Raw genomic sequence first — 57671 nt, 5'->3', positions numbered from 1 at the left:
GACATGGAATCTTTCATCCATGTCCTTTAAAATATCCCCAAAAATTTCTTGCGTCGTATCTCTTGAGGCGGTTGTCGGTAGATTGTACTGTTTTCAACGACGAGCTCAGCATTTTCCTTAAACATATAAACCAGCTCACGTCCAAATTCTTTCTCGATTTCATCATAGGCTTCTCGTAATCGGAAGGTCCGTCCTGAAAGATTATGTGCATCAGATGCGATAAAATGTGCTTGATTTGCTTCAATTAATTGAAGGGAAAACTTCTTTATTTTCTTTCCAAAATGGCCTGTGACACTAGATGCAGTCACTTGAGTCGCGGCACCTTGTTCAACTAATTTATATAAAATTGAAGGATTCTCAATGATCTCTGAGTTCCTTTCAGGGTGAACAATGATCGGAGAAAGTCCTGCCAGCTGAATATCGAATAATAGTTTTTTTGTATATCTAGGAACGTGATTTGACGGCAATTCAATAAAAAGATACTTTGAATGATTAAGCGTCAGGATTTCACCTTTCTCATAATCTTCCAAAAGATCTCCATAAATTCGCGGTTCCTGTCCTGGTAATAGTTCTATCGGAAGCTGTTGCTGCTTAATCATTTGATTCAACTCTATGACCTTATCTTTAATAGACGAAGCAATATTATCATATTTCCCATTTTTATGATGTGGTGTAGCAATAATTTTCGTAATCCCCTCGTTCGCTGCATGCTTGATCATCTTCATCGAAGCATCAACATCCTGGGCACCATCATCGATCCCGTCTAGAATATGGCAATGGATATCTATCATGTCGTTCCACCTTTCTACCTAACAGAAAAATATCAATACTCCTATTATCATATAACCTCTTCTGAAAGTCTATATTCAAAATAAACCAGGGATATGGAAAGCCAGAGCTCATAGACGATTCACTAAAAAAGCAATATCAAACCACAAAGCAAAAGCCACCTAATAGGTAGCTTTTACTCTTTATTTTTTATCAAATTAATCTCTACTAAACAAATCTCTTGTATATACCTTATCTTCTACCTCACGTAAGTCATCTGTTAGGCGATTGGCTACAATGACGTCAGAAATTTCCTTAAACTCTTCAAAATCTTTAATAACTCTTGAACCATAGAATTCATCGTCTTGAAGTGCCGGCTCATATACGACAACCTCAACACCTTTAGCTTTAATACGTTTCATAACACCTTGGATCGCAGATTGTCTAAAATTATCTGAGTCCATCTTCATCGTAAGTCGATAAACTCCAACTATTTTAGGATCTCTTTTAAGGATCATATCTGCAATGTGTTCTTTTCTTGTTCTGTTGGCTTCAACGATGGCAGTCATAATATTGTTTGGAACATCCTTATAGTTAGCAAGCAGCTGCTTTGTATCTTTTGGAAGACAGTAGCCTCCATAACCAAAGGATGGATTGTTGTAATGAGTACCAATACGCGGATCTAATCCAATACCATCAATAATTTGTTTAGAGTCTAATCCTCTTACTTCCGCATAAGAATCTAATTCATTAAAGAAAGCAACTCTCATCGCTAAGTATGTATTAGCGAATAATTTGATTGCTTCTGCTTCTGTTGAATTTGTAAATAAGACATCTATGTCCTCTTTTTCAGCACCTTCTACTAAAAGATCAGCAAAAACTCGTGCTCTTTCAGATTGTTCCCCAACAATTATTCGTGAAGGATAGAGGTTATCATATAAAGCCCTACCCTCTCTTAGGAACTCTGGTGAAAAAATAATATTATTTGTATCATATTTTTGTCGGACACTCTCTGTATAACCAACTGGAACTGTAGACTTAATCACCATTACTGCATTCGGATTTATTGATAAAACATTTTCTATTACAGCTTCAACACTACTTGTATTAAAATAATTTTTCTCTGGATCATAATTTGTAGGCGTAGAAATGATAACATACTCCGCATCTTTAAATGCTGTATGATTATCAGTTGTTGCTGTTAAATTTAATTCTTTTGTTGCAAGAAACTCCTCAATCTCCTTATCCATAATTGGAGACTTTTTATTATTTATCATATCTACTTTTTCTTGAATAATATCAAGGGCAATTACTTCATTATGCTGAGCTAATAAAACAGCATTCGATAACCCAACATAGCCCGTACCAGCAATTGTTATTTTCATGATTTTATACTCCCTTACAAAATAGCTATCTGCAATAAATTATTTATGAAAGTCATTACCAAAGTCAACTCTGAACTGAACACTTGATATTTAGAAAACAAGCATTTTTGTTTTTCCTTCAATACTATGGTATTTCAATATCCTTAATTCCTTCATTTCAATGTCCATTACATTTTATAATAAGTCTGCCCAATGAGAGATAATTTTAGATTGCTCTAAAACAAATTAGATTATAACACAATTATATAAAAATGAACCATTACATAGATATTACGAAAATTCCTGTTATTAAATAGAAGCTTTTCGAAGTCTATTAGAAAAGGCATCTTCAAAAAATAATATTATGACAAGTACCCCTATCTTTAAAAGCAACTTAAAAATAACCTAAACAAAAGCATTACCAACCACTTGTATGAAATAGGTGGAAATACCTATATTTATTTAGATCAATTAAAAACAATAGTTATTTAGAACTTTTTCATTTTACTATATAATAGATTATGGTATTAAAAGTATAATAGAAAAGTGAGGAAAAATATGAAAAAACTAAGTCAGATTGCAATTATTTGTTTCATTTTACTTTTTGCAATTTCTTCAGTTTCCGCTACTTCAACTCCAGAACGGCTGTCTGGAAAGGATCGATTTGAGGTTGCCGTAAATATCTCGAAGAAGGGATGGACAACATCAAAGACTGTCATTATTGCTAATCAAAATGCCTTTGCAGATGCTTTATCAGCAAGTCCTTTAGCCTTTCAAAAAAATGCTCCAATATTATTAACACATAGCGAGGGTTTAACCCAGATAACAAAGACTGAAATTCAACGTCTTAAGCCCTCAAACGTTATTATTGTAGGTGGTCCAAAAAGTGTATCAGAAAATGTAGTAAAAGGTATAAAAAATTTAAACATTTCCAATGTAACACGGGTTGGCGGAAAAGACCGCTTCGAAGTATCTTATAACATTGCAAAATTACTCGACAATACAAACACAGCCATTATAGCTTATGGGTATAACTTCGCAGATGCATTAGCAATATCGCCTTATGCTTCTAAAAATGGATTTCCAATTTTACTAACTGACACAAAAAATCTTCCTCCTATAACTAAAAATGCTCTATCTGAAAAAGGCATTCAAAGAACCCTCGTTGTCGGTGGAGAGAAAAGTGTTAGTGCAACAGTTTATAACCAACTACCTGGTAAACAAAGAATTGGCGGAAAAGACCGCTATGAAGTAGCAGCAAATATTATCAATACTCTTAACATGTCAACACAAAAGGCATATTTAGCTACAGGGTTAACATTTGCTGATGCTTTAACAGGATCTGTACTAGCGGCAAAGAATAACGCTCCTTTACTCTTAACAAATCCAAAAAACGCACCAGAATCTATTAAATCCATCATCAAAAGTAAGAAAATTACGAATATAACAATCCTAGGCGGGCCTGTTTCAGTGCCTCACAATAATTATTTAGAATTAACAGGGGTATTACCTTTAGTAGGTAAAAAAATTATACTCGATGCAGGACACGGCGGCTCAGATCCAGGTGCTGTAAGAGGCAATGTATATGAAAAGAAATTGAACATGGACTTTACTAAAAAACTAGCAAATAAATTAACAGAAAAAGGTGCTACGATTCTTTACACTAGAGATCCTAACAATGATAAATTTATTTCTCTTGAAGATCGTGCAAAAATTGCTAATAATCATAATGTTAATTTATTTATAAGCATCCATCATGATGCAAATGTCAGCTCCTCCGAAAACGGATTAAGCGTTCATTATAGTACGTATCGCCCTGCTATAGAAACAAAAGATGTTTATGTTGTATATAACGGTAAAAACTATTCATTCGTAAGAGAAAACACTGCTCAAAGAACCTTTACAATTAAATACGGAAGCGGAACAAAGGATGTAAGCTACGCTGGTAATGTCATCTCGTACGACCCTACACCTAGTACAGCAGCCCTTCAAAGTAAGAACTTAGCACCTAAAGTTGCAGCAGCTCTAACCTCTCATGGGATAAATAACGATGGGACAAGAGATCATAACTTATATGTAACACGCTGGACGAAAATGCCTTCACTGTTAATCGAACTTGGCTTTATGTCTAACAGTAAAGAGCTGTCTACACTCATGGATTCAAATATACAAGACCAAAGAGCACAGGCAATGGCAAATTCAATAGAAGAATTTTTTAAATAAGGTGGTACAGAGGGACAGGTCCCTCTGTACCACCTACATAAGCCCGCTATGATAAAGTCTCCTCCCATATCAAGAGATTGAACTTGAACTTCAACTTGAACTTGTACACTCTAATACCCATTACTTTTCTGACATACAGTCATCTCCTGCTTTTATTTCCTGGCACGCTGTATCACACTCTTCGAAATCCCAGTTACTCTTTCTACCTGCCTTAAGCTCACCCCATTTAAACCTTTAAGCTCTGCTAGGATCGAATCTCTATCATTTCTATTCATGTGCTGCAAAACACTTTTGGCGGGCACACCTAATTGGGATAAGTACTGTATTACTTCATCATCAGATAACCTAGTTTTTACGGTATCTTCCAAGCATTGATCATTATTAGGTTTTCCCATAAATTCTTTAAACAAAATAAGGGATTGCGTTCGGTCTGGGGAGAAAAATTGAAGTGGATAATCTACATCAACAATGATTGCCTTATCAATGAACTCATGTATGCTTGTCCATTGGCATTCAAAGACATTAGTAGATAAACCGGCTTTTAAAGGATTTTGATGGATATAACGAAGAACCGTTAAAAAATATCTAATACTATCTACATTTTCACTTTTAAAACGTTCCTGAAACAAATGACCGCAGCGCTCATATTTCATATTGTACCAAAACACATAGCTTGAGCTTATTCGCTTTATAGCATCTGAAATATTGCCTTCATGATCCTTCACTAAAAGATGAACATGATTATCCATTAAACAATAACTGTAAAGATGAAAATGGCAAATTACTTTATACTTTTTTAATACTTCTAAAAACCTAAAACGGTCTTGGTTATCTTCAAAAATTGTTTGTCGATTGATTCCTCTAAGCATAATATGATACATGCCGTTCGGGCTCTTTTTCCTTGCTACTCTCGGGATTGGGATCACCACACTTTAGATTTCCGGGTCCAAATAAGATTGTTCAGGGGTTGGGATAAACGAGAAAATAGAGGTGAAAATGAGGTTAACTCTAGCATCTTAATTTATTCTACTTATTAAATTGAATTCCTTCAAAATTATTGTTTAAGTTTACAAATGAAATTTGGGACAGTTTACCTGTCCCTATGTTCCACCATCTCAATAAAAGCCTCAACAAAAGCAGGATCAAACTGCTGACCTGAGCATCTGCGCAGCTCTGTAATCGCTTCTGTGAATGTCTTCGTTTTTTGATAAGGCCGCTCGGTTGTCATGGCGTCAAAGGAGTCGATAATGCAGAGAATACGTGCGAGCTTCGGAATGTTTTCACCTTTGAGTCCATATGGATATCCTTTTCCGTCGTAGCGTTCATGGTGAAGCTCGACAAGCGGAAGAAGATCGTCATATTTTTTGGTAGAGCCTATAATTTCCTTTCCGTAGGTGACATGCTTTTTCATCATTTCCCACTCGTGCACTTGCAGTTTCCCTTTTTTATTGATCACGTCACGTGGAATTTCCAGCTTTCCAATATCGTGGACGAGAGCACCTAAGATCAATCTTCGTTTTTCATCCTCATTTAGCTGCAGCTGATCACTAAGATCAACAGCATACTTGAAAACTCGTTTGCTGTGCTGGTATGTGTAAATGTCTTTTGATAAGAAGATCTGCAGCTGTTGCTCGAGTCCGTCAATTTCCTCTTTAATTTGAAGTCCTTGGAGGTTGAAATGGCCTTCCTTATAGATTTGGCTGTTGTTTTTCCCTTCCGCTTTTGCATAATAAAGGGCTTTATCAGCCTTTGACAATAACTCTGAAGCGCCGTAAGTCCCTTTTTCATACTCTGCAATTCCAGCCGAGAAGGACAGACAGCCAAGCGGAAGAATGTCGACACCCTTGAAATGGGTATCATTGTATTCCTTCCGTATTTTGTTCATAAAAGTTTGCGCTTTTTCTTGGCTTGTTTCAGGCATGATGATACCGAATTCTTCCCCGCCGTATCTAGCGGCAATATAGGGAAGATCCTTCACTTTTTCGGATAAGAAACTTCCAAAGAATGCTAACAGCTCGTCTCCTTGAACATGTCCATTAAAATCGTTGTATTTCTTAAAATCATCTAAGTCAATTAATACAATTGAAAAGGGCTGTCCCGTTTCACTTTTTTTAATGAATTCATCAAGCGTTTGTTTAAAGTATCCATGATTATAAAGACCTGTTAAAAAGTCTTTTTGTGCTCTTGTTTCTTCATGCTTATATAATGAAAATACTTTTTGAAAGGCTAACGACAGCGTGATCGATAAAGAGATAAATAAGAAAACTCCGAATATTGGCTGTTCACGGATGACAATGGTTAAGACAAGGGAAAGCACCAATGTGCATAAATAACTAATAAACGCTTCTTTTATATCTTCTTTCTTCATAAAACCTTGAAAAACCGCACCAAAAGGCTGCTTACTAGCAAAGAAATAGAAAAGCCACATAATAACGACATTCAAGAAAAAATAAACCGTTAACGAAAGGGTATAAGGCCAGAGGTTTGTAATGTCTATGCTTCCAACGATTCCACCAGTTGCGATAAAAGCGTAGTATGTAGAAACAATCATAATGGAGTAGTTCGCAAAATTAAACAAATGCTTCCACCATTCAAGCTTAAAGCGAATCAGGAAAAAAGATAAACTGCTAATCAATAAAACAAGCAGAGGTACATTGAATCCGAACAAAAAGATACAAGCTAAATAAATGGCAGAGTCCATTGATAGAGAATTTCCAGATGGAAGAATAATATTGAAATGATTTAAGAGAAGAATCGCTCCAATAAGCGTATAAATTAAGACCCAATTTGATAATTCCTCAACTTGAAGAGGAATATGCATAAAGAGAAGGAACAAGCTCAATACACATATGAAAGCAATATAGAGATTTTGACGACTAAGCACCATTTTTATCACACTCACAACATACAATAGTAGAAAAGAGGGAACCACAGATTCCCTCTTTTTATGCTTACCAGAATTTCCACCCTGAAGTTAATGCTACGATAGCAGAACCAATAATAATTATGTTTAGAATAGCATTTTTTGTTTTATTTTTCATTATATTTTCACCTCCTTTGATGTGCCATTTATTGGTGCCGTTGTTTCCTTCTTACGCAGCATAACCGCTTGAATAGCAAGAAAGCCGCCTATATTCATCACAACGTCACCAATGCTAATGATCTGCTCTCTTGGATACGGTGCTTTTAATGGAATAATGTCACCTAAAAAAGAGAAAATCGTTGATTCCGTGACAAGTGTGTGTTTTGCATATAAGCTGTTTTTTAATGTTTCCAAATAATAAGGGTCTAAGTGCAGAGCAGCCTCACCTGAAACAGGCATTCTCCCTCCATTTACAGCCATTACAATGAAGTTCAAGAGAACACCGGCAAAAATGAACTTAAAGTGTGCGTGAAATCGATTCATCCATAAAAAAATAAGTCCAATCACATAAACAGCCATAAAGGAGAACTGACTGATTGCCCCTACCCATTCAATCTTATTTTGAAAATAGAAGATACAGAGCTGAAAAAGAAGAAGCGCAGGGAAAACCCCTCCCATTTTAAACCGAATCTCTGCAAATCCTTTTAAGCTGCCGCCTCGAATAAACCCTACTAAAATGGCAATAAGCAACCCATCATATACCATCATTTTTCACCGACTTTCAAGATGTCCGAATATTTGACAGAATCTTCTAATAATCTACATTTATTATAATCTATTATATTTTGGGTAAACTAGTAGATATTTACTTTTAAGTCTTTAGACCTATTTGATAAAAAGTGATTTTTAGATCTATTTTCTTGTTAATTTGTTAAAATTGCAAAATAGGGATAGGCGCTTTACGCCTATCCCTACTTCCTTATTTCTTATTCCAATAAACTATCTCTTAAGCTAGTTATCTCATCATCTGATAACCCAATCCCATTTTTCGCATAATCTTCTACTGATAAATAGGTACTATCCATTTCATTAAGAAAAGCACTGATGTATTCAACTCGAGCTTCAAGTAATGCGTTTAGTACTTCCTGGTTCACTTGTTGAAGTTGAGGTTTCTCACCATGTACAAGGTTTGCTTTCAGCTGATCCAGTGAGAGATTGGTTAATAAATAATCTTCAATAATGATCTCCCGAGGAACTCCAAGTATACTTAAAATAAGAGCTGCTACTGCACCTGTACGGTCTTTTCCAGCCATGCAGTGGAATAACAAAGGGTCCTGTGGGTTATCTAGTAATATTTCAAATATTTTTCTAAACACTTGTGTATAAGTTACCATCTCACGGTTCATAGACACCAGAAGATCAGTTGATACCCCATTTTCATGAAGAGTCATAAGGTCCCCTACATACTTTATGGACAAATCATCTTGAATAACAGGGATATGATGCCATATTGCCTCATTTAAAATAGGGTCAGGATCACTATTGATTTCCCCAATCGCTCTCAGATCACAGATTTTTTTAATTCCTAATTGATTTACAACCTTTAGGTCATTTTCAGTCATTTTGCTTAAATTACCTGATCGATATAAGACTCCCCATTTTACTTTTCCGCCATCTTTTGTTGGGTATCCGCCAATATCTCGAAAATTAAAGCTACCTTCTAATTTTACAATTCGTTCTTTTACTACTAGTTTATTTGTCATCAATGGTTCCTCCACGATCATTTTGTTTTCAAACGCATTTTTAATCGATTTGTTACCAGCTCCACACTAAAGACCATGGCAAAAATCACTAAAGCAACAAAGAATGCCTGGTCAAACTTGTACAATCGCATGGCATGCATTAACTCCCAGCCTATTCCTCCTGCCCCAACAGCTCCAAGGATCGTTGATTCTGCGATGTCTCCTTCTAGACGAAGAATACACCACGCTAAGAATGCCGTCAGAACTGTAGGAATCACTCCATGGATGACAATCGAAGTCCAGCTTGCTCCTGTTGCTTTCATAGCTTCAATAACCCCTTCATCAATTTCTTCAATTGATTGAGAGAATACTTTAATTAACATGCCTGTTGCTCCTACTGTAATCGCAAGGATCCCAGTAAATGGACCCATTCCAACTGCTACAATAAAAATGAGTGCCCAAATTAAGGTTGGGATCGCACGCAGGAATGAGGCAAATCCTTTGATTCCCCAAGCTATCGATGGGTGTGGTGTTAAATTTTCAGCGGCAGGAAAAGACAGTAGCAGCCCTAATATGATGGCAATGACTGTTCCAACAATTGCCACCTGTAAAGATTCTAGTGCAGCCAGCAAAACCTCTCGCCAATAGGTCATATCTGGAGGTAACATAACGGTGAGTGTTGACAGAAATTTCGCCGAACCCTCGATTAATTTACTATAGTCAATTGGCAACTGACTAAGCGAAAAGAAAAAGAAGATTCCTCCTAGAATGAGTACGATCAATAATGCGTTATTTTTTCTTGGCTTATTGGCTTCTGCTATGTTGATACTAGACAATTTATCAATAGACATTGTTTTTCCCTTCATATAATTCGCTCCCTAATTTGGTTCGTAAGCCACTCTGTTAAAAGAACAATTACTAAGACTAAAATAATCGCCATACTAACTTGTCCATATTGAAATAATTTAATATTTGACTGAATGACAAAGCCTAGTCCTCCCCCACCAACCATACCGATAATCGTAGAGGCACGAACATTGATCTCAAGCATGTACAACGACCACCCGAAAAAACCAGGTGAAAACTGTGGCAACACACCTTGTGCAAGTACTTTGAAATAGTTAGCACCTGTTGCCCGGATCGCTTCAACCTGTCCTTCATCTATTTCTTCAAGAACCTCAGCAAATGCACGGGTTAACACACCAACTGATACCATAATCAAGGATAGGGTCCCTACTAATGCACCAAGTCCAAAGGAAGCGGTCAAAAGAATCGTCCAAATCAAAACCGGAATATTACGAAATAATGAGCTATACGCACGCATAAATACTTGCAAAGCAGGATGCGGTGACGTTGTTGCGGCTGTAAATACAGATAGAAATGCAGCAATCACTGCACCAATCACCATCGCAACGAAACTCATATAAATGGTATCAAGTGCCGGCTTAATCAACCCTGTTATGACAGTAAAATCTGGCGGCAATAAATCTGTGAAAACAAAGGTTGCCGCTTCCCTCGAACCAAAAATGAGAGATTCAAAGGAAAAATCCGTTTCAATACCTGACCATATCGTTATCACGACTATCCCAAGTACAATTAGCCATGTTTGGAGCTTTTTGATCTTACGGGCCTTTTGAACATCTACAGCATTCATGAAACAAGCACCTTCTTCGATGATTGATAGATTTCAGCTATAATATCTTCCGTCAATTCAGCTGGCGAACCATCAAAGACCTTTTGCCCTCCATTGATTCCGATAATTCGTGTTGCATATTTTTTCGCGACATCAACCTGATGTAAATTACAAAGACAAGCAATTTCCTCTTCCTTACAAATTGTATAGAGATGGTTCATAATTAACTCGGAAGAAAGTGGATCCAAGCTCGCAATCGGTTCATCCGCTAAAATCAGTTCTGGCTCCTGCATGATCGCACGAGCTATGCCAACTCGTTGCTTTTGACCACCACTTAGTTCATCAGCTCTCTTATACATTTGGCTTTCTAACCCGACCCTTTGTAAAAGCTGTCTTGCCGCTTCTTTATCTTTTCCGGAAAAAACACTTAATAGTGTGCTAAATGTGTTCATATATCCAAGGCGACCATGTAACACATTATTTAAGACGGATGTCCGTTCTATTAGGTTATACCCTTGAAAAATCATCGCCATATTCCGGCGTTGTTTTCTTAATTGAGAGGATTTCACTGTTACCATGTTGTGATTGTTAAACAGAATTTCTCCATTTGTAGGATCAACAAGGCGATTGATCGATCGAAGCAGTGTGCTCTTCCCTGCTCCACTCGGCCCGATTACAGCGACAAACTCTCCTTTTTCAATAGAAAGATTGATTCCTTTTAACGCCGATGTCCCATCTGGATAGGTTTTGGATAAATTGTTTATTTGTAATAGTGTCATGGCCTTTCCTCCTTTATTTCAGCATTTCCTCTGGCGACATATTAAGCTTTTCCGCCGTATCTCTTACAACATCGTAATCACTATCTTCAACAGGGAAATATCCCTTCATTCCCATATCTTCAAAATACTGAGGATTTTTTTCATGATAGCTAAGCGCAAACTCTCTAATTTTTTCAACTAAATCCTCTGGTAAGTCCTCGCGATATGTTAAAGGTCCCCCAGGGATTGGATCTGTTTCCTGAAGTATACGAATATCATCAACATTAATAAGTCCAGACTCTGCAAATGTGTCGATACAGAAAGTACAAACCGCAGCACCATCTGCATCCCCATTTGCGATGGCTAATAATGATTTATCATGACCTCCTGAATAAGCAACACTATTGAAATATCCTTCTAACTCATCATTTTCAATACCAAGCTCTCCTAACATCGTTGCTCTTGGGAATAAATGACCTGAAGTTGATGCCGGATCAACAAAGAGAAAATTCTTTCCTTTTAAATCCTCTAGGGACTTAGCCTCTGAATCCTTTGGTACGACAATCACACTGCTATACATAGCAGATTCTTCACTTTGTCCCATAATCGCTAGAGGCTTCGCTCCACTTCTTTCAACCGCAATGATATAGCCGAAAGGACCATAGTTCGTAATATCGATTTTCTTTGCTCTCATCGCTTCAATCATCATGTTGTAATCCTGACCTTCAAAGATTTCCACTTCAATGCCTAACTCCTTGCCTAAATCCTCAGCAAAGGCCTTTGACGAACGAGCTAAAGCATTATCCTCTTCTGTAGCCATCATCCCAATCCTTAATACTTCAGGCCAACCATTTTCCGTCGTTGTTTCTCCACTTACCGAACCACTTGAACAACCAGTAACCACAAAAAGAACTAGAATTAAAAGACTTAAAAACCCTTTTTTCATAAATTATCGATCCTTTCGATTATGTGTTATAGTTGTATCCAAAGTTGTATACAACCTAATAAAAGCTTAACGAAACATTATTAATCTATTATTAAGAAAACTTAAATCATTTATGAATATTCGTAAAAAATGTAAAGCTTTATCGTATAATGGAATAGATTGCAAGAAAAGGTCGGAAAAGATATGATCTTAGAAAAGCGCAAGCGCCTTGATCAGCCCCGACAAGCATAAGACGATTTGGAATAGAAGGTGTTCTTTACCTTCAATTCCAAATTGGCTTATGACCTCGAGGCAGTCTAAAATCGCGACGTCCTGTCGCAACGACTGCACTTGCACTTCCTGTGCTTCGGGGCTAGGCGCTGGAGCTAGACACTAAAACTAAGTACAAAACTTATAAATTCTGATAGTATAAGAAAAGCGCAAGCGCCCAGCCACACTTCAAGAATTTAGAAAAGAGGAAGGAAAGTAGATCTAACATGAAGCCCCTTCAAGAGAAAGCTTATGAATCTTTAAGAGAACTATTGATAAAGGGAGACTATCTTCCAGGTACATTATTATCAGAAAATGAATTAGCCCAGCTGCTTGAAATGAGCCGCACGCCAGTCCGCAGCGCGATTTCTCGACTAGAAGCGGAAGGCTATCTTGAAACAGTCAAAAACAGAGGAATTCTAGTGAAGGAAATCACGATTAAAGAGTTTCTTGATATAATGGAAGTCATCATATCCTTTCAGCACTATCAATTTCACCATATGGATGAAAAGCTCTTGCAAATTGATGTTGAGTTATTAAAGCATCATCTTGACCAGCAACTAGAATGTACGGCTCAACATGACTATATTGGGTATTCAACACACTCAATTTCCTTTTTACGAACCATGATATCTGGGACGAGTAACCAAGCAATGCTCCAAATTATCGATGGCTTCTTTGATAAGATCCTTCGTTTTTCAATTGTTAACTTCAAGAGAACACCACATAAACCTCATTATTCCGCAAATTCAATGAATAAGGAAATATATGAGGCCGTTTCAATAGAGGACTACCAAAAAGTTAGGCAGTTAATCAATCAATTTCACGAGAATATTTTAGAACGATTTTCAATAGGATGAAGAGATGAGCTTTGGCCCTTTTGTTTAAGGTTTTAATACCTCCTGATAGTACTAAAGGGTGCAGTCTCCACCCTGCACCCTCAACAACTTTATTAGAATGAACCCGAAGAACCCTCAATCCCGATACACAAATTGAAATAACGCGGGACAAGGAACCTGTCCCCCCGTCCCAGCAAAGACAAAATCCTTTCCTTTATCTGAATCATAGGCCGTGAAGCTGACGACTTTTTCACCGGAATTGATGAACAGCTCCACTGAGTGTAGGTCGAGGTAGAATTCAAGTGAAATTTCTTCATGTTTGTTTGTTGAAAGCTCTTCTAGGCTTATTAGCCCTTGATTGCCATAATCGGATGAAATAAATAGAGTATTATTTTCAACATCGACCTCTACATTCGTTGATTTTGTTTCACTTTTGTTAAGTTTGATCGTAAAGTTTCCACTTGATTTAGGTACTTTTACTTGCAAATAGCTAGCCGCTTTTCCTTCAATCACTACTTCCTCCCCAATACCTAATTGAACTTGATCCTGAATGACCTTTGAGGAAAAATAGGTTTCTGTATCAATAAAAGGCTGTTGAATGAGCTGATTATCCTTTATGCTTAGCTTTCTCGGCAGTGACATCATTCCGTTAAAGCCGTATTCCTTTGGCGGTGTTGTTTCATGCCAGCGGTGCATCCAGCCGATAAGTAAACGTTCGCCATCCTTTCCTTCTGTTGATTGCGGGGCATAGAAGGTTTGGCCGTAATCTAGAAGACCTTTTCGCTCTGATATAAAAGTGCCTTCCTCAAAATCCATTTCACCGATGACATATGCTGTTTTATTTTGTATTTCTTCTGCAAATTCAGGGTCACATGGCATTTCAGAGAATAATAGAACATCCTTGCCATCCATTCGGAACAAATCCGGACATTCTAATAAGGTGTTTTCTTCAAACTTTGATTGGTAAATAGAAGAATGAAAAGTCCATTCTAGAAGATCTGTTGATTTAAACATTATGATTTCGCCGCGTCTCTTCGTGTTTCTTACCGATAATACACAATAATAAACGCCATCCACTTCCATAACCTTTGGATCTCGAAAGTCGCAAATAAGGTATCCCTCCGGCAATTGTTTTTCACCAATCACAGGGTTTAGCTTATACTTTTCAAAGGTTACCCCATCTTCGGATATCGCTACACATTGTCGTTCAGCGATTTCTGGTTCATCTCGATCAAAGCCTATATTCGGATCGATATGACCTGTGTATATCAAATAGAGGTTGCCATCCTTTTCAATGGCACTCCCAGAAAAACATCCATTTGCATCATAGGCTTTGTCGTTTGCTAGAGCAACAGGGAGATGCTCCCAATCGGTGAAGTTCTCTGTTGTCGCATGCCCCCAATGCATATCACTCCAAACGATATCATACGGGAAGTATTGATAGAATAGATGGTATTTTCCTTTGTAATACACAAATCCATTCGGATCGTTCATCCACCCTATTTCAGGTGAAAAATGATAGAGCGGCCGGCTTTGTACTTTATGTTTGTTTTGTTGAATATAGTTGTTTGCTTTTTGTAGTCGATTCATATTACACCTCGTTTATTTGATTCCGCTCTGCATCGAGCCTTCGACAATATATTTTTGGAAAATGATATAAAGGACAACGATTGGAATGGTGACAATCGTTAAGGCCGCCATCATATGACTTGTGTAAATATTATACGTATCACTGAAAATCGCATTTAATGCAACCTGAATTGGCATAAGTTCGGCATTTGACAGAGCCATAACCGGCCATAAGAAATCATTCCAGGATGCTAGGAAGGTTAAAATCCCAACTGTAATATACATATTTAAGCTTGATGGGATGACAATTCGGAAGAAGCATCCCATTTCACTTAGTCCATCAATTTTTCCGGATTCAATCAACTCACCTGGAAATGATAGAAAATGCTGTCTGAATAAGAAAATATTCATCACATTAATGATAAATGGCATTAAATAGCCTGGTACGGTATTAATTAATCCCATTTCATTCACGACTAGAAATAACGGAAGAATTGTCGCTTCAATCGGAACAATCATTAACGCGATAATAAAAATAAGAATCCAGTCTTTGAACGGAAATTGAAATCTAGCTAACGCATAACCGGCCAAAGAATTTATTGTTAAGCCAAAGACAACCGTGATTGATGCATAGATCAAGCTGTTCCCGACATTTTGAAAAATATGATAAAAGCCGAGCAACTCTGTATAGGATTTTAATGATAGATCTGAAAATTTCGGGATAATCGCATAGATTGAGCCGATATCTCTGTATATCACTTCATCAATTTTAAAGGAGGATAAAATCATCCAAACAAGAGGAACTAAAAACTGTAACGCCACAACGGATGCGAGTAAATAAAACAAGGATTTCTTGACGATCTTCACGCCGCTCGCTCCTCTCTAAATAATTTTTTAATGACAATTGACACAACCACTAAGAACACAGTGAACATAAGAGTGACCGCACTTGCATATCCAATGTTTCGATGTCTAAATCCATATTCATAGATATATTGCAGGATCGTCATCGTTGAATAATCAGGCCCGCCGCCTGTCATGACCATAGGTTGAACGATCAATTTAAAGGCTTGAATCGTTGTGGTGATCACTAAAAACATTAAAATTGGTTTTAATGACGGAATCGTAATAAATAAAAACTTTTGGAACGCGTTCGCACCATCTATGTCTGCAGCTTCATATAAACTATTATCGATATTTTTTAAGCCCGCTAGGAAAATCATCATTTGATAGCCACATCCGGACCATGCAGAAATTGCAACAATGGTATACATTGCTTGATCTGCACTTGATAGGAACGGCTGCTTTGGAAGTCCGATATTTGCCAAAATTTCATTAATTAGCCCTGAAGTTGGGTTTAACATAACTGTCCAAAGAATTGAAATAACAACCAGAGATAAAACTGCCGGTGAAAAATACGCAGTTCTGAAAAAGCCAACACCCTTGATCTTTTTATTCACAATTAATGCTAAGCCAAGTGCCATGGAAAGCTGAAGCGGGACAACAAACACAACAAATTTAATCGTGTTCATAAAACTTTTCATCAACACTTCATCCGATAGCATGCGTGTAAAGTTTTCTAAGCCGATAAATTGCTTGTCGTTCGGCTTTAATAAATAGTAATCTGTAAATCCGTACGTAAATGCTAGAATAATAGGTAAGACGATAAAGAGAATGGCTAGCACCATTGCTGGTGTTAAAAATCCATAGGCTGAGACAACCTCGCCCTTTTTATAATGCTCACTTTGTCGGTAATGTTCGGTTGTATTTCTTACTTTCACGAAGTTCTTTACCGTTTTCATTACTTCACATCCTTTCAAAACCTTCTTTATAAGAGAAGAGGCGAGGTCAGCGCCCCACCTCTCCCTCAACCGATCATTTTTGATATTTATCAAATTCTACATCGATTTTTTTCACAGCATCATCTACATATTGCTTGATTGTCGCTTCATCTGTTGCTTTATTTTGACCGATTTTTAAGATGACGTCTTTTGCAAATGTTTCAGATAAGTATGGATACCCCGGTGAAACAGGACGAGATTTATTCGTGTTTTCAACCTGGTACTTCAATACTGTCCACGCTTCGTTATGATATGGATTGTCTGTATTTGTATCAATCACATCAATTGCATTTACACGAGTTGGGATCGAACCGTTCGCATGATAATATTCCTCTGATGCTTCGTCATTGGTTAGCCATTCCATCACTTCCACCACTTGCTTAATGCGCTCTTCATCTTTCTCTTGTCCATTACGAACAAATGCCCAGCTGCCTGATGGAGTGTATAAGCCATCATAGTTTTCATTCATTTTTGGATAACGAACTGTTTTGAATTTTAGGTTTGGATAGTTACTTGTTAATTCACTCACATACCAGAAACCGCTTACAGATAAGGCTGTTTTTCCAGAATGGAAGGCTTTCTCTGATTCAGATGCACTTGCAAGCTGTGGCTTTGCAAATAATTGAGCATATTTTGTTAAAGCTTCAATACTTTTATCACTGTTTAATACACCGTCTACTGTGACTCCATCTTCACCAACAATATTTGTGTCATTTCCCCAAAGAAGCGGTGTGAAATAATAGGTTCCTGTTTCATATGCACCGGCTGTAATATCAGGTAATAGTAGACTTACAGCATTTTCATAGCCTTCAAATACCGGATCGTTGGTCGTTTTCGCAAAGTCATCGATTTTTCTAGCAAGCTCAACAAATTGGTCCCAAGTCCAATCTTCATCAACAGCTGGAATCAGCGCTTTTACATCATCAGGAAGAGCATTGATCATATCTTCGTTATACATGATTGCAACACCTGAATCTGAATAGCCCATCCCATAAAATTTTCCGTCAACTGTCCCTTGATCAATAATTGCTTCCGTGAATCCTTCTTTAAATCCTTCACTCATATATCCATCTAACTCACCAAGAAGACCTGAATCAACATATGCCGCAATATCCGGGCCGTCCAGTGTGAAAATATCCGGCATATCATTTGCCGTTATCGCTGCATTTAATTTATCTATATAGCCTGAACCCGCACCTGCACGTGTAATATTTTGAATTTCTACTTGAGGTTTGTCAGGATGTTCCTCGTTATAACGCTTCACTCGATCAGCAAACATCTTACCTTCTGGATGATCAGCAGCAGCTTGTGTCCAAATCACAATTTTGTCATCGTTGCTACTTGCACCATTTGAGCTGCACGCAATTAACGAAAGAGATAAAACTAAGATTGATACCAACAACATTAATTTTTTCATACTTTCATAGACCCCCTAGTCTGAATAGTTGGTGAAAACGTATTCACGCCTTCTGGTTTTTATGTTACGATAGGAGAAAATAAAAGTCAACAGATAATTTTAAGCGTTTCCACTACTGTTCATCATCATTATCATACTTAAAGTAATAAAGAAAACGGTGTGATATAATGTCTATATACCATACCAAATACATGAAATTAGCTGAATAATATATTCACATATCAGAATACGTATTCAAACGGAGGAGCACTTATGAGTAAGCTTACGATGAAAGAAATCGCCAAACTTGCAAACGTTTCCCAATCGACCGTATCAAGAGTGATTAACGGAAATACAGGCGTAAATGAAGATGCCATGAAACGAGTACTGCAGGTTATCGAGGAAGTCGGCTATGTTCCAAACAAAGCCGCACAAACATTAAAAAAGAGTCAATCAAAAATTATCGGGGTATGTTTAACTGAAACCTATAACCCTTATTTCGTAGAATTAATCGATGCACTCGAATCTGAAGCCCGTAAAAACGGCTATAGTATTTTGCTGCACAATTCCAAGCATAATCCGATAACCGAATGGGAAAGCATCCAAAATTTTATCGCTCGTCAGGTAGATGGCATGATCCTTGTCCCTACTGGAGAATACAATATTCAGAGAATCAGCAAGCTTGCGATCCCTACTGTCGTCATGACCCAAAACCGCAAACCCCTTGACAGCGTGGGACTTGATCATATGAAAGCAGGAAAGATTGTCGGCGAAAAATTTATTCACTCCGGCCATAAAACCTTTGGATTTGTCGGGACGGTCCCTGATGATAAATTTCTAGGGTATAAAAGCGCCTTGTACGAAAACGGTTTCGAATTTCAACAGAAAAACTATATCCAGCTTGAAGAAACCTCAACAAACAACTTTTTAATGAGGCGGGATATTGAGAACTATTTAAACTCTGTTGAAACACTTGATTTCACTTGTCTATTCACAGCTAACGATATTATGGCACTTGAATTTATGAAGGCTGCTAAAGAAAGAAATATTCAAATTCCTGAGGATATCAGTGTGATCGGATTTGATGATACGTACCTTGCGAAAATCATGGGGATTTCTAGTATTCATCAACCAATCGAGGAAATGGTGAAAACAACAATTGAAATTCTATTAGATCGAATGGAAAATGAGGTTTCAGCCGATATGGTGCAGGTTAAACTCGATCCGACGTTAATCGAACGGGGCAGCTCCAGCTAATTCAGGTGGACCACGGGGACAGGTTCATTGTCCCAAATACAAACGAAGGGGTGCAGTCTTTACGCTACACCCCTCTCTTATAAAAATCTTAGACTCTAATACTCCAAATGAAACAAAGTGGGACGAGGGACCTGTCCCTCCGTCCCTACCTTTGCTTCTCCACCCTTGTCATACGCTGATTCTCTAAATATATCACTCTTACAAGCTTGTAATTAACATACAGCACCGTTTTTTGCAGGAATGGTACACTTCCTGTGTATCGATCAAAACATGCTAATAAAACAACTGTTAATAAGGCTGTCTGCGGTGATACAAGCGGGTGATCAAAGATTCCTGTGAAAAAAATAACCGGCAGTGATAGCAGGAAGAAATTGAGTAATGTTTTATTTTCCGCATTTATAAATAACAAACAACAAAGCTTTAGCGTAAAGGTCATGATAATGAATAAAAACGCTAGACCACCTATCGTTCCATATTCTGTGAAAAATCCTAGAAAAATATTATGGGCATGTGGTTCCGGATGTGTAAATTGATCATAGGCATGACGATAGCCTAAAGGAGTTGTTCCAAAAAAGGGATACTCTTTCCAAATTCTAATACTCGTCTCCCAGATCTCTTTTCTTTCATGAATCGCTTCAGAAAGCATATTAAATCTCGGGAGAAGGTCAAGAATTTGGTTATGTAGGATAAGCAGGATCGTGGTAGCTATCATTCCGATCTTTGGGCAAAGTCTTAACATAAATAAGATCAGAACAAGAAACATAACACCTATACCCGCACGGGAGCCAGTTTGAAAGATACCAACTATAATCGTGACGATTAATATATACTCCCATTTAAATATATGTTTATGACTCTGTCTTTTCAATTGATCTGCTAACAAAAAAGACAGAATCAATACTAATAGAAAGCTTGCAAAATTAGGATTATAAGCCGATCCAAATAATCTTCCATCAGAACTTGGTGATGGTCCAAGAAATATGGTCCCAGTAAGCCCTCCAAGAATTACATTCGATACTTCAAATGTTCTCATGATATTACCGAAAATCACGATGAAGACCCCACCAAAAATCATAATCCACTTAAAACGACGAATAAGAGACAATGTCGCCCGTTCTTTAATATACAGGTATAGGCCTAAATATCCTAAAACCATCGCAAACATAAGCAAATATGCTTCATTATCCTGAGAAAAGCTCGCCCCTAACGTCGCTATGGCGAAACAAATAAACAAAAAAGTGGTTGCATTAAGGTAGAAAGGCACCTTTAAATCAATTGCATGTTTCAAATGATTCCACCCAATACACATAAGCCATATGATACCTACAGGCGGTAAAACAAAACATAAAATAACTCCTATTTCGAGTAGATGCTTTTTAAGAAACTCTTTGTTTAAAACCATTTTCAATTTTGTCATAAGTCTCCCTTTTCCCTTACTATTTTTCATATCTTTGGAATGAAGAAAGATTTTTGAATGCTAGTGATAAATATATAAGATAGACAAAAGTTTTTATACTAGAGATCATAAAACTACACAATAAATTAACACTCAATTTACATTTCATTTAAATATTTACATTTGTTTCATGTCGACTAGAAATTCTTAGATGCTTTTCACAAGTTCGAGAAATAGTACGTGATTCTCCATTCATTTATTACATACAATCTAATTTCAGGATAATCTTCCTATTATTATTCTTTTTAAAAAGTAGAAGTTGAGGCAAGAACATTGTAAATACGAGATTTCTGGGTAGTTTGTCCAATTTTCTCCAATATCGCCCTATTAATTATTTAAATCGACAAATTTCAACGGTATTCTTCGGCATTATCGTATAAACTAGATAGGTAAGTTTATAAGTTAGGAGACTTTATATGATATATGAAACATCAATCTTAAAGGGAATTTTCCGCCCGCAAGTGAGCCTCTATCAACTACAAAAGGCTGAGACAACAGCAGGTTCAGGCTGGAGAGTTGTGTTTCTCTATCTACTCAGTGCACTTATTTTTTTCACTAGTGGCTATTTTGGTATTGGAACAGAAACGTACTCCGGAGGGATTACGGATTTTTCTAAGGATGAGTTTGAGGCTGGGAAGGTCTTTTTATTAGCAGGGAAGCTAATCTCAAGCTTACTTTATACCACTCTACTTTTTTGGTTTCCTGCCTTCATTTATTGGGTTACTCTTGAGGTTTCCTATAAAAAGGCTCTGATTGTCCAGATGTTTGTCTTCACTATTCATTTACTAGAAAAGGCAATGACATATCCTGTACTCGTTTTTTTCAATTTAAACCAGGTTAGCAATCCCTTTTCTTTAGGGGTTATCGCCCAATACTTGTTCAAACATGAATTTTTGATTCATTTTTTCGGTTCAATCACACTGTTTCAACTTGCAGCCATCACACTACTTACTTTTTATTTGGTGAGACTTGCTGATAAAAATAAATATTTAACTCTTTTAATAATTGTTCTTTTTTACCTATTAAGCTGGCTTTTACACGCTTTTATGGCATATATCGAGGTGCCTGTATTAGTAAGGATGTGGTTACAATGAAAAAATGGTTTATTTTCTCGCTCATCTTCTTTTGTATTAGCTTTATAACGCTAAATACCTATTTAATATGGAAAAAAGATAGTAAAGCAGCGCACACTGTTTATGTTGAAGATTGGACAAAGGTTCAAGAACGCAATGTCATCAAAACGTTTGATACGAAGGGGATTCTAATGCCTCAGGAGGAATATAAGGTTTATTTTGATGATACTGATAAAGAGTTCCTCCGCTTTCTTGTTAAAAAAGGTGATGAAGTAACAGTTGGTACTCCGCTGCTCGAGTATGCAACTCCTGAGCTTGACCAATTAAGAGAAAGCTTAGAAGCTGATATAAACCAGGCAGAAGGAGAAATTTTCAGCATTGACGAATACATCTCAAAGCTCTTGGACTATCAAGCTTCCATTTCTTCACCCTCCACTAGCAGCTATGCACTAGATTCAGTGTTCAGCTTTGAAGAGGAGCTAAATAGTACAGAAGAAACGGAAGACACTACCTCAAATGATATGATCATCAGTCAGATTGAACAGGAAATTTACAAGCAGGAGCTTGAAAAAAGCAAGCTTGAAGATAAAATTGAAAACTTCGAAACACAAATTAGTCTGATAAACGAGAAAAGTGATTCAGCGATGATGATTAGTGAAATCGACGGCATTGTCAAAGAGGTTAATGACCAGCTCGGAAACCCAGTTGTAACAATAGCTTCAACTACTTTGGCCATCAAAGGAACATTAACGGCTGAACAGCTGAAAAAGGCAAAAGTTGATATGACCATTAACGCAAACGTTTCTGGAGAGAAAACAAAACTAGAAGGAACACTAACCGAAATACATACCTACCCTGAAGATGAACCAAGGATAGGTAAGGAGAATGTCTATCCATATATAGCAACACTTACAGAGCAAGTAGATACACTTCCAATCGGCTCCACAGCTGATGTAAAAATCACATTAGATCAAGCATTAAAGGTTCCTACTGTTCCACAAAACGCAATTGTGAAACAGGATGAGAAGGCATTTGTTTACCATTTAAATAAGAACGGTTTGCTTGAGAAGAAGGCTGTTAAAACGGGACTAAGATCAGGTGATATCCAGGAAATTAGGGAAGGCGCCGAAATTGGACAGATTGTCATGACTTCAAAACAGTCACATGGTAACTCTAGGTTTGTGACAAGAATGAAACCTACCTATCTAAAAAGGGAATCTTTTAACAACCTTTCATCAAAAGAAAAGTGGGAGTCCTTTTTCATTGGGGTTTTGGAAAGGTAAAAGCGGGACAGGGGGACAGGTTCGCTGTCCCTCTAATTTAAGTTAAAGTAAATATATGAATACCAAGATACATTAGTAACCCCTTACTAAAAGTGGGTCAATACACCTGTCCCCTTGTCCCATTAAAAGAGCCGGAGTATCAATACTCCGGCTCTTCATCAAAATCTTATTCTTCTACAGCTTCTACTTCTGTTTCTACTTCTACTTCTGCAGCAGCTTCCACATCCGCTTCTTCTGTTGTTTCTTCTGCTACTTCTTCTTCAACAACTGCCGCATGAACAGCAGCGTTTACATGTGCATGAGATTTTGCTGTTTCACTTGCTTCTGCATTTGCTTGTGCTTCAGCTTTGTTTACAGTAGATGGATTTACTTCTTCAGTCGCTTCTGTTGTTTCTTCCGTTACTGTTTCCTCTACTTCTGTTTCTACTTCTTCAGCTGCTTCTGTTGTTTCTTCTGTTGCTTTTTCTTCTACTTCTGTTTCAACCTCTTCAGCTGCTTCTGTTGTTTCTTCTGTTACTTTTCCTTCTACTTCTGTTTCAACCTCTTCAGCTGCTTCTGTTGTTTCTTCTTCTGTTACTGTTTCCTCTACTTCTGCTGCAACCTCTTCAGTAGCCTCTGTTGTTTCTTCAGCTACTGCATGAACTGCAGAGTTTTCATTTGCATGTAGTTTTGCATTTACGCTCGCATGTTCACTTGCTTGTGATTTTGCTTTATTAGCTGCAGATTTATTTTCTTTAACCTCTTCAACAACAGCTTCAGTTTGCTCTTCTTTCACCTCAGGTTTTGCTTCAACTCCAGCAGCAGCTTTTGCTTTTCCATGTACTGCAGAGTTTGGTGCCGCGTTTTCTTTTGCTGTTACACTAGCGTTCACGCTTGCCTGAGCTTTATTCGTTTTCACTTCTACTTTCGAGTCTGAAGCTTTTTCAACTTTGACCGCTTTAACTTGTTTTGCATCTACTGGAGCAGCTGCTTCACTAATTTGACCCCCTGCAAAAACACCAACTGATACGACTCCAGCTAACACCAATGATTTAACTACATTATTTTTAAATTTCATTTTTAGTCTCTCCTTTTTGTTTTAAAAATTTATTTACAGTTATTTTTAAAGAAAAGGAGATTCTTGTGGCGGTGGAGAAGGAGGTGCGTGATCCCATTGATTGCGTAATTCAAATTGCCGAGAAATAAATGGCTGAATTCGCTTTAAACTTAAATACTTCTCTGATTCATATAAAAATTTATCAAAAATACTACTTGAATACGACCCATTTCCTGAACGGTCCTTTGATGGTCCATCTGGTGCCTTTTGGTTTGTTATAGTATGAATTTTCACCTTTGCATGAAGACCGTTATCCGGAATAGATGGAAGGTTCTTTTTCTCTTCAACTCCAGGCTTGTCCTTCGTATCATCATTAGACTCTTTCATGGTTTTAACAGTTTGATCTTCCTCTGATCTATCAAGGGTTTTAGAAGAAGCCTTTTCGACATTCTTTCTTTCACTAACAAGCTGTGCAGACGTTTTTTCATCTTTCATCGAAGGATCTTTTGGTGACGTCTCCTTCTGCTTTTCACTTGTTTGTGTTTTTTCCTTATTTTGATTAGAGACAGATTTCTTTACTGATTGATTCGTTTCCATTTCAGTAGTATGTATCACTTTTAAAGCCTTTTCATTTTTTCCCTTAGCTTCTTGGACTGCTTGCTGAGCCTTTTCGTTTGCTATCTCCGGCAACTTTTGCCCGGCTTTTTCACTGGCCTGAGCAGAAATAACTTCAGCTTTCTCAACTACTTCCTTTACAGGTTGCTTCGGCTTTTGTTTGACCGAATTTTCATTCGAGGAAGCATTTGAGATTGTATCTTGATCTTTCATCGGTTCAACGATTTCTTTTGCTTCACTAGTCTTCTGAGCTTGTTCAGGCTTTTCAGCGAAAGCATCGTTAGGAAAAAAGAGCCCTGCACAAACAATAGAACCACTTAAAAGCAAGCTCCGTAATTTCATCATTTCACCACCTTTCTTTGGAAAGAAATGATTACACTTATAGTGTTTCAACAAAATTCAGCATTTTTTGTCCGTTGTATAGAAAAAGAGTCTTTCTTACTATGATCCTATGAAATACTTTTACTGTGTAAAAAATACTAGCAGACAGTGGAACATTGTGCTTAAATCAATACCCAAAAACCCGAATTAGCACTAATTCGGGTTTTGTTCAATATCACATTAAAAAATCAATGCTGATCAGGCAAATCATTATAGAAAGGAGTACTAGTTGAATAAAGTACTTCAGCCTGAGCAACTTGTTGTGAGTCTACTAATAACGAAAAACTAGAAAATATAAGACCTGCGGTTAGAATAATACCTGTCATTAAACGTTTCATTTATCATAAACCCCCTAAATGAATGTATCCTTATTATATCTATAATAGAAAAACACCGCTTTCTTCCCTGTAGTTGATTTCTACTAATTAACTAGCTGTTATTATGACTTTTGTCACTCGTGCACATTCCTTTATAATAATTGGAATAATTCCAACAATTTTATGAATGATGCATTTGCAGCAGCTTATCTTCTAATTCTTCGACGAAGCGGATCATTTCCTTTTTACCTTGGAGGTTAAAAATGGTGAGGCAGTTTTTCATGTAAGAAGCACCGTTTTCAACATCCCCCATGCGATAATAGTTGGAACCGCTTTGGAAATATAGTTCCCCTAACAAATACATTGTTTCCAGCTTCAATGCCTTTCGGATACCTTTTTGACAAAAAATGAGTGATTTTTGATAGTTGCCAAGGTCTGTATGCGCTTTTGCGATCCCATAATAGATTCTTAATTGAATTGTTTCATCTTTTAAATCATCCAATGCCTTCATACTGTCAAGAAGCTTATGATAAAGCTCAAGTGATTTCTCATATTTTCCTTGCTCCTTATAAAGAATAGCAAGACTATTTCCTATTTCAATTTCTCTTTCCTTCATAAGCACACGGTGATGACTGTAGGTCAAGGAGAGTGCATCCTTTATTTTTGATACAGCGCTCGTAATATTCTTATTTAGGTAAAAATCGCAAATTCCCTCATGCCATAAGAAAAATTGCCGATGGTTCACAGATTGAAACAGAGGATTTCTCTTTTCCTGTTTGACAATATGAGAAACCGATTCATAATCTCGTTCTCTTATAAAAAACCTCATCATTTTATACACATCTCGCACATAGTCTAGACGAGGAGTCTCTGCTATTTCAAAAAAATAATTCATCTCAACGCCAAGCTTTCTTGATAGCTTGTACAGGATCAAGGATGATGGAATCTCGTTTGAATTTTCTATCTTGCTAATCTGAGCTTGTGTACAAATACCTTCAGCCAATTGCTGCTGACTCAAATTTAATGACTTCCGCAAACTCCTTATTACATGCCCGATTTCAACAGATTCAAACATATCCCTTATCCCCCTTTTATTCGTCTGAATATTTAAAATATACTACAGTAAACATACCATGAAAGTTCTCTTGTCAGCTAATGTTACCTTTCTCTTTTTTAGAAATATGCTTAAAATTATATAATATTTTAAAATAACAAGTACTGCTGTTTGGCACAAATCTCTTAGCCTCCAGGTAAACTCTAGCACCCCTAACCCTTTTTGACGGGAATCTAGCAACCTCATAAACTGAACATAACCGGTTACTAGATTAGCTAATCTCTAAATTAATGGTAAAGGGGATTAAAAACATGTCATCAAAAAAATTAGCCACTATTGTACTTAGTACCTCACTAGCATTCAGCACACTTCTACCTTCTGCATCATTTGCCCAAACACCTTCTGAAAAACTGATGGAAAATATGAAAATAGAGCAAAAGCTCATCGAAAAAGGCAAAGATGTACCGAACTTTCTATCTGGCAAGCTTTCCAAGCAAAAGGTCAAAACAGCCAAGGACGCAAAAGACTTCCTCAAAGCCAACAAAGAATTATTTAAAATCAATCCTGAAAAAGAATTAACTCTATTAGAAAAACAAACTGATGAATTAGGGATGACTCACTTTACATTTGCTCAATCAATAAACGGAGTACCAATTGATGGCGCGATTTTCTCAGTTCACACGAATGAGCAAAATGAAGTCACAACAAAAGCCGGACAACTTTATCCTGATGCCTCAAACAAGCTAACAAGCACTAAACCATCTATTTCCGGCCAAAAGGCAATAGACCTAGCTTGGAAGGAAATCAACCTAACCGAAGAACAAACAAATATTGGACAGGACTTGCAAGATGAGCTTTCAAATTTTGAGCACACTCAGGTGAAAAAGGACTTAGTGATTCATCAACATGATGGGTCGTACACATTAGCTTACAAGGTCCAGCTCCAATTCATCGAGCCATACGGAGCAAACTGGCAAATCTTCGTGGATGCTAAGGATGGAGCAATCGTCGATGCCTATAACGCAGTAAATGATGCAGGCACTACAGGCTCTGGATATGGAGTATTAGGTGACGCCAAAACGCTAAACACCTACTCCTCTGGGGGAACGTATTATTTATACGATGTCACAAAGCCAATGAATGGGGTCATCGAAACGTTTACGGCAAAAAACCGTTCGATGTATCCAGGATACCGCTCGGAAGATAGTGATAATGTATGGACATCCTCTTCACAGGGAGCTGATGTTGATGCACACTTCTACGCCGGAAAGGTATATGACTACTATAAAAACACACATGGACGAAACAGCTTTGATAACAACGGAGCAACCATCCGCTCAACAGTTCACTACGGCCGAAACTACAACAACGCCTTTTGGAACGGTTCACAAATGGTCTACGGAGATGGGGATGGAAGTGTCTTTGCTCCACTGTCAGGAGCACTTGATGTTGTCGCCCACGAATTAACACATGCTGTCACAGAACGCTCAGCTGGACTTGAATACCGCAATCAATCAGGAGCATTAAACGAATCCTTCTCCGATGTGTTTGGCTATTTCCTGGATCCGCAGGATTACTTAATGGGTGAAGATGTATACACGCCTAACCAACCAGGTGATGCATTACGAAGTCTATCAAACCCTACTCTGTACGGACAGCCGGAGCACATGAATCAATATGTAAATACAACCTCTGATAATGGCGGAGTTCATACAAACAGCGGAATTCCAAATAAAGCAGCATATTATACGATTAACAGTATTGGAAAAGCTCAGGCGGAAAAGATTTACTATCGTGCTTTAACAGTTTATTTGACACCGACAAGTAACTTTAGTTATGCACGTGCAGCCTTGCTACAATCTGCTGCGGATTTATATGGCAGCGGCAGTACTGCTTATAATGCAGTGAAGTCAGCTTGGGATAAGGTTGGGGTTTATTAAATTGGAACGGGGGGACAGGTCCCTTGTCCCTGTCCCCCCTTAACTAGAGTTACATCTAAAATAGGCATGACAGATTTACCCGTGTCTCTCTTTTCCAAGAGTGGGTCAACGAACCTGTCCCCTTGTCCCTATCCTGCAAATTCGACTGCTTGACGGATGGCTTCCATTAAGCTTTTTTCATCTGCAATTCCTTTACCTGCGATATCAAAGGCTGTGCCGTGGTCAACACTTGTTCGAATGATTGGTAAGCCGACGGTTATGTTGACACCGGCATCTAATCCAAGAACCTTAACTGGTCCATGTCCTTGGTCATGGTACATGGCAACAACAATATCGAAGTCTCCGCGCACAGTGCGGAAGAATAATGTGTCGGCAGGCAGCGGACCAACAACATCGATTCCTTCTCCTTGTGCTTTTTCAACAGCTGGAATGACTTTTTCTTCTTCTTCTCCATAGCCGAATAAACCATTTTCTCCAGCATGTGGATTGATTCCGCAAACAGCAATTTTAGGAGATTCAATACCTGATTTTTTTAGCGTGTCATGTGCAAGCTTGATCACATGGTATACACGTTCCGGGTTAATCATTTTAACCGCGTCGATAATTCCAACATGTGTTGTGACGTGGATTACTTTTAGGTTTGGTGCAGATAGCATCATCGAGAAGTCTTCCGTACCTGTTAAGTCAGCCAAAATTTCTGTGTGCCCAGGGTATTTATGACCGCCTTTGTGTAAAGCTTCCTTGTTTAATGGAGCAGTACAAATGGCGTCAATTTTGTTTTCCTTTGCTAATTCGATAGCTGTCGCTAAATATTCAAATGCCGCATGCCCTGCTTCTGGCGATACTTGACCGATTGGAAGATTTTCATCTAATAGATTTAAATCCAAGCAGTAGACAGTACCAAAGTTATAAGGAAGATCTTGAATACGTTCTGCTGAAATAGACTCAATGATCAGCTCACTATTCACAAAGCTCTTTGCTCTTTCGAGGATTTTGTTGTCTCCGATGACAAGCGGACGACTTAGGTCATACATTTCTTCTTTCGCTAAGCTTTTTAAAATAATTTCCGGTCCAACGCCTGCTGCGTCTCCCATTGTAATTCCAACGATTGGTTTTAGTTGACTCATACTCTCACCCTTCTTTTATTTGCCATGTATTCGACTACATTGACTAATGATTGTTCATGTCCAAATCCGCCAGCTTTCGTGACAGCCCAATAGCTTTTATCCTTGCTGCGCAGTCTGCCAAATGGAAGTCCTGGTTCTACTTCAGAATAAAGCTCCATCTCAGAAATATGAAGCTCAGAGCATACCGCCTTAGCCGTATCTCCACCTGTTAGCACTAAGCCTTGAATTGAAGAACAAGACTCCAGTAGTCCATTCGAAATCTTGCCTAAGCCCTTCGAAATGGCTTCACTTACCTCTGTTAATGTAAAGCCAAGCTCGTCTCCAGCTTCTTTCGCAGAAAGACGATTTTCCTCAGAGGCTTCCACATATAGCACATAATGATTATACTGTGTATCTTGCTTTAATTGATCAATATAGTGTTGAACCTCAAATGTATTTTTTACTAGAGTCGTAGGATCAACCTCTATAAATAAAGAATGATCTAAAGATTCTACCTTACATAATTGTTCCCTTGTTACTTGAGATAAACTCCCTGACACAATCAATGTTTTTTCGATTTTGATTTCATGCTGGTTTGCTTCACGAGAAGACGTTAGCTGCAGTGCATCTGGCAAATATTCAATTAATCCAGCTGAGCCAGCCCAAACGGTTTTCTTGTTTAGCTTTGAAAAAACTTCACAAACCTTCTGTAATTCTTCCTCTGTTTCACTATCACATACAAACCATGTTACCCCTTGATTGAGGCACGTAAAAATCGTTTGGTTGATTTGTTCAATGGTTTGTTCCAGCATACGGCTATCAATTAAAGCGATATCACGTTCTTGGTATTGCTTCAATAATTCCGGAATAAATGCCTCTGTTACAGGTGTTTTAGGATCTTTTGAAAACTCTGTATCTGTAATTAAAGCACCATTAACATAATGGTTTCCTCGAATCGTTTGGCGTTTCATTTTCGGATACGCTGGTGCAATCACAACAACCTCCGGCTGATACACCTTTTCGATCGCTGTTAATTCAGCCGCCATATTTCCCCTTAATGTTGAATCAACCTTTTTATATACATGCTGATAGCCTTCCTTTAGAAGGAATGAAGCAGCTTTGCACGCTGCTTCATATGCTTCCTCGGCTTTTTTTGCACGGCTGTCTGTATCGACGATCAACACATCAGGCTTTGTTGCAACAGTTGATGTTTGATAATCAAACACAACGGTTGATGATAGATTTTTTTTCGCTAATTGTACACCTGAATCATTTGCACCTGTTAAATCATCAGATATAATGCCAATTTTATTCTCCACTCTTATCACACCCTTAGACGTTTGCTTCTTTTACGTCTTCTTGTTCAAATTTATAACCTTTTTTCTCTAATCGTTTGACGAGGAATCCAACATAGATTGGCAGTAAGATCGCTGTTGTTACCGTTGATGCCGCCACCTGTACTGTCGCAATATCTACGACTGATGCAAAGCTTGCATTTGCTGCAGCAATCGCCGCTGGTGTAGCAACCGCGTTTCCTGCTGTTGAACCTTCCGCTGCTCCAACAATCGGATTCCATTTCAATGCTTTAAAGACAAAATATCCAGCCGTACCTGTTACAAAGACTGTTAATACACCTAGAATAATACCTGCTAATCCACCTTCAAGGATCGCTCCAAAATCAATGCCCATACCAAGCGCGAATGCGAAGAATGGAATTAACATTGAGCTTCCTTTATCTAAGAACGTACGCATGTTTTCATCAAGGTTACCTAATACCATACCAACTAAGATTGGAAGTAACACAGAAATGAATGATGTCAAAGAGAACATTCCATCAACAAAGCCCATAGCGCCGAAAATAGATAGCGCAATCATTGTTAAGAACGGTCCGTCATTAAGCGCTAATAATGAATACGCTGCACGATCTTCTTTGTTGCCATACTGACCAACTAACGCGACGAATAATCCGCCATTACTGTTTGTCATTGCTGCGATAACCGCAATCGGTGCTAACCCTAGCCATAATCCATTGTCACCAGCAAGCATGTAAGCGATTAATCCAAACACCGCACCTACTGCCCACTTTGTTGCTAAAAGAGTTGCCCCTTTCCCAACTGATACACCAAATGATTTCACATTAATTTGTGCCCCTGTACATAATAGGAAGAGAGCAATTAATGTTCCGGCTCCATCTACAAACAACGCTTGCGTAAAGTTGCCAATGCGTAATAATTCAGGAAAAAATGTATTAATGAATGCTGCAATTAGCAACGGTACAACCATCATACCGCCAGGAATTCGATCTAAAGTTGCTTTTATCTTCATTATTTTAACACTCCTTTTATAATTGTTTCAATATTAAACACTTAAACTATGAAGTAATCGGTTACAGGGATTATTGTAACGGCTTTCAAAATATTTTGCAACACATTAAAATAAAATTGTTGTATTTTGCAACAAAATAAAAAACAAGCTGAACATTATTGTTTCAGCTTGCGCCATAAAGTTGAGCGATTAATCCCTAACCGCTCTGCAACTCTTGTTTGATTATGATTTTCCTCATGCATAATATGCTCAATAATTCTTTTTTCTATTTGCTCTAATGTGCCAGAAAGAAATTCCTTAACCGCTGTGATTGGTTCTTCTTCTTGTATATCAAGATGCTGTTGGAGGAGTTTTTTCCCAAGTACATATCCCTTTTCCTCTAAAACAGCTGTGTGAAGAATAGATCGAAGCTGTGCGACATTACCCGGCCATGAATATTCTTCTAAAAGCGCGATCGCATCTTCTTTCAATTTAATGACAGATGTACCAATTTGACCGTGAAAAGCAGCGATAAAATAAGTGGCCAGGGGTCTAATGTCTTCTTTCCGATCTTTTAATGAAGGGATTTGAATCCGCACTACATCCTGGTGATAAATAAGAGAATGAAGGCCCTCTTCCTCCTTTGTCAGAGCAAGGACAATAGTTAAGTCATCACTTTTCAGGTCCTCTATCATCACCATAAGCTTTTTAACCTCTTTTGAGGATAAAGCTTCCACTTCATTTATATAAAGAGTTCGTATATCAGGATCAATTTTATTCTGGAACACTAAAAGATTCTCCGCTGATACACTTGCATAAAGCCCATGACCATTACCTTTTTTATAGTGAATATACTGAGAAATAAGCTTCTTTCCAGTTCCTTCAGGTCCAATAAGAAGCCATTGATCATTCTTTAAGTTGTTGTCAATTAAATGAACACATCTTTTCATCACATGACTATTTGAAATCATCATAGGCTGCTGTGATATCGTTTCAACATGAAACCCTTGCTGATGAATGTGATGAGTCGCCGCCTTAGTGTATAGAAACAAATAATATTCTTGTTGACCAATTACTTTCTTCTTCACTTTTTGTTTTACTAACTGCTGCTCACTTGTTTCAATGATACTAACTTCATTACTTAGGTCGTTTTTTTCCTGTATGTAATCTTTGAGCTTCTTTATTGGTACTGGACACTGATTAAAATCTGTCCAATGCTGATACATCATTGTTCCGTCCTGTGATAACACAATCATGTTTGGTGACGACTCCTCTAGAAGAGAACGGAATAAGGCAATCTCCTGTTGCTGTCTTTGATGGAGACGATAAATAGACTTTGCCTTATGAAAAGCTTCGAATATCGCTTCCCTGCCGGATTGGATAAGAATTCCTTCCAGATTATGCTTTGTTGCCGCATCCATGGTAATAACATCACCCATGATGAGCTCATAGCCTTCTTTCTTGAGCTTTTCAACAAGAGAATCTACCTCTTCCGCTCTTTCAACGGTATATACATCAATATGAATCTCAAGCAAGTCTGTAATCGCCTTTGCACCTAATGTAATATTCGAAAAGCCGACAATCGCTTTTTTACCTGGAAAATCATTCGCGAGCGTCAGCACCCTAAGCATGTCATAGCCTGACACATGTATATCAATGACCGGGATATTGACCTCATCTTCAATTAACTTGGAGGTTCCACCGCGGCTGATGATGACATCAAAGCCTTGATCCTCCGCTGCCTTCGCAACCGGAATCGCCTCCTGAAGGTTCGCAACCTTCATATGTATATCAAGCTGTTGCTCCTCCTGCCGGCAGTCCTCTATTAAATGAGTCATGGCGGGGTAAGGAGCTATCACTAATGTTTTGATTCTCATTGGATCACACCTGTTTATTATTTAGCATTTTAAGTACTAGAACTTATTATAATTATTTTACCTGTTCCAGGTGGATTAACCAAGTGGGATGAGGGGACAGGTTCATTGTCCCTCTCCCCCTAATATAAAACTATATGTATGTGGACTCACACTCGTAATCTCATTATCCAAATTGGGACAGCTCACCAGTCCCCTTGTCCCTTCTTATAATCCCTCTGATCCTCGGCTACACTCAGGTTTCCATTTCGGAGATCTTTCACCATTTTCCGTCGAAAGTGATAGGTACAAACCAAACGAGAAGCTTTGCCTATACGGCTATCTAACGAACTTTTTGTTATGTTAACCTCCAGCATGTCCTGGTTCTTAAATAGGATAATTGAGTTCTCACCATCGGGAATAATGCGATTAATATGCTGAAAGGCGATCCAGATACAATCCTTTTTCATTGGTGAAGATAACGGAATCATACAATATTCAAATTCTACGCTCACCATAATAGGAAGGATTTTTTGCCCCTCCAAAATTTTGCGGGAGGATTGGAGGCTGCCATCAAAATCACAACCATAAAAAAGACAGCTTTCCTTCAAAATATGTAAAGGACTTTCTTGTATATTTATGTCTCCGTATTTCCCTACCATCTGACAATGTAAATTAGCGGTGTCCGTATAATACGGGATTAAGGCCATCGTTGTTTCTGTAATGATATTTTGGGGCTCAATCATAAACTTATAGTTCTTCTTCATTTTTTGATTTACTCCTTTAAAAAGTATTTGATTCTTCCTATTTAAGAAGGAGTTAGGTATAATACCCATATAGTTAGCATTTACCTAACTATCCGGACTCCTTAAGCACGACCCGCAAAAGTCTTGTGCTTAGGGATTTTTTTATGCTTTTTACATAAACACCACCTCCTCTAATGAAATCACAATACCTTTTACAGATATCACACTTTCAACCTAGGTCAAAATTCCTTTTTCATTACCATTTTCCTTACCTTTTCATTATAAAGGCAATTTTACCCATTTCTATTACACTAATGTTAAATAATGTAAAGTTTTTGTATATTTGGTTATTTATAAGAGACTAGGGTTCTTTGTCCTTATGGCACTCTTCCATTCTTTCACACTTTCAAAATTAAGATTCTAATAAGAACAAAACGAAATAAACCACCCTCATGATTCCGCTTTCACCATCGTAATATATGGTAATCAAGGATAGGGGGCTGTTTTTATGTCGTTTATATCTAAGATTCTCTATAATTGGCACCTTATAAAGATGAATTACCATCGCGAACTAGTTGATAGTTGCCTTGATCATAAATTAAAACAAAAATTTAGGAATAAACTTGAATATCATAAAAAGAAGGTTGAACATTTTAGGAAAGCATCTATCTAATTAGATGCTTTTTATTTTGCGCATTTGGAGATAATTCCTTATGTTATATTTTGAACAATTACTGGTAAAAAGGCGTTAAGATTAATGTGGATCTAGTTGAAGAAGAAGGAATTCATGAGGAAAAGTAGCGCTTTGAAGTGAATACTTTTTTCAGTTTACATAGGACAGCTGCGAATAATCACATAGTACATGCCAAAAAAAGCAATTAAAAAAATTAGTCCACTCCATGTAAAATTCGGGGACTCTTCTTGATCTTTTTTATTAGTCATATGCATCTCCGTTGGGTTGTTTTATTCTTATTGTGTTAAAAATAGATTATTTTATCCCCTAAATTTTGGCAGGAAGGAGGGACAGGTTCATTGTCCCACTCTCTTCTAATATAGATTTAAACATTAATCATGCATATCATTCACATTCTTCGAGTACCATTCTAAAATTTAATCTACTGCAATCTTGGCAAAATTTCCGTTAATAACCTCTATTCTTATGACATACCTATTTATGTATAATAAAATTGAAAGCGCTATATCACAAAGGAGGAAATACATTGATCTCATTAGAGGAATATAACCAAATACGAAACGAAACGTTAGATTATTTTAACCGATGTGGAATCGTCCTATCTGAACAAGAAAAAGCTAACATAGAAGTAGCAGACTTTGGCCTAAATAGAATCCGGGAACTTGGTTTACAATTAATTACTTACATTAACACAGAAAAATGCTGTGCGAAGGAGCTTGTCCTTCTTCCAAACCAGACCTGTCCAGAGCATCGACATCCCCCAATTGGACATTCACCTGGTAAGGAAGAAACATTTAGATGCCGCTTTGGAACGGTTTACTTATATGTACCTGGACCAAGAACCTCTAACCCTAAGGCTGTTCTTCCTTCTGGAAAAGAAGAAACATTTACAGTTTGGCATGAAATTATCCTAAAGCCTGGCGAGCAATATACTTTAGCCCCAAATACAAAACACTGGTTTCAAGCAGGAGATGAAGGGGCTGTTGTATCTGAATTTTCCACAAAAAGCATGGATGAACATGATATTTTCACAGATTCCGAGATTAGCCGATTACCTGTGGTTGAAGGGAAGTAGTACCAGTTAAAGATAACCGAAGTACACAAAGTTTACATATTTCAATCGCCTTACCAATTATAAATGTATTAAGCCAAGAAGAGGGAGTGTCCTAATCATAGCCGACCTCTTTCTTCAGTTTGGTACAGGCTCCTCCCTACTAAAAAAATCATGCAACTCCCAAAACAGCTTCCCTTTTCTCTCCCTGCGCAATTTTACAGTAAAACTCTCATGAACAATCCGATAAAAATACCCTTCAAACGTTGTATGGATCTTCCCCATCTTCTTTGCAAAAACAGTCTGCTTAAACGCACTTATGATACAATCCATGAAATCATCCATTGGTCTGCCATGATCAAATTTGTTATAAACCATTATCACTCGATTCCATAAATGATGTATATCCACTGCATTCAAAAATGGTTGTGCTGCTTTTTTGAATTCTTCTGGAATGAAATCAGGTAGATAGCTGGCATCTAACTCATGTAGTGATGGTTCACCTGCCTCTACGTTAGTTCGTTCTTTTGTTTTTTTCTCACAGAGTGAGCTTTGTTTATTCTCTGTTTTATTAGGAGTGACAGGTGCAGTGACATCCTGGGGTGACATCGTCGTTTTCATCGATTCGATGGATTCAAACGCTTGAATAACCAAAAGATTAACCCCCTGTTTCCCATTCATTCTTGCGGTAGGAACCTTCTTAACGATCCCTTTCTCCTCTAACACTTTCACAGCTCGAATCACCGTACGCTTACTTAGCTTAACTTGCTCAGCAATATAATCATATTTTGCAAAGGAAACTCCTATAACTTTCACAGAATGCTTCCAGATCAGATGAAGAACAGCTAAGGTCCCCTCGGATAACTCGGCCTTATGCTTATATAAAAATCCCCGGACAGATTGGTCCATTTCATCGATTGTTTCAAATGATTGATACTTTTGGATTGTGTCGTAGTTCAGCTTTTCCACGTTTACTCTCTCCCTATCACTATGTATGGTCGGAATTTTCTCTTCCACCGTTTATATAGGGATTTTTTGGGGTGGAGTAGCGTGAAAAATAAATTTTTTATTTTTAAATTAGGGTAGTAATGAAATTTGAAAAAATATCATTTGTTGGATACTGATTTTTAGAAGGATCCGATCGTATCAAGGAGGTGATAATCATGGAAACATTTCTTGAGTTTTTACGAGAAGTTCTGAAGGGAATTGTACCTTTCCTTTAAGGAAAGAAGACTGACAACCACCCACCCTCTCAATATTCAGTTGCAACATCAACCTTCGACAAATTTCGTGCGGTCCCTGTGACCATTTACTCTCCAAAAAGGATCATATCGCCCTTTTTTAACCTCATTCCCCCTCAATATCCCCCATATCCCTATGGAAAATGCTCCATATTAGTCCAAAACCCCCTTCCATTTCATTCATATTAGAAATGTTCTAAACCTCTATAGCTTGCTATTCTCAAATTACCGCGGAATACATAAGAATGCATTCTTAAGAAGGATTCTTACATGTACGAGGATGCGAGATTTGAGAAGATTCATCAGCAATTTGAACCAATGATTTATCATGTTATGAAAAGATTAAGTATTTACAAAAACGAACATGAGTTTTATCAGATTGGATGTATCGCGTTATGGGAAGCATCACTGCGATTTAATGAAGAAAAAGGAGAATTTAAGGCTTATGCCTACTCCTATATTATTGGTCGAATGAAATCTGCTCTTAGGGAAGAAACAATAATAGAAGAAAGAGAGAGTCGGAGTGAGGACATATGGGTCGAAGATTCAACGACCTATGGAGATTTTACAGCTATCCTATGGGAATCTCTGTTTGAAAAAATCTCCTCGATATTGTCTGAAAATCAACGTAAATGGGTAAAAGCTTACTGCCTATATGGAAGCACTCCAAGTGAAATTGCAGAAGATGAGGGAGTTACTGTTGCTGCTGTCAAAGGATGGCGTCGGGATGCGATTGCTAAGTTAAGGAAGTATTTTTAGGGTGGAGAGTCTAGGAAAATGGGAAGCGAAGAGAAAAGTCTTTTCGCTTCTCCACTTTTTAATAGAGAGTGATTTATTTATTGTTGGGACAACGGACCTGTCCCTATGTCCCATAGATTTCTTCATTAATAATTTTTCTGTATCTTTTCTCAACACTTAGAGGGGATCTTTCCATGATAAGAGCTATTTCTTTATATTTTTTCCCTTTATTGCGTAATTTTATTAACTTAAAGTCTTCTTTTGTTGACCAGTGTTTGTAAGTTCTTGTTTTCAATCTTGATTTACCTCCATAGTCTCTTAAACTATCTGTTTGGCAGTAGATATGCCAATTAACACAGCTTTATCAAATAGGTCGTTCTATCTGATGAAGGGATTTTTTTGATAGATTTCTTTCCTAATACATTTTTCTAAAGCTATATTTAATTTGCAGTGATGTTGAATTTGCCCACAGTGTCCTTTAATTCTGAAGCTATTTTTGATAAATTGGTCGCTGAGGCTAATATTTCCTCCATTGAAGCTAATTGTTCTTCTGCGGATGCAGCAACACTTTGGCTATGCACAGAAGAATTTCTTGAAATCGTTGTTATGCCTGATACAGTTGCAGAAACTTCTTGAGTACTAGCTGACATTTGTTGAGCAGTGGCTGCCATTTCATCAACTTGATTCGCCATTTTATCCATCGATTTTAAAATTTCTTCGAAACTAGTTTTTGTTTTAGTGACAATACCTAATCCATTCTGAACCTCTTGTTTCACTTGCTCCATTGAATTAGTAGATTGGATCATATCCTTTTGTATTTGTCCTATTAAACCTGAAATCTGGTTAGATGAACTTTGAGATTGTTCGGCAAGTTTTCTGACTTCATCTGCCACCACAGCAAATCCTTTTCCATGTTCCCCTGCTCGCGCAGCTTCAATTGCTGCGTTTAACGCTAATAAGTTCGTTTGATTAGCTATTTCTGTTATTGCATTCGTGATTTGACCAATTTCCTTGGATCTATCATCCAATAATTTAATCACCTTACTAGTTTCATTAACAGAGGAATGAATAATATTCATTTGTTTAGCCGTTTCTTGAACATAAATACCACCTTGTTTTGCTCGTTCGCTAGCTTCTATTCCAGATTCGGCCAGTGATGATGAACTGTCGGCAATGTTTGCAACACCTATGGATAATTCCTCAAGCGCATGAGCAGTTTCTTCAACACTTTGTGATTGAGATTCTGAGCCATTTGCAATTTGTTGGATTGAATCTGTAATTTGTTCAGTCGCCATACTTGTTTGTTCAGCTCCTGCAGTTAATTCTTCTGAAGAAGATGCTACTAGTTCTGAGGAGGTCATGACATTTTGAATTAAATCACTTAGATTTTCCTTCATATCATTATAACTTTTTGACAGATCACTTAATTCATCACCAGTTTCGTCCAAAATAGTTGTAGTAAAGTCACCTTCTCCTGCACTTTCTAATGCTTTAGAAATGGTAGTAAGTCTTTTGGTCAATCCACGCGTAAACCAAAAAACGATGAAAGTTGAGATTAGAATGATCGAAATAATGACTATTAAAAATATTGTTAAAAACGAGGACATTATGTCATCAATAATTGTTTGAGGTGCACCTACATAGAAAATACCTATAGTCTCACCACTTTTATCTTTAATAGGTGTATAAGCAGTTTGATAGGTTTTTCCAGCTACAGTTGCTTCTCCGTAGTAATTATCTCCTTTAATTAAAACAACATCTGCAACTTCTTTAGATACTTTGGTGCCAACCGCCCGTTCTCCATCAATCTTCACATTTGTCGCGATACGTGTGTCTCCTTGAAAAATTGTTACAGTACCACCAGTATCTTCTCCTATTTTATCTACTTCTTCATAGTTTTCATTAAATGATTCGTCCCCCTTATATAGCTTTCCGTTATGAATCTTCCAATCACCAGGGTATTTACTATTTATATAACTTTCACTTAAAGCGAGATCCCCTTTTGCTTTTTCAATTGCAAATGTTTTTATACCATCTGTAACTTCCCTAACAACTACACCACCAATTACGATAGAGAATAATAGTACAATAGCAAGAACAATCAAGTTAATCTTTGTACCTAATTTGAATTTCACAGAAAATTTCCCCTTTACCATGTATGTTTCCTCTTTCTATTTTTATTTTGTAATCGTTCTGATCAATTAGTAGTAGGATGTTGAATCACTCAAACAAAAAAAACACTTTCTTATCTAGACGTATCCCGTTCTAGATAAGGAAGTGTTTAGTTTTTGGCAGGAACGCTACCAAAATCCCCAATTTCCCCTTATAAAAAAATATAGGTAATGTTTAATAAGCGACAGGTTCCCTATTCTACATCAGACATCAAACCTATATTATAGTACTTTTGAACTAACAACGTACATTATATCACCTAGATATTAACTTTCAATACTATTTCTTGAAAAAACAGAAAAAATTCCATAATGACCAATAGAGACATGCTGTAATCAACATCGTTCACTTATTGAATTAATTTAGAAGAAAATAACGAAAATCTTCTATAACCACCTATATACCATGATTTTACTTATATTGTAATTCCGGGCTTATCTCCCAAAGATTCATCACCTTCGAGATAGGTTTTTACAAGCTGTTAGTTTTATTTTTAAGGGTATTTCTTCATACATAATGCACCTCAAAATGTTAAGTGTGTCTATCAATTGGAGTGCCCTTCACCCCTTGGTCCTTTCCCAACAACGCATCGGACAATCAGTGTATAGTCAAAAGAGCTTTTATCTCATCTCTCCTTTTACTTCATTACCACTTTAATTAACTAAAACACTAAATTATAATATAAATATATATTAAATATTTTGGGGGTATTAATCATGAAAAAGAAAGTGGCTATCCTTGGCAGCAGTGGAGGGAATCTCTATTCTCTTGGCGGCAAAGAACCTGAGAAACTTCTTGGCGAACTTCTCTTGCAACTAGACGCAGCAGGTATGGAGTGCAGATCTCTTCAATTTATTGCAGCGAAAGGCTCAATGGATTCAGTGAAACAATCAACAGAAGCCGCTTTATATGGCTGGGATGAACATTCAAATAAGCCATATATAAAACTGGAGGGAACATTAGAAGAGGTCAATGAGGAAGCAGTCAAAACAGATCTGGAGATTTCAGAAAAAATTGAAAATGGAGAGATTGATGGGCTAATCTTCATGAGTGCTGATCCAAATGGTGCTAACAAAAAAGCAGTGGAAGCTGCATCAAAAATGAATCTGCCCGCAACAGGGACTGGCGGTACTTCCATGGCAACGATTAGTTCAAAAGGGGTCAATGTCATTTCCACTTCAGGAACGACTGGAACAACCAATCGAACTCGTGCGGTGACCTTTATTACATCATTAAGCAAGCATTGGGGGATTTCTTACCGCCCGATTATCGGGAAAGTAACTACTTCCTCTAATACCCGAGAAACATCACCTTGGAGAAGGATCAATATTCGTGGGATGATGCTTGCTTCTTTACCTGGTTTTATTGCGATGGCTTTAGTTCTCGCTTTAAGTAAGATCCCTGCTTTATCAATGCTTGGGGATGTTTTTGATGTGATGATCAATGCCCTTCCAATTATTCTTGCTGTTATTGCCGCAAAGCAAGTAGCTGATCTTGATGATGTTTCCATCGTTGCCGGTATTGTGGCGGGAGTATTGTCCACAAACGGCGGAATTATTGGTGGTATTATCGGTGGTATTGGTGCAGGGCTTTTAGTTCAGTATATTTTCAGAAAATGTGTGGAATGGAAATTTCCAGCTACGACTGTCAATATTGCTGCTGGTGGGATTGCTGGTTTAATCTCAGGATTAATCGTCTATTTTCTTTTCGCTCCGATTGCTCTTCAGCTTGGTGAAGGGATTCGAGCTTTATTAGATTCACTAGTCGCAATGAATCCGGTTCTTGCAGGACTGATCGCGGGTTTACTTATTTGGCCAGCCATCATCGGAGGAATCTATCACGCTGCTATTCTTCCAATCGTCTTATTGGAAATGGAAAGTACAGGGAACAGTTTTTTAGGTGCGGTAGATATGGTCGGCTTAGTTATGGTATCAGCTGGCATCACGTTAGCCAATATTGTTGCACCTAGAGATAAAGGAGAAGCTGCTGTCGCAACACCAGGGTTTTTAATTAACGTAGGATTTGGTACTTTCGTCGAAGCAGCCTATCCCTTCATGTTCTCCAACAAACTAATCTTTGCTGGAGCCATTGTCTCATCCGGTATAGGAGGCTTGCTTGTTGGTCTCTTTGATGTACGCGGAACAGCTTATGTTCCATCCGTTATGGCACCTTTCCTTTCGGATAATATGATTGGTTTTATCGTTGCGATGGTGGGAAGTTTGGTGTGTGCATTTATGATTACGTTGTTGGTGAATTTGTTTGCTAAGAAAAAGGTTAGAGATAAGAATGAGTTGTTATCGGCTTGATGTTATTTGGAGACAAGAAGAATAGGTGGTTGTTGGTCTTCTTTTCTTTAAGGAGAGAAGATGTGACAACCAACCATTCTCACAATATTCAGTTGCAGCCTTATCTTATCTAAACCTATCAACCCTGCTACAAATTTAGGGATGGTCCTGGTGACCATCCCTACTTTCTCTATAATAATAAATGTGTCATCCCTTGGGACAACGAACCTGTCCCCTCGTCCCTTCGTAAATATTTATCCTTCTTTCTTCCTACACAGATCTTAAACTTCCTTAATAGTGAATTAACAATTGTTTGCTAGTGTAAAAATGTGGAGAGATTAATCGTTTTCTGTTGTAACATGTAGGAAACTATTAATCTCTTAAAAATATAGGAGAGGTGAAATGGAATGGTACGGAAATGGTTGTATGGTATACTTGCATGTTTTTTATCTTTCTCAGTAGTTCCTTCCGTGCACGCAGAGAATGAGGCATCCTCTGTTGCTCAGGCACGGTCAACATCTTCAGACAAGACAGAAGCCGTAACCTTTGTAGGACCTGCGGGAAAAACACTTGTTTCGAATGAAACAACAACACCTATTGGTCCAGGCATTGAGCTATCGAGCTTTGAAAGGTTTGATGCTCGCGGATGGCTAAATGGTGAAATGATGACAGTTGAATTGGAAAATGAAAACGTTTCGTTAGACCTGCTTTATCCTGGATCCATCTCAGCTGCAATGCCTCTATCAGAAATGGCCAAGGCTAGTGGAGCGATTGCCGGTGTAAACGGTGATTTTTTTGATATTAACAATACGAATGCGCCATTAGGTGGAGCCATCCAGAATGGGCAGCTGCTTAAAGGGCCTGAGGGATCACACACATTAACGGCCGGGATCGACCAGAATGGAGTTGGGCAGATTGCCAATCTCTTTCTAGAAGGATCGATCTCTCTTCCAAATGGACAACACCCGATTGCTGCGTTAAATCAATACGGCCTTCCTAAGGATGGAATTGGTGCGTACACGTCAATATGGGGAACAAAGCAGAGATCATCAAGTGCCACCTATGAAGTCATCATTCAAGACGGGAAGGTGCTTTCGCTATCAACACAACCAGGCAGCGGCCAAATTTCAGAGAACTCCTTTGTATTAGTAGGAAGGGAAAAAGGCGCTGACATCTTAAAACAATTAAAAGTTGGTGATCAAGTCACATTAGATTATCAAGCAAAAGTTGATCACAACGAACTCATGTCTTTTGCAGTTGGTGGAAATAGGATCCTTGTTGAAAATGGACAAATTCCAACAGGTCTTGATGATACGGTGACAGCTCCGCGAACAGCTGTTGGTTTTTCTCAGGAGGAAAAAAGATGTTTTTAGCTGTTGTTGATGGAAGACAACCAGATAGCCGTGGAATGACTTTTAAAGAATTAGCAGAGCTAATGAAAGAGTACGGTGCCTATCATGTGCTCAACTTAGATGGCGGCGGCTCATCAACAATGGTGGCGCGGATGGTAGGCGAAACAAATGCCGAGGTCGTGAATCAACCATCAGATGGAACGGAACGATCTGTCCCAAATGGGATTGGCATTTTTGCTAAACCAGGTAGTGGTGAATTAAATGGATTTGAAGTCACGACATCCTCGGGACTCGAACACAGTGAGCGCGTCTTTCCTGGATTGTCAAGAACCTTTGAAGCGGTTGGCTATGATGATCATTATGCTCCTGTTAAAACGGAAAACATAACATGGAGAACACTTCCTGCAGATGTTGGCAACTTCGAACATGATGGCGTATTTCGTGCAAAGAAATCAGGATCTGCTGTTGTCGAAACAAAAAAAGGATCCACAAAAGGAACGATGAAGGTAACCGTTATCGGTGATTTAGCCCGCATCGAAGCAGATTCTGCTCAATTAGGACTGGAAATGGGAGCTAAAAAGGACTTCTCCATCATTGGTTATGATCAAGAAGGCTATTCTGCACCTGTTGAACCTCGTGACATTAAGCTTGACTATAATGAAGCCGTAGTGGATATTACAGAAAACAAAAATGGCGGATTTACAGTTGTTTCGAAAGCAGAAGGTGAATCAACTCTTATTACAGCAACCGTTCAGGGACAAAAAACCTACCTCCCTGTAACAATTGGACTTTCAACAAAGCTTGTAGACGATTTTGAAAAGCAAGCTGGGTGGTCACACACAACATATCCAGCCGCAGTAAAGGCAGATATGGAGTATGTAAATGGAAGAGAAGGAACAGGCCTTCAGCTTTCCTATGATTTTTCAACGACAACAGCCACACGTGCTGCCTATCTTCAAGCAGATCCTATGCTTGAGTTACCAGGAGATGTCCAAAAAATCGGCTTATGGGTGTATGGTGATGGAAATGGAGCTTGGCTAAGAACCGTCATCCGCGACGCTGCCAACACAAGCTATACATTAACATTAGCCAGCCAGGTAAATTGGACAGGCTGGAAGTATGTAGAAGCAACTGTACCAGCTGGTATCAGATATCCAGCTAAGCTATGGAGGATCTACCCTGTTGAAACGAATAAAAACAAACAATATAAAGGGCAAATTATTATTGATGATCTTGTTGTAAAAGTACCACCAGCACTCGAGGTCCCAGAACAAGCATCCCAGCCAGATCCGCTGATCATTCAAAACGGAGAAATTGATGATAAACAATGGACCTTTGCTATACTTGCCGATAGCCAGTTTGCAGCCAAATCACCTAATAGCCAGCAAGTACAAATGGCCCGAGAATCCCTCCGTCAAATTGTGAAGGAAATTCCTGATTTCCTCGTCATCAACGGTGATTTAGTTGATACGGCCTGGAAAGAAGACTTTGATCTCGCTAAAACGATTTTAGAAGAGGAAGTCGGAGATAAGATTCCGATCTATTATACGCCAGGCAACCATGAAATTATGGGGTCAGGTTCGCTCGATAACTTCCTAAACATGAATAAAAAGAATCGCTATATGTTTGATCATAAAGGAACAAGATTTATTCTGCTCGATTCCTCAACAGGAAGCTTCCGAACAAGTGATTTTGAGCAACTGCTTGAACTAAAGAAATCTCTGGACGTGGCAGCAAATGATCCAAACATCAAAAATGTCGTCGTCATGGGTCATCACCCAACACATGATCCCCTCCCGACAAAAAACAGCCAGCTTAGCGATCGAAAAGAATCTAAATTACTTGAACAATGGCTAACGAAATTCCGTAAATCATCAGGTGGCAAGGGAGCCATTTATGTTAGCGGACATGCCCATACAATCAATGTTGAGCGTGTTGAAGGTGTCCCATACATGGTCGTTGGGCCTGCAGGTAAAGCTCCTTATGGACCAGCAGACAATGGAGGCTTCTATTCTTGGACCTTGTTCGGCGTTGATCCGACAGCCACCCCAGACCAAGTCTTTGGACCGGAAAAAGCCGCAACAAATAGTAACGCAGCAAATCGCAGCTGGATTAACGCTGAAGTCCGCCCATTACTAGAATCGATTACGATGGATGGGCCAGCTATAATCAATGCAGGGGAAACAACAAAGATCACAGCTTCAGGCCATCAGATTGGTGACCTCACGATCCCGCTTCGTTACCCAGCAACCGTCACATGGCAGGGAAGTGAAAATGTCTTGATCACAACAGACCAAAAGAAGCTAACACAGGCCGAAGCATCTGGCAATTACAATGCTGTCTTTAACCCATCAACAGGGGAACTACAGGCGATTTCAAAAGAAGAAGTAACATTAACGATTAAAGCGAATGGGACAATTGCGGAGAAGGAAATACAAATTCAGTAAATGATTAAGAGCAAAAAGCAGACTGTTACCTGTTAACCAGTCCGCTTTTTGCTTTTCCTATAGCTTCTAAACATAAAATCTGACTTCTAGATGCATTTTTCATGTTCTTTCATAAATTTCTTTTTTTGCTAATTCTCAAATGAAACCATCAATTAAACGTTTGTTTGTATTATGAGGGAAAGCAAACGGACATTCGCCCTAAATTGGTGGACACCAATTTGGGACGAAGATATATTGAGCTTGAGAGTACTATCTTAGAAATGAAAACAAATGTTCCATTTTTCAAAATTAACACCTGATTGGATCAATACCCTTAGTTCAGAATTGGCAGAAAGAGTGCTAAAAACAGACGCTGTAAACTTACTTAAGTTATGATCATCTCAAAAACAGAGTTACTAACAAGAAGGTACATTCAATTTGTTAATACAGAATAAAAGCAACGAAAACAAATGATTGCTTTCATTGCTTTTATATCCCCATTTTTATTGATCATAAAGAATACTTCTTCTCAAAGTAATTTTGATATTATCCGCTTAAAATCTGCTCCCACCATTCTTGGTTACCTATGTACCATTGAATAGTATGAGCGATACCCGTTTTAAAATTATATGTCGGTTTCCAACCGCTTTTTATACTCCGGGGCAAAAGTTAATCTATTATTTACTTTCGGAATTATTAAGTATATAGGTTTCCCCTTCACTTGAATTCACAATTCCAGGTGCACTTGTATTTCGAATTTTGTTATTAGTTACGGATAAGTTTGTTGTGCTTTTACCTAAATATATAGAATTGTTATTTGTGTTTTTTAACATTACATCCGATATTATATTATTGTCTATAACCACATCATCGGCTTTTACAATTGCAATCCCATTGCTAGGATTAACACCACTGTTACCCATAATGAAATTATTTAGTATTTTTATATTAAATGCTACTGAGTTTGTTGAATCCTTAATGTTTAGGACACCAATTCCATAACCGTCTATAAAATTATAGATCCTATTATTCTCAATCGTAACATTTGAAGGACCGTTTTCGATGCCAATACTACCACCATATACATTTGTAGCTATGTTATCTTTAAAAACTATATTTTTACTTCCTTTTCCATTTACTACATATGCTACATCCTTTAAATTAATAGCAATATTTTGTGTGGCTCTAGAATCCTTGCCTTGAAAAAAAATTGCTCCGCCATCTGAATTTTCTATTAGATTGTTGGTAGTAAATATATTATTACTGTTTCCAACGAAAGAAAAAGCAGAGTTTAAATTTTCACCTTTTCCGTTTAAATTCAAAACATGTGAATTCTTTACTGTAATATTAGAGGAATTTAAAAAATATACTACAAAATTATTTCTAGGGTCTGCAGTTAATTTTTCTTTGTTACCATCGAATTTAATGCCGTCTATAATAATATCATTTACTGAATTCGAAACAAAAAAACCCTGACCTTCTTTACTAGATTGGAAATCTGAACTTAGCTTGAATATTGCTTCGTCACCTTTAATAGTTGTTGAATGAGTAATATTAATTGGAGAGGAAAAAATATATACTCCTTTAGGAAAAAATAAAACTTTTCCATCTAACTCATTTAACGCATTTTGAATAATTTTTGTATGATCAGTTATATTCTTTTCCTTTTTAAAATACCATTGAATATTTACTATATTTTCTCGCTCATTATCAGTATTTATAAAATGAGAAATGGTTATAGTTATTAGAACTCCAAATAAAATAGGTATAATGATTTTAAAATATGACAACTCTTCACACTCTCTTTTAAATTTGTTTTCATCAATCTAAACCGTACATATAAAACACTATTTTTCATTCACTTATCCTTTTTATTCTTTAGAGTTAAATGTAAAATTGACTGATGTTTTTGGCGAGTTACAAAATAGAAATAGGATCTTAAATAAAATCTATAAATTCTTAATATTCCGACTCTTTTAAACACTTTTATAACACAGGAGAAACTTTCAATTAAAAAATGATAGCTTCTCCTTCTTTAGTTATATTCCCATTTTGAGGCCTTAAATTTTACAATGCATACTGTTTCTCGAAATAATTCTGGTATTCACCACTAATAATTTGTTCCCACCACTCCTTATTTTCAAGGTACCATTGAATAGTTTGAGCAATACCAGTTTCGAAATTATACGTAGGTTTCCATCCTAACTTCTCTAATTTAGTAGGATCAATCGCATAACGTTTATCATGTCCTAAACGGTCTGTTACAAATTCAATTAAATCTTCTGATTTACCTAATGTATTTATAATTGTTTTAACTACTTCAAGATTTGTACGTTCATTATGACCACCCACATTATAGACTTCTCCACTAGCGCCTTCGTGTAGTACTAAATCAATAGCTGAACAGTGATCTAATACATGTAACCAATCACGAATATTTTTCCCATCTCCATATACTGGTACTTTTTGTTCGCTTAATACACGCGATATAGTTAAAGGAATCAATTTTTCAGGAAAATGATATGGGCCATAGTTGTTCGAACAACGAGTTATATTAATAGGTAAACCAAATGTTTCATGATATGCTCTTACGAGTAAATCAGATGATGCCTTGCTTGCACTATATGGACTATTCGCTTGTAAAGGCGTTTCTTCAGTAAAGAATGTTGTTGGATCAAAATCTAATTCTCCATACACCTCATCTGTAGAAACATGAACAAATTTACTTATATTATTTTGTTTTGCAGCATCTAATAATACTTGGGTTCCTAATATATTTGTGCGAACAAAAACTTCTGGATCAGTAATCGAACGATCTACATGGCTTTCTGCTGCAAAATGGACAACATAATCAAATTTTTCTTTATCAAATAAATTAATTATTGCTTCTCGATCTGCGATATCTGCTTTAATAAAAAAATAGTTGCTTTTATCCTGAATATCTTTGTGCTTTGTAAGATCACCTGCATAAGTTAATAAATCAAGATTATAAATGTCATATTGAGAATATTTATTTATCATATATTGAACAAAGTTACCACCAATAAAACCTGCTCCACCTGTTACTAGGATCTTTTTTCTTGTCATAATTTACACCTCTTGTCCTAATTCGTTTAAATAATGCTGTAAAGCATCCTGCCATCTCGATAATGGTTTAAAACCATTTGCAACTAGCTTTTCTTTAGACATACGTGAATTCTTCGGACGTTTTGCTCTAGTTGGATATTCTTCAGTAGTAATTGAATTAACTTTAACATCTTTATTTGCTTGTTTGAAAATTTCCTTCGCAAACTCAGACCAACTACAAAATCCCTCATTTGTAGCGTGGTATATTCCATATTTTTCACCTTGAATCATATCAGCCAATAAACGAGCTAAGTCATAAGTATATGTAGGAGAACCGAATTGATCCCCAACTACATTTAATTCATTACGATTTTCTGCTAAACGGAGCATTGTTTTAATGAAATTATTGCCATTAATACCAAATACCCAAGAAATCCTTACAATAAACATCTCGTCTAATATAGATTGTACGACCTTTTCACCTTCATACTTAGTTAAACCATAATAACCTACTGGATTTGGAGAATTCCATTCTAAGAATGGCTTTTCACCTTCTCCATCAAATACATAGTCTGTACTAATATACATAAATTTAGCACTTACTTCTTTTGCAGCATTAGTTAAATATCTTGTACCTTCTACATTTACATTCCAACATATTTGTTTATCATCCTCAGCTTTATCTACTGCAGTATAAGCAGCACAATGGATAATTGCATCTGGGTTGATTTTTTTCACATAATGATTTACTTCTTGTTCAATGGTTATATCTAAGTCCTTTGACCCGATGCCAATCATTTCATATCCTCTATTTGTTCCCTCACGAATAACATCATAACCTAATTGACCTGTAGCACCTGTTACTAATATCCGCATCTTATTAGTCTCCATATACAAAATTATGTTCTGCCACTTCTAGTAGAGGTGCGTTTTTATCTTTTTCTGATAATACAGGAGTAATATTCATTGGCCATTCAATACCTATAGCAGGATCATTCCAAATAATACCTCGATCACATTCAGGAGCATATAACTCGTCCACTTTATATTGGACTTCAACATCGTCTGTTATAGTCATAAATCCATGTGCAAATCCTCGAGGTATTAGTAGTTGCTTCCTATTCTCTGCAGATAGTTCAACTCCATACCATTTTCCATATGTAGGGCTACCTTTTCGAATATCAACTGCTACATCAAAAATTGCTCCTCTTGTACAACGAACTAATTTTGTTTGTGCTTTAGGATTTAATTGATAATGCAATCCACGTAATGTCCCTTTAGTTTCAGAAAATGAATGATTATCTTGAACAAAATTATACTCTATACCAGCATCCTTAAACTTTAATTCATTATAAGTTTCCATAAACCAACCACGATGATCACCAAATGCATCAGGTTGAATAACTATGATGTCTTCTAAATTTGTTTTAGCTATTTTCATTTTTCACATCTCCATGAATTAATATTGAATCTCACCATTCGCTACTTTCATTAGATACTTACCATAACCAGTCTTACTTAATTTCTCACCACATTCCCATAACTGTTCTTTTGTAATCCAGTTGTTAATATAAGCAATTTCCTCAAGAGCAGCAATTTTAATGCCTTGGTGCTCTTCAACTGTCTTAACGAAGTTTGTTGCTTCAACTAAACTTTGATGTGTTCCAGTATCTAACCAAGTAAACCCACGACCTAACAGTTCTACTTGTAACTCACCGCAGTTTAAATAAGCCTCATTGATAGAAGTAATTTCGAGTTCACCTCGAGAGGATGGCTTTACATTTTTGGCAATCTCAACAACTCGATTGTCATAAAAGTATAATCCTGTTATTGCATAATTTGACTTTGGTACCTCTGGTTTTTCCTCAACACTTAAGACCTTACCATTTGCATCAAATTCAACTACTCCAAATCGCTCTGGATCTTGAACATGATAACCAAATACCGTTGCCCCAATGTCTTTATTTGCAGCTCGTTGCAACATTTTCCGCATTCCACTTCCATAATAAATGTTATCACCTAAAACCATTGCAACTGAATCATTACCAATAAACTCTCGACCCAGAATAAATGCTTGAGCTAAACCATCAGGACTGGGTTGTATTTTATATCGTAGTGATAAACCAAATTGTGAACCATCTCCAAGTAAATTCTCAAATCTTTTTGTATCTTCTGGTGTTGAAATGATTAATATTTCTCGAATTCCTGCTAACATCAACGTTGATAGAGGATAATAAATCATGGGTTTATCATATATAGGTAATAACTGTTTACTTGTAACCATGGTTAAAGGATATAATCTTGTACCACTACCACCTGCTAAAATAATGCCTTTCATATTTTATTCCTCCCACTAATTCACTTTAATTATAATTCCAATATGTTTTATACATACTTATTTTAGTTTTGATGCGCCTTGGTATTCTTCTATGATTTTTTCCTAATTTATACCCAATAAATTTAGCAGCATTTTTAATAATAGATACTGGTATTAATATTATTTTTTTGTGTTTATATAAATATAGGATTTCTTCTTTTACATACTTTAATCCTTCACCTTCAGCTTTTGAGAATGATTCAAGTATCCAAGATTCTTCTTGATGAAATACTCCAATATCAAAATTCCTCTTCAACTCTTGAATAATTGAGTAATCATGTGAATGGTATACTTTTGAACTTGCAACATATGAAATTTTATATCCTAAAAGCACCATTTTTGCAGCAACGTACATATCTTCACCTAATATTACATTTTCAGGAAATCCACCAATTTCATTGAGGATACTCTTTTTATAAGCAGCAAAAGAGTTTGAAGCAAAAACTGTTTTTAAACCGAGTTTATCTTTATTACTTAAACTTTTAATCATAGATTCTTCTGAATAATTAAAGTGTCTTGCGAAACTACCAAAGTGTTTAGCTTGTTTATGAGGGAGTTGTCTACCATATGCCAATCCTACACTACTGTCCTCGAATGCGAAAATTAAGTTTACTAAATCTTTTCTTCCAAATAAGCGTGCATCTTGAGTTAGAAATACTAAAATTTCTCCATTTGCTTCTTTCGCAGCGATATTACGAGTACCACCATGATTAAAGTTGGATCTTTTTATTTCTAAAACTTTTGCTCCAAATGATTTTGCAATTGAAACAGTATTATCATCTGATTGTGAGTCAATTATAATGGTTTCAAAATTATCATTATTAGGAATTAAAGCTAGTAAATCACTAAGGTCACTTTCTGCATTTAAGGTTGGAATAATTATAGAAACTTTTTTCATTTATTAATAACCCTCCCTTAAATAAAATTTTAAATTAACTACTTTTTTTGAATAATAAACCATCAAAAAAACATGCAAAAATTAGACAATATATTAATGGAAATATTAAACCAGAATAAACCCACATATTTGTAAACAGACTAAAAATTAGAATACAACATACAATTGCATTCGACATAACAAAAAGTAAAGGATTTTTCTTTTGCATAAAAATCAAAATCAATAAAATAAGTGTAGTAATTGTTACAGCACTCAGAAATACACCGAACCATCCCATATATATATAACTTCCCATAAATTGTGAACCAGCTGTAAATTCCTCTTTAATTAACCCAATTTCACCTATTTCTAGATTAATATTATATATAGTAGCTAATCTATTCGAAATAAAGTCTGGTAATAATTGTGTTATATAATAAGCATCAAACAAATAAACTGGAATAACATTATTTACTGTGTTCTGTAAGTTAGCTAAAGGAGATGTAATATATAAGTAAACCCAAAAAATGCTATTAAATATCCCAAAGTTCCAAAAGTCTAAAGCAGCTTCTCCTACCATCAAGATTAATTTACTATCAAACATTGAACTATTGTAATTGTAATCGGCATTTAACCTTAAATTCCCTAAGACTCCAAAACCTAAAGATGCCACAAATACGGTGATTATACTTAAAACTATTTTTTTTACTGTGAATTTAATTTTAGGTAAAAGAATAATTAAAGATATAACTAAAGATATAATAAGTAAACCTCTACTCATTATTAGAATAAATGGTACCAAAGATAATAAATATATATATATATCTTTCTTGATCCTATTGTTACTGTAAATAATATTCATAAATAATAAATTTGATAAAAAAATATTAAAAGTGACCAATAATACATGAAATGTCGGAATACCAAACTCTTTATAATTTGTATCAACATTCAAAAATACATTAAATAGGGGAATCTGTTTTGAATAAACAAAATCTAGTAGATAACCGATTGCAAATACCCAACATAATCTTTTAATATTCACCATATTTACATTTACTTTATCAATATCAATTCTTTTTATGACAATTTTATATATCCCACCATATATAAATAGTAAAATAGTAAATAGAGTTAAAAAAACATATATTGTACTGCTTAAATCTGGATACATATTCGATAATTTAAGATTATATAAGATTACTACACCTATCAACACCCACGCTAATGAAATAAACGGATTGATATTCTTAAATCTATTTTTTTTCTGCATATGAATCTAAAATTTCTCCGATTTTAAGTTAGTTAAAAAATAAAAATAACCTATAGTTCTTAATAAGCTATTCTTAAAAAATCTATTTTTAAAACAAATATATAGTTTTGATAGGAAATTTCTTTCTAATAGAGATTTATAGGAACTAAGTAGTCTTTTTGATTGTTTGTCCAATGATGAACTAAAATTACTATAAAATTCTAGAGATTGGTCAATGGTTTTCCCTATACTATTTTTAGTTTTATCATTTTCACTTAAGACACCTTTAATTAAATTAATACCGTACTTTTTAGCTCCAACTTCATTTTTACCATGTTGTCTATAAAAAATAGTTGATTTGTCAAGGTAGGTAATCTTGCCAAAAGTAGCAACAATTAATCCTAACCACCAATCATGCATAACTGCTTTCTGAGGAATATAATTGACATATTTAAGTGTTTCCTTATTAATCATAACTGTACAACCTGTGATATTGTTTTGTACAAGTAGGTAATTCAATGTCTTTTTTTCAGGGTCCAACTTTTGAAAATTCCACATTGATGGACTAATAGTATTTAAATCTTTATCAGCGATTACTAAATCAGTATGGACTAAAATAGGTTTTTTTGGATATCGTTTCTCACTTTCAAGCATTTTGTTAATAGTTAACTCTATTTTATCTTTTTTCCAATAGTCATCTTGATCACAAAACATTATATAATCAGAATCAGTATGTCTTAATAGTTCAAAAAAGCTAGAACTCGGTCCAAGATTCCCCTTTTTATCATCTAACAATGATATTTGTGAAGGGAACAATTCAATATAATTTGTTATTATTTTTAATGTATTATCTGTAGATCCATCATCTCTAATTATTAAATTCCAGTCTTTAAATGTTTGATCGCAAATTGATTGTAATTGATGTTCAATAAATGCTTCTCCATTAAATGTTGAAAGTAAAATATCTACCTTTCTATTTTGCAATGATAATATCTCCTTTCAAAGTCAAACGATAATTTTAATAAACTTATTTATCAAAAAATGAATTATAAATATTATTGAAATTATCTTCAACTTCTTTAAACATCTTTTCCCTACTTTTTATTGTCTCATGATTATTAATTAACTTCTTCGCATCTTCATTTAGGTTTGCTAAGTCTGTTGAAATAACCTTTGTTGTTTTCCAACTAATTAAAAATTCATTTAATTTAACAATTTTATCAGTAAATGCCATATGTGGAATATTATAAGAAATTGCAGTTATTGCACCATGTAAACTGGTACCGATATATAATTTAGAAGATGCAATCAAAAACATTGTATCAAAGATAGTATTCATTTCAGGAATAAAATATCCGTTTTCCATATAAGAGGCTATTTTTTGTAATGGAATATGGTCTTCATGCTCATTAGCTCTTCCTATTGGCAGCAATACTATATCCACATCTAAATCATGTCCCAGAGTGCTTAAAACTTTTGCAATCTCTTGCTCATTTCCTTTACCAACCTTTTTACTAACTTGAAAAGTTATATATCCTCTTTTTTTACTTATAAAATCTTTTACTTCTATTGACAAATTATTTTCAAGAAAATTTATTGAGAATAACTCTGACATTATAATTGCAGAATCTGGAGAAACCCTTATTTTTTCAGCATAATTAGCATTAATATTAGTTAAGATTTCTTTTGTTTTAATGTCACGAACTGAAAAGTAACTAGAAAACTTTATTGCATAATTAATATTTTCTACTAGCCTTTTATTATTTAAATCAACATTGGTGCCACCTACGCTATTATAAATGACCTTATTCTTCTGGAAGTGGTTTACTGAAGGTATCCAAGGAAACACCTGATCAGTGTTATATTTACTTGTTAAATATTTGTTAATCAATACATTACCAAAAACTTTATTAAATGACTTTAATAAAAAATTATATATTCCCAAATGTTCATAACATAAATCCATTCCCATAAAATTTGTACCTAAAACTTCTCCGCCAGTAATAATTGAAACTGTATTAGACTTATCATTTAAAAATTCAATATTTCTTGTTTTCTTACCACCAATAGCTGATAAATCTGAATCTCTTAATCCCACAAATTGAAAATTTAAATTTATTCCTGAATTTCTTTCATTATTAATTTTCAAAAACATCTTTTCGGCAACTATTGGAAAAAGTAAATCGCCATAATTATTTCTATCAAACGCACCAATTAAATTAATATTTATACTTCCCATAAAAATTCACTCTTCCTGATTATTAAGATTTTTCTTTATTATTATTTTATATAGGACCATTAAGATAAAAGCTGTTAATAAACTTGCATAAGCAGCTCCGATTACGCCATATTTTAGAATAAAAGTAAAAGAAAATGCACAATTCAATACTAAGGATACTATTGCCAATACCATTCTTAATGTTTGTTTATCTAAAACTGTTAGCAGAATACCATCAATTACAGATAAATATCTAAATAAAAGCATCAGAGCTAAAATACATAGTAAAGGTACACTTGCTCGGAAGCCTTCACCATAGAGTATCTTGATAATAAAATCACTAAAAATAATTAAAATTGTAGTTAATGTAAGTCCTATTATCCCTAATATTTTCCTACCATTTTTAGCTATCTCTTCTAATTTAAGTAAATTAGTTTGCTGAGATAATTTTGGCAACATTATATTTGAAATAACTTCTGTAAAAATCAGTGCAGCCATTACGATTCTCATTGCTGACTGATAAAATGCTACACTTTCATAATCTGTTAGACTTTTCAATATAATTGTATCTAATTGAAAATACATTGTACCTATTATTAAATGAAGACCATAGGTAAAATTCCTTTTAATTAGTACAAAGGAATTTGAAATGTGATATTTAAAATTTATTTTTAATCCTAATTTTGTTTTTACTATTATCATTAATATAATAATGCTAATTAATCTTGATAATAAAAACCCCACTGCAACAGAAAATATACTTTGATAAAGATAAATAGTTATCAATACTATTATAAAAAGTAAGATATTATTAAAAATTGAAAATAAGGTCTCTGTTTTATATTTATCAAATACTCTAAAAGGTAATACATAATAATTTAAGTAGGATGTCACAATACCCATAATATAAAACAAAAGAAAAGAAGAATCCTTAGGAAGTATTTCAAAAAAGATTAAAGTAAAAGTAAGAATTGAAATGAGAATAGTAACGGTTACTTTAGATTCTAATGATTTCATGAATGTATTTTTCCAAGAATCTTTATTTTTTGCCATTTCCTTTACAGTATAAAGATTAAATCCATAATCAATAAAAATACTAATCAATACTGAAATTGTGTAATAGTACATCAATTTTCCATATTCAGTTGTATCCATTAGTCTAGCTAATAACATGAAAATAACCGTATTAGTCAATAGTTTTGCTATCAAATTTAAGCTCATTAATAAAAAATTTTTCTTCATATGCACTCTTCCACTAATCAATCATATAGTCGTAAAATTTAATATGCACCTTTTTTAGTAATAACAAT

General features: G+C 36.3%; 48 protein-coding genes. 11 read left to right on the top strand and 37 right to left on the bottom strand.

Annotated features, from left to right (window positions below; translation table 11 throughout):
• Positions 1–26 precede the first annotated feature (26 nt).
• Positions 27–791, bottom strand: coding sequence for a tyrosine-protein phosphatase (locus AC4GZ8_RS13005; protein WP_491082295.1), 765 nt, complete (start codon positions 789–791; stop codon positions 27–29).
• A gap of 195 nt (positions 792–986) precedes the next feature.
• Positions 987–2153: a nucleotide sugar dehydrogenase gene (locus AC4GZ8_RS13000; RefSeq protein ID WP_491082294.1), complete on the bottom strand. Its 1167-nt coding sequence runs from the start codon at positions 2151–2153 to the stop codon at positions 987–989.
• A 537-nt stretch (positions 2154–2690) separates the two neighbouring features.
• Here AC4GZ8_RS13000 and AC4GZ8_RS12995 point away from each other — a divergent pair.
• Complete coding sequence (locus AC4GZ8_RS12995) at positions 2691–4355, top strand: N-acetylmuramoyl-L-alanine amidase (RefSeq protein WP_491082293.1); 1665 nt, start codon at positions 2691–2693, stop codon at positions 4353–4355.
• A gap of 152 nt (positions 4356–4507) precedes the next feature.
• On the opposite strand, the gene AC4GZ8_RS12990 is transcribed toward AC4GZ8_RS12995, so the two are convergent.
• The 8 genes from AC4GZ8_RS12990 to AC4GZ8_RS12955 form a co-directional block, all read right to left on the bottom strand.
• Entirely contained in the window at positions 4508–5284 is a 777-nt protein-coding gene (locus AC4GZ8_RS12990) for a transposase (RefSeq protein WP_491082292.1), read from the bottom strand.
• A gap of 161 nt (positions 5285–5445) precedes the next feature.
• Complete coding sequence (locus tag AC4GZ8_RS12985; RefSeq protein WP_491082291.1) at positions 5446–7242, bottom strand: diguanylate cyclase; 1797 nt, start codon at positions 7240–7242, stop codon at positions 5446–5448.
• Between the two features lie 153 nt (positions 7243–7395).
• Positions 7396–7983, bottom strand: a complete 588-nt coding sequence (locus AC4GZ8_RS12980; RefSeq protein ID WP_491082290.1) for a DUF5317 domain-containing protein — start codon at positions 7981–7983, stop codon at positions 7396–7398.
• A gap of 221 nt (positions 7984–8204) precedes the next feature.
• Complete coding sequence (locus AC4GZ8_RS12975) at positions 8205–8981, bottom strand: tyrosine-protein phosphatase (RefSeq protein WP_491082289.1); 777 nt, start codon at positions 8979–8981, stop codon at positions 8205–8207.
• A 17-nt stretch (positions 8982–8998) separates the two neighbouring features.
• Positions 8999–9826, bottom strand: coding sequence for a phosphonate ABC transporter, permease protein PhnE (gene phnE, locus AC4GZ8_RS12970; RefSeq protein ID WP_491082288.1), 828 nt, complete (start codon positions 9824–9826; stop codon positions 8999–9001).
• The gene (phnE, locus tag AC4GZ8_RS12965) at positions 9823–10614 is read right to left on the bottom strand and encodes a phosphonate ABC transporter, permease protein PhnE (RefSeq protein ID WP_491082287.1); all 792 of its coding nucleotides are present in this window, start codon (positions 10612–10614) and stop codon (positions 9823–9825) included. The genes phnE (AC4GZ8_RS12970) and phnE (AC4GZ8_RS12965) overlap by 4 nt, the downstream gene beginning before the upstream one ends.
• Positions 10611–11372 carry a phosphonate ABC transporter ATP-binding protein gene (gene phnC, locus AC4GZ8_RS12960; RefSeq protein ID WP_491082285.1) on the bottom strand — a complete coding sequence of 254 codons (762 nt, stop codon included), beginning with the start codon at positions 11370–11372 and terminating at the stop codon, positions 10611–10613. Before phnC ends, phnE (AC4GZ8_RS12965) begins: the two co-directional genes overlap by 4 nt.
• Positions 11373–11385: 13 nt before the next feature.
• The gene (locus AC4GZ8_RS12955) at positions 11386–12297 is read right to left on the bottom strand and encodes a phosphate/phosphite/phosphonate ABC transporter substrate-binding protein (protein ID WP_491082284.1); all 912 of its coding nucleotides are present in this window, start codon (positions 12295–12297) and stop codon (positions 11386–11388) included.
• A gap of 476 nt (positions 12298–12773) precedes the next feature.
• Here AC4GZ8_RS12955 and AC4GZ8_RS12950 point away from each other — a divergent pair, with 476 nt between their 5' ends.
• A complete protein-coding gene (locus AC4GZ8_RS12950) occupies positions 12774–13406 on the top strand; it encodes a GntR family transcriptional regulator (protein WP_491082283.1) in 633 nt (210 codons plus the stop codon).
• 114 nt (positions 13407–13520) lie between these two features.
• Here the strand turns inward: AC4GZ8_RS12950 and AC4GZ8_RS12945 are convergent, their stop codons facing one another.
• The 4 genes from AC4GZ8_RS12945 to AC4GZ8_RS12930 all read right to left on the bottom strand — a co-directional run bounded on the left by AC4GZ8_RS12945 (position 13521) and on the right by AC4GZ8_RS12930 (position 18212).
• Entirely contained in the window at positions 13521–14975 is a 1455-nt protein-coding gene (locus AC4GZ8_RS12945; protein ID WP_491082282.1) for a glycoside hydrolase family 32 protein, read from the bottom strand.
• A gap of 12 nt (positions 14976–14987) precedes the next feature.
• The gene (locus AC4GZ8_RS12940; protein WP_491082281.1) at positions 14988–15821 is read right to left on the bottom strand and encodes a carbohydrate ABC transporter permease; all 834 of its coding nucleotides are present in this window, start codon (positions 15819–15821) and stop codon (positions 14988–14990) included.
• A complete protein-coding gene (locus AC4GZ8_RS12935; protein WP_491082279.1) occupies positions 15818–16756 on the bottom strand; it encodes a carbohydrate ABC transporter permease in 939 nt (312 codons plus the stop codon). The genes AC4GZ8_RS12940 and AC4GZ8_RS12935 overlap by 4 nt, the downstream gene beginning before the upstream one ends.
• 73 nt (positions 16757–16829) lie before the next feature.
• A complete protein-coding gene (locus AC4GZ8_RS12930) occupies positions 16830–18212 on the bottom strand; it encodes an extracellular solute-binding protein (protein ID WP_491082278.1) in 1383 nt (460 codons plus the stop codon).
• 252 nt (positions 18213–18464) lie between these two features.
• On the opposite strand from AC4GZ8_RS12930, the gene AC4GZ8_RS12925 reads away from it, so the two are divergent.
• Entirely contained in the window at positions 18465–19448 is a 984-nt protein-coding gene (locus AC4GZ8_RS12925; RefSeq protein WP_491082277.1) for a LacI family DNA-binding transcriptional regulator, read from the top strand.
• A 145-nt stretch (positions 19449–19593) separates the two neighbouring features.
• Here AC4GZ8_RS12925 and AC4GZ8_RS12920 read toward each other — a convergent pair whose 3' ends face one another.
• Positions 19594–20865 (bottom strand): O-antigen ligase family protein, encoded by a 1272-nt coding sequence (locus AC4GZ8_RS12920; RefSeq protein ID WP_491082275.1) that lies wholly within the window; start codon positions 20863–20865, stop codon positions 19594–19596.
• A gap of 455 nt (positions 20866–21320) precedes the next feature.
• Between AC4GZ8_RS12920 and AC4GZ8_RS12915 the strand changes: the two genes are divergently transcribed.
• Both AC4GZ8_RS12915 and AC4GZ8_RS12910 read left to right on the top strand, forming a co-directional pair.
• Entirely contained in the window at positions 21321–21998 is a 678-nt protein-coding gene (locus tag AC4GZ8_RS12915) for a hypothetical protein (protein ID WP_491082273.1), read from the top strand.
• Positions 21995–23260: an efflux RND transporter periplasmic adaptor subunit gene (locus AC4GZ8_RS12910; protein ID WP_491082272.1), complete on the top strand. Its 1266-nt coding sequence runs from the start codon at positions 21995–21997 to the stop codon at positions 23258–23260. The genes AC4GZ8_RS12915 and AC4GZ8_RS12910 overlap by 4 nt, the downstream gene beginning before the upstream one ends.
• Before the next feature lie 166 nt (positions 23261–23426).
• Here AC4GZ8_RS12910 and AC4GZ8_RS12905 read toward each other — a convergent pair whose 3' ends face one another.
• The 4 genes from AC4GZ8_RS12905 to AC4GZ8_RS12890 form a co-directional block, all read right to left on the bottom strand.
• Positions 23427–24317, bottom strand: a complete 891-nt coding sequence (locus AC4GZ8_RS12905) for a hypothetical protein (RefSeq protein ID WP_491082270.1) — start codon at positions 24315–24317, stop codon at positions 23427–23429.
• A 45-nt stretch (positions 24318–24362) separates the two neighbouring features.
• Positions 24363–25253 carry a hypothetical protein gene (locus tag AC4GZ8_RS12900; protein ID WP_491082269.1) on the bottom strand — a complete coding sequence of 297 codons (891 nt, stop codon included), beginning with the start codon at positions 25251–25253 and terminating at the stop codon, positions 24363–24365.
• 227 nt (positions 25254–25480) lie between these two features.
• Complete coding sequence (locus tag AC4GZ8_RS12895; RefSeq protein WP_491082267.1) at positions 25481–25630, bottom strand: hypothetical protein; 150 nt, start codon at positions 25628–25630, stop codon at positions 25481–25483.
• Positions 25631–25790: 160 nt separating this feature from the next.
• Entirely contained in the window at positions 25791–26684 is an 894-nt protein-coding gene (locus tag AC4GZ8_RS12890) for a helix-turn-helix domain-containing protein (protein ID WP_491082266.1), read from the bottom strand.
• Between the two features lie 290 nt (positions 26685–26974).
• On the opposite strand from AC4GZ8_RS12890, the gene AC4GZ8_RS12885 reads away from it, so the two are divergent.
• Positions 26975–28603, top strand: coding sequence for a M4 family metallopeptidase (locus AC4GZ8_RS12885; protein ID WP_491082265.1), 1629 nt, complete (start codon positions 26975–26977; stop codon positions 28601–28603).
• Between the two features lie 128 nt (positions 28604–28731).
• Here AC4GZ8_RS12885 and pdxA read toward each other — a convergent pair whose 3' ends face one another.
• The 5 genes from pdxA to AC4GZ8_RS12860 form a co-directional block, all read right to left on the bottom strand.
• On the bottom strand, positions 28732–29730 hold the full coding sequence (gene pdxA / locus AC4GZ8_RS12880) for a 4-hydroxythreonine-4-phosphate dehydrogenase PdxA (RefSeq protein WP_491082264.1): 999 nt from the start codon (positions 29728–29730) through the stop codon (positions 28732–28734).
• Positions 29727–31028: a four-carbon acid sugar kinase family protein gene (locus AC4GZ8_RS12875; protein WP_491082263.1), complete on the bottom strand. Its 1302-nt coding sequence runs from the start codon at positions 31026–31028 to the stop codon at positions 29727–29729. The genes pdxA and AC4GZ8_RS12875 overlap by 4 nt, the downstream gene beginning before the upstream one ends.
• Before the next feature lie 13 nt (positions 31029–31041).
• Positions 31042–32034 (bottom strand): 2-keto-3-deoxygluconate permease, encoded by a 993-nt coding sequence (locus tag AC4GZ8_RS12870; RefSeq protein WP_491082262.1) that lies wholly within the window; start codon positions 32032–32034, stop codon positions 31042–31044.
• A gap of 155 nt (positions 32035–32189) precedes the next feature.
• Complete coding sequence (locus AC4GZ8_RS12865; protein WP_491082261.1) at positions 32190–33890, bottom strand: PrpR N-terminal domain-containing protein; 1701 nt, start codon at positions 33888–33890, stop codon at positions 32190–32192.
• Positions 33891–34072: 182 nt separating this feature from the next.
• Entirely contained in the window at positions 34073–34633 is a 561-nt protein-coding gene (locus AC4GZ8_RS12860; protein ID WP_491082260.1) for a competence protein ComK, read from the bottom strand.
• 1199 nt (positions 34634–35832) lie between these two features.
• Here AC4GZ8_RS12860 and AC4GZ8_RS12855 point away from each other — a divergent pair.
• Entirely contained in the window at positions 35833–36381 is a 549-nt protein-coding gene (locus AC4GZ8_RS12855; RefSeq protein WP_491082259.1) for a D-lyxose/D-mannose family sugar isomerase, read from the top strand.
• A gap of 114 nt (positions 36382–36495) precedes the next feature.
• Here AC4GZ8_RS12855 and AC4GZ8_RS12850 read toward each other — a convergent pair whose 3' ends face one another.
• The gene (locus AC4GZ8_RS12850) at positions 36496–37326 is read right to left on the bottom strand and encodes a helix-turn-helix domain-containing protein (protein WP_491082258.1); all 831 of its coding nucleotides are present in this window, start codon (positions 37324–37326) and stop codon (positions 36496–36498) included.
• A gap of 542 nt (positions 37327–37868) precedes the next feature.
• Between AC4GZ8_RS12850 and AC4GZ8_RS12845 the strand changes: the two genes are divergently transcribed.
• The gene (locus AC4GZ8_RS12845; RefSeq protein WP_491082257.1) at positions 37869–38357 is read left to right on the top strand and encodes a sigma-70 family RNA polymerase sigma factor; all 489 of its coding nucleotides are present in this window, start codon (positions 37869–37871) and stop codon (positions 38355–38357) included.
• 103 nt (positions 38358–38460) lie between these two features.
• Here the strand turns inward: AC4GZ8_RS12845 and AC4GZ8_RS12840 are convergent, their stop codons facing one another.
• On the bottom strand, positions 38461–38631 hold the full coding sequence (locus AC4GZ8_RS12840; RefSeq protein ID WP_491082256.1) for a Myb-like DNA-binding domain-containing protein: 171 nt from the start codon (positions 38629–38631) through the stop codon (positions 38461–38463).
• A 145-nt stretch (positions 38632–38776) separates the two neighbouring features.
• On the bottom strand, positions 38777–40471 hold the full coding sequence (locus tag AC4GZ8_RS12835; protein WP_491082255.1) for a methyl-accepting chemotaxis protein: 1695 nt from the start codon (positions 40469–40471) through the stop codon (positions 38777–38779).
• A 753-nt stretch (positions 40472–41224) separates the two neighbouring features.
• Between AC4GZ8_RS12835 and AC4GZ8_RS12830 the strand changes: the two genes are divergently transcribed.
• From AC4GZ8_RS12830 to AC4GZ8_RS12820, 3 genes are all read left to right on the top strand, one after another.
• Complete coding sequence (locus tag AC4GZ8_RS12830) at positions 41225–42814, top strand: PTS sugar transporter (RefSeq protein ID WP_491082254.1); 1590 nt, start codon at positions 41225–41227, stop codon at positions 42812–42814.
• A 386-nt stretch (positions 42815–43200) separates the two neighbouring features.
• A complete protein-coding gene (locus tag AC4GZ8_RS12825) occupies positions 43201–44166 on the top strand; it encodes a phosphodiester glycosidase family protein (RefSeq protein ID WP_491082253.1) in 966 nt (321 codons plus the stop codon).
• Complete coding sequence (locus AC4GZ8_RS12820) at positions 44157–46592, top strand: phosphodiester glycosidase family protein (RefSeq protein ID WP_491082252.1); 2436 nt, start codon at positions 44157–44159, stop codon at positions 46590–46592. Before AC4GZ8_RS12825 ends, AC4GZ8_RS12820 begins: the two co-directional genes overlap by 10 nt.
• A gap of 656 nt (positions 46593–47248) precedes the next feature.
• Here AC4GZ8_RS12820 and AC4GZ8_RS12815 read toward each other — a convergent pair.
• The 10 genes from AC4GZ8_RS12815 to AC4GZ8_RS12770 all read right to left on the bottom strand — a co-directional run bounded on the left by AC4GZ8_RS12815 (position 47249) and on the right by AC4GZ8_RS12770 (position 57603).
• The gene (locus AC4GZ8_RS12815; protein ID WP_491082250.1) at positions 47249–48361 is read right to left on the bottom strand and encodes a glycosyl hydrolase family 28-related protein; all 1113 of its coding nucleotides are present in this window, start codon (positions 48359–48361) and stop codon (positions 47249–47251) included.
• 277 nt (positions 48362–48638) lie between these two features.
• Positions 48639–49658: a dTDP-glucose 4,6-dehydratase gene (gene rfbB, locus AC4GZ8_RS12810; protein ID WP_491082249.1), complete on the bottom strand. Its 1020-nt coding sequence runs from the start codon at positions 49656–49658 to the stop codon at positions 48639–48641.
• A 3-nt stretch (positions 49659–49661) separates the two neighbouring features.
• Positions 49662–50513: a dTDP-4-dehydrorhamnose reductase gene (gene rfbD / locus AC4GZ8_RS12805; protein ID WP_491082248.1), complete on the bottom strand. Its 852-nt coding sequence runs from the start codon at positions 50511–50513 to the stop codon at positions 49662–49664.
• Positions 50514–50517: 4 nt separating this feature from the next.
• A complete protein-coding gene (gene rfbC, locus AC4GZ8_RS12800; RefSeq protein WP_491082247.1) occupies positions 50518–51078 on the bottom strand; it encodes a dTDP-4-dehydrorhamnose 3,5-epimerase in 561 nt (186 codons plus the stop codon).
• Positions 51079–51096: 18 nt separating this feature from the next.
• A complete protein-coding gene (gene rfbA, locus AC4GZ8_RS12795; RefSeq protein ID WP_491082246.1) occupies positions 51097–51975 on the bottom strand; it encodes a glucose-1-phosphate thymidylyltransferase RfbA in 879 nt (292 codons plus the stop codon).
• 25 nt (positions 51976–52000) lie between these two features.
• Entirely contained in the window at positions 52001–52912 is a 912-nt protein-coding gene (locus AC4GZ8_RS12790) for a glycosyltransferase family 2 protein (protein ID WP_491082244.1), read from the bottom strand.
• Positions 52913–52946: 34 nt separating this feature from the next.
• The gene (locus AC4GZ8_RS12785; RefSeq protein ID WP_491082242.1) at positions 52947–54164 is read right to left on the bottom strand and encodes an O-antigen polymerase; all 1218 of its coding nucleotides are present in this window, start codon (positions 54162–54164) and stop codon (positions 52947–52949) included.
• A gap of 6 nt (positions 54165–54170) precedes the next feature.
• A complete protein-coding gene (locus tag AC4GZ8_RS12780; RefSeq protein ID WP_491082241.1) occupies positions 54171–55127 on the bottom strand; it encodes a glycosyltransferase family 2 protein in 957 nt (318 codons plus the stop codon).
• A 43-nt stretch (positions 55128–55170) separates the two neighbouring features.
• The gene (locus AC4GZ8_RS12775; RefSeq protein WP_491082240.1) at positions 55171–56382 is read right to left on the bottom strand and encodes a polysaccharide pyruvyl transferase family protein; all 1212 of its coding nucleotides are present in this window, start codon (positions 56380–56382) and stop codon (positions 55171–55173) included.
• A gap of 6 nt (positions 56383–56388) precedes the next feature.
• Positions 56389–57603, bottom strand: a complete 1215-nt coding sequence (locus AC4GZ8_RS12770; protein WP_491082239.1) for an oligosaccharide flippase family protein — start codon at positions 57601–57603, stop codon at positions 56389–56391.
• Between the last annotated feature and the right edge of the window lie 68 nt (positions 57604–57671).

This window comes from Metabacillus sp. RB-C-LZQ-3-1, from assembly GCF_058315175.1.
This window is presented reverse-complemented; position numbering and strand designations above follow the sequence as displayed.

Coding starts and splice junctions, on each gene's coding strand:
- AC4GZ8_RS13005 (WP_491082295.1), bottom strand. CDS start 791: ATGATAGATATCCATTGCCATATTCTAGACGGGATCGATGATGGTGCC.
- AC4GZ8_RS13000 (WP_491082294.1), bottom strand. CDS start 2,153: ATGAAAATAACAATTGCTGGTACGGGCTATGTTGGGTTATCGAATGCT.
- AC4GZ8_RS12995 (WP_491082293.1), top strand. CDS start 2,691: ATGAAAAAACTAAGTCAGATTGCAATTATTTGTTTCATTTTACTTTTT.
- AC4GZ8_RS12985 (WP_491082291.1), bottom strand. CDS start 7,242: ATGGTGCTTAGTCGTCAAAATCTCTATATTGCTTTCATATGTGTATTG.
- AC4GZ8_RS12980 (WP_491082290.1), bottom strand. CDS start 7,983: ATGGTATATGATGGGTTGCTTATTGCCATTTTAGTAGGGTTTATTCGA.
- AC4GZ8_RS12975 (WP_491082289.1), bottom strand. CDS start 8,981: ATGACAAATAAACTAGTAGTAAAAGAACGAATTGTAAAATTAGAAGGT.
- phnE (WP_491082288.1), bottom strand. CDS start 9,826: ATGAAGGGAAAAACAATGTCTATTGATAAATTGTCTAGTATCAACATA.
- phnE (WP_491082287.1), bottom strand. CDS start 10,614: ATGAATGCTGTAGATGTTCAAAAGGCCCGTAAGATCAAAAAGCTCCAA.
- phnC (WP_491082285.1), bottom strand. CDS start 11,372: ATGACACTATTACAAATAAACAATTTATCCAAAACCTATCCAGATGGG.
- AC4GZ8_RS12955 (WP_491082284.1), bottom strand. CDS start 12,297: ATGAAAAAAGGGTTTTTAAGTCTTTTAATTCTAGTTCTTTTTGTGGTT.
- AC4GZ8_RS12950 (WP_491082283.1), top strand. CDS start 12,774: ATGAAGCCCCTTCAAGAGAAAGCTTATGAATCTTTAAGAGAACTATTG.
- AC4GZ8_RS12945 (WP_491082282.1), bottom strand. CDS start 14,975: ATGAATCGACTACAAAAAGCAAACAACTATATTCAACAAAACAAACAT.
- AC4GZ8_RS12935 (WP_491082279.1), bottom strand. CDS start 16,756: ATGAAAACGGTAAAGAACTTCGTGAAAGTAAGAAATACAACCGAACAT.
- AC4GZ8_RS12930 (WP_491082278.1), bottom strand. CDS start 18,212: ATGAAAAAATTAATGTTGTTGGTATCAATCTTAGTTTTATCTCTTTCG.
- AC4GZ8_RS12925 (WP_491082277.1), top strand. CDS start 18,465: ATGAGTAAGCTTACGATGAAAGAAATCGCCAAACTTGCAAACGTTTCC.
- AC4GZ8_RS12920 (WP_491082275.1), bottom strand. CDS start 20,865: ATGACAAAATTGAAAATGGTTTTAAACAAAGAGTTTCTTAAAAAGCAT.
- AC4GZ8_RS12915 (WP_491082273.1), top strand. CDS start 21,321: ATGATATATGAAACATCAATCTTAAAGGGAATTTTCCGCCCGCAAGTG.
- AC4GZ8_RS12910 (WP_491082272.1), top strand. CDS start 21,995: ATGAAAAAATGGTTTATTTTCTCGCTCATCTTCTTTTGTATTAGCTTT.
- AC4GZ8_RS12905 (WP_491082270.1), bottom strand. CDS start 24,317: ATGAAATTTAAAAATAATGTAGTTAAATCATTGGTGTTAGCTGGAGTC.
- AC4GZ8_RS12900 (WP_491082269.1), bottom strand. CDS start 25,253: ATGAAATTACGGAGCTTGCTTTTAAGTGGTTCTATTGTTTGTGCAGGG.
- AC4GZ8_RS12895 (WP_491082267.1), bottom strand. CDS start 25,630: ATGAAACGTTTAATGACAGGTATTATTCTAACCGCAGGTCTTATATTT.
- AC4GZ8_RS12890 (WP_491082266.1), bottom strand. CDS start 26,684: ATGTTTGAATCTGTTGAAATCGGGCATGTAATAAGGAGTTTGCGGAAG.
- AC4GZ8_RS12885 (WP_491082265.1), top strand. CDS start 26,975: ATGTCATCAAAAAAATTAGCCACTATTGTACTTAGTACCTCACTAGCA.
- pdxA (WP_491082264.1), bottom strand. CDS start 29,730: ATGAGTCAACTAAAACCAATCGTTGGAATTACAATGGGAGACGCAGCA.
- AC4GZ8_RS12870 (WP_491082262.1), bottom strand. CDS start 32,034: ATGAAGATAAAAGCAACTTTAGATCGAATTCCTGGCGGTATGATGGTT.
- AC4GZ8_RS12865 (WP_491082261.1), bottom strand. CDS start 33,890: ATGAGAATCAAAACATTAGTGATAGCTCCTTACCCCGCCATGACTCAT.
- AC4GZ8_RS12860 (WP_491082260.1), bottom strand. CDS start 34,633: ATGAAGAAGAACTATAAGTTTATGATTGAGCCCCAAAATATCATTACA.
- AC4GZ8_RS12845 (WP_491082257.1), top strand. CDS start 37,869: ATGTACGAGGATGCGAGATTTGAGAAGATTCATCAGCAATTTGAACCA.
- AC4GZ8_RS12830 (WP_491082254.1), top strand. CDS start 41,225: ATGAAAAAGAAAGTGGCTATCCTTGGCAGCAGTGGAGGGAATCTCTAT.
- AC4GZ8_RS12825 (WP_491082253.1), top strand. CDS start 43,201: ATGGTACGGAAATGGTTGTATGGTATACTTGCATGTTTTTTATCTTTC.
- AC4GZ8_RS12820 (WP_491082252.1), top strand. CDS start 44,157: ATGTTTTTAGCTGTTGTTGATGGAAGACAACCAGATAGCCGTGGAATG.
- rfbB (WP_491082249.1), bottom strand. CDS start 49,658: ATGACAAGAAAAAAGATCCTAGTAACAGGTGGAGCAGGTTTTATTGGT.
- rfbD (WP_491082248.1), bottom strand. CDS start 50,513: ATGCGGATATTAGTAACAGGTGCTACAGGTCAATTAGGTTATGATGTT.
- rfbC (WP_491082247.1), bottom strand. CDS start 51,078: ATGAAAATAGCTAAAACAAATTTAGAAGACATCATAGTTATTCAACCT.
- rfbA (WP_491082246.1), bottom strand. CDS start 51,975: ATGAAAGGCATTATTTTAGCAGGTGGTAGTGGTACAAGATTATATCCT.
- AC4GZ8_RS12790 (WP_491082244.1), bottom strand. CDS start 52,912: ATGAAAAAAGTTTCTATAATTATTCCAACCTTAAATGCAGAAAGTGAC.
- AC4GZ8_RS12785 (WP_491082242.1), bottom strand. CDS start 54,164: ATGCAGAAAAAAAATAGATTTAAGAATATCAATCCGTTTATTTCATTA.
- AC4GZ8_RS12775 (WP_491082240.1), bottom strand. CDS start 56,382: ATGGGAAGTATAAATATTAATTTAATTGGTGCGTTTGATAGAAATAAT.
- AC4GZ8_RS12770 (WP_491082239.1), bottom strand. CDS start 57,603: ATGAAGAAAAATTTTTTATTAATGAGCTTAAATTTGATAGCAAAACTA.